General features: G+C 71.7%; 53 protein-coding genes and 1 riboswitch. Of the genes, 27 read left to right on the top strand and 26 right to left on the bottom strand.

Translation table 11 applies throughout. The features are described 5' to 3' along the window. Window positions 1-7 precede the first annotated feature (7 nt). Window positions 8-1,801 carry an AMP-dependent synthetase/ligase gene (locus HG542_RS18810; RefSeq protein ID WP_171082939.1) on the top strand — a complete coding sequence of 598 codons (1,794 nt, stop codon included), beginning with the start codon at window positions 8-10 and terminating at the stop codon, window positions 1,799-1,801. 74 nt (window positions 1,802-1,875) lie between these two features. On the opposite strand, the gene HG542_RS18805 is transcribed toward HG542_RS18810, so the two are convergent. Continuing rightward, a complete protein-coding gene (locus tag HG542_RS18805; protein ID WP_171082938.1) occupies window positions 1,876-3,018 on the bottom strand; it encodes a glycosyltransferase family 4 protein in 1,143 nt (380 codons plus the stop codon). Window positions 3,019-3,143: 125 nt separating this feature from the next. Here HG542_RS18805 and HG542_RS18800 point away from each other — a divergent pair, with 125 nt between their 5' ends. Then, the gene (locus tag HG542_RS18800; RefSeq protein ID WP_171082936.1) at window positions 3,144-4,388 is read left to right on the top strand and encodes a glycosyltransferase 87 family protein; all 1,245 of its coding nucleotides are present in this window, start codon (window positions 3,144-3,146) and stop codon (window positions 4,386-4,388) included. A 15-nt stretch (window positions 4,389-4,403) separates the two neighbouring features. On the opposite strand, the gene HG542_RS18795 is transcribed toward HG542_RS18800, so the two are convergent. The 5 genes from HG542_RS18795 to HG542_RS18775 form a co-directional block, all read right to left on the bottom strand. Beyond that, window positions 4,404-5,639, bottom strand: a complete 1,236-nt coding sequence (locus HG542_RS18795; protein ID WP_227725137.1) for a hypothetical protein — start codon at window positions 5,637-5,639, stop codon at window positions 4,404-4,406. Between the two features lie 48 nt (window positions 5,640-5,687). Further along, window positions 5,688-6,752, bottom strand: coding sequence for a C40 family peptidase (locus HG542_RS18790; RefSeq protein ID WP_171082933.1), 1,065 nt, complete (start codon window positions 6,750-6,752; stop codon window positions 5,688-5,690). A gap of 211 nt (window positions 6,753-6,963) precedes the next feature. Then, window positions 6,964-8,028 carry a C40 family peptidase gene (locus tag HG542_RS18785; RefSeq protein WP_171082932.1) on the bottom strand — a complete coding sequence of 355 codons (1,065 nt, stop codon included), beginning with the start codon at window positions 8,026-8,028 and terminating at the stop codon, window positions 6,964-6,966. 187 nt (window positions 8,029-8,215) lie between these two features. Next, on the bottom strand, window positions 8,216-9,589 hold the full coding sequence (locus HG542_RS18780; protein WP_171083044.1) for an NYN domain-containing protein: 1,374 nt from the start codon (window positions 9,587-9,589) through the stop codon (window positions 8,216-8,218). A gap of 24 nt (window positions 9,590-9,613) precedes the next feature. Then, window positions 9,614-9,853 carry a hypothetical protein gene (locus HG542_RS18775; protein ID WP_171082930.1) on the bottom strand — a complete coding sequence of 80 codons (240 nt, stop codon included), beginning with the start codon at window positions 9,851-9,853 and terminating at the stop codon, window positions 9,614-9,616. Window positions 9,854-9,991: 138 nt separating this feature from the next. Between HG542_RS18775 and HG542_RS18770 the strand changes: the two genes are divergently transcribed. Further along, window positions 9,992-10,732, top strand: coding sequence for a rhomboid family intramembrane serine protease (locus tag HG542_RS18770; protein ID WP_171082929.1), 741 nt, complete (start codon window positions 9,992-9,994; stop codon window positions 10,730-10,732). After that, on the top strand, window positions 10,729-11,010 hold the full coding sequence (locus HG542_RS18765; RefSeq protein ID WP_171082927.1) for an Lrp/AsnC family transcriptional regulator: 282 nt from the start codon (window positions 10,729-10,731) through the stop codon (window positions 11,008-11,010). Before HG542_RS18770 ends, HG542_RS18765 begins: the two co-directional genes overlap by 4 nt. An 11-nt stretch (window positions 11,011-11,021) precedes the next feature. On the opposite strand, the gene HG542_RS18760 is transcribed toward HG542_RS18765, so the two are convergent. Further along, the gene (locus HG542_RS18760; protein ID WP_171082924.1) at window positions 11,022-12,383 is read right to left on the bottom strand and encodes an aminotransferase class V-fold PLP-dependent enzyme; all 1,362 of its coding nucleotides are present in this window, start codon (window positions 12,381-12,383) and stop codon (window positions 11,022-11,024) included. Window positions 12,384-12,572: 189 nt separating this feature from the next. Beyond that, a riboswitch (SAM riboswitch) is annotated at window positions 12,573-12,690 on the bottom strand. A gap of 397 nt (window positions 12,691-13,087) precedes the next feature. Between HG542_RS18760 and HG542_RS18755 the strand changes: the two genes are divergently transcribed. The 7 genes from HG542_RS18755 (at window position 13,088) to HG542_RS18725 (ending at window position 20,127) form a co-directional block, all read left to right on the top strand. Next, on the top strand, window positions 13,088-14,083 hold the full coding sequence (locus tag HG542_RS18755) for a 3-oxoacyl-ACP synthase III family protein (protein WP_227725139.1): 996 nt from the start codon (window positions 13,088-13,090) through the stop codon (window positions 14,081-14,083). Window positions 14,084-14,207: 124 nt separating this feature from the next. Next, a complete protein-coding gene (locus HG542_RS18750; protein ID WP_171082922.1) occupies window positions 14,208-14,891 on the top strand; it encodes a hypothetical protein in 684 nt (227 codons plus the stop codon). A gap of 23 nt (window positions 14,892-14,914) precedes the next feature. After that, window positions 14,915-16,696 carry a thiamine pyrophosphate-binding protein gene (locus tag HG542_RS18745; RefSeq protein WP_171082920.1) on the top strand — a complete coding sequence of 594 codons (1,782 nt, stop codon included), beginning with the start codon at window positions 14,915-14,917 and terminating at the stop codon, window positions 16,694-16,696. A gap of 62 nt (window positions 16,697-16,758) precedes the next feature. Next, a complete protein-coding gene (locus tag HG542_RS18740; protein WP_171082917.1) occupies window positions 16,759-17,763 on the top strand; it encodes a phytoene/squalene synthase family protein in 1,005 nt (334 codons plus the stop codon). Next, window positions 17,760-18,773: a beta-ketoacyl-ACP synthase III gene (locus tag HG542_RS18735; protein ID WP_171082915.1), complete on the top strand. Its 1,014-nt coding sequence runs from the start codon at window positions 17,760-17,762 to the stop codon at window positions 18,771-18,773. Before HG542_RS18740 ends, HG542_RS18735 begins: the two co-directional genes overlap by 4 nt. Window positions 18,774-18,781: 8 nt before the next feature. Continuing rightward, window positions 18,782-19,024, top strand: a complete 243-nt coding sequence (locus tag HG542_RS18730) for a phosphopantetheine-binding protein (protein WP_171082913.1) — start codon at window positions 18,782-18,784, stop codon at window positions 19,022-19,024. 125 nt (window positions 19,025-19,149) lie between these two features. Next, window positions 19,150-20,127 (top strand): aminotransferase class I/II-fold pyridoxal phosphate-dependent enzyme, encoded by a 978-nt coding sequence (locus tag HG542_RS18725; protein ID WP_171082911.1) that lies wholly within the window; start codon window positions 19,150-19,152, stop codon window positions 20,125-20,127. 72 nt (window positions 20,128-20,199) lie between these two features. Here the strand turns inward: HG542_RS18725 and idi are convergent, their stop codons facing one another. The 7 genes from idi to ctaE all read right to left on the bottom strand — a co-directional run bounded on the left by idi (window position 20,200) and on the right by ctaE (window position 27,752). Next, window positions 20,200-20,757, bottom strand: a complete 558-nt coding sequence (gene idi, locus HG542_RS18720) for an isopentenyl-diphosphate Delta-isomerase (RefSeq protein ID WP_171082909.1) — start codon at window positions 20,755-20,757, stop codon at window positions 20,200-20,202. Between the two features lie 193 nt (window positions 20,758-20,950). Continuing rightward, window positions 20,951-22,018, bottom strand: coding sequence for an anthranilate phosphoribosyltransferase (gene trpD / locus HG542_RS18715; protein ID WP_171082908.1), 1,068 nt, complete (start codon window positions 22,016-22,018; stop codon window positions 20,951-20,953). A gap of 111 nt (window positions 22,019-22,129) precedes the next feature. Continuing rightward, the gene (locus HG542_RS18710) at window positions 22,130-23,311 is read right to left on the bottom strand and encodes a cytochrome P450 (RefSeq protein WP_171082906.1); all 1,182 of its coding nucleotides are present in this window, start codon (window positions 23,309-23,311) and stop codon (window positions 22,130-22,132) included. A gap of 272 nt (window positions 23,312-23,583) precedes the next feature. Continuing rightward, complete coding sequence (gene qcrB, locus HG542_RS18705; RefSeq protein WP_171082904.1) at window positions 23,584-25,209, bottom strand: cytochrome bc1 complex cytochrome b subunit; 1,626 nt, start codon at window positions 25,207-25,209, stop codon at window positions 23,584-23,586. Further along, a complete protein-coding gene (gene qcrA / locus HG542_RS18700) occupies window positions 25,206-26,258 on the bottom strand; it encodes a cytochrome bc1 complex Rieske iron-sulfur subunit (RefSeq protein ID WP_171082903.1) in 1,053 nt (350 codons plus the stop codon). The genes qcrB and qcrA overlap by 4 nt, the downstream gene beginning before the upstream one ends. Beyond that, window positions 26,255-27,064 (bottom strand): cytochrome bc1 complex diheme cytochrome c subunit, encoded by an 810-nt coding sequence (gene qcrC / locus HG542_RS18695; protein WP_171082901.1) that lies wholly within the window; start codon window positions 27,062-27,064, stop codon window positions 26,255-26,257. The genes qcrA and qcrC overlap by 4 nt, the downstream gene beginning before the upstream one ends. Window positions 27,065-27,131: 67 nt before the next feature. Continuing rightward, a complete protein-coding gene (ctaE, locus tag HG542_RS18690; protein WP_171082899.1) occupies window positions 27,132-27,752 on the bottom strand; it encodes an aa3-type cytochrome oxidase subunit III in 621 nt (206 codons plus the stop codon). Between the two features lie 240 nt (window positions 27,753-27,992). Here ctaE and HG542_RS18685 point away from each other — a divergent pair, with 240 nt between their 5' ends. After that, window positions 27,993-28,400, top strand: coding sequence for a response regulator transcription factor (locus tag HG542_RS18685; protein ID WP_171082897.1), 408 nt, complete (start codon window positions 27,993-27,995; stop codon window positions 28,398-28,400). A gap of 17 nt (window positions 28,401-28,417) precedes the next feature. Here HG542_RS18685 and HG542_RS18680 read toward each other — a convergent pair whose 3' ends face one another. The 4 genes from HG542_RS18680 to ctaC form a co-directional block, all read right to left on the bottom strand. After that, the gene (locus tag HG542_RS18680) at window positions 28,418-29,662 is read right to left on the bottom strand and encodes a L,D-transpeptidase (protein WP_171082895.1); all 1,245 of its coding nucleotides are present in this window, start codon (window positions 29,660-29,662) and stop codon (window positions 28,418-28,420) included. 136 nt (window positions 29,663-29,798) lie between these two features. Continuing rightward, window positions 29,799-30,197, bottom strand: a complete 399-nt coding sequence (locus HG542_RS18675; RefSeq protein WP_171082892.1) for a cytochrome c oxidase subunit 4 — start codon at window positions 30,195-30,197, stop codon at window positions 29,799-29,801. Continuing rightward, window positions 30,194-31,915 (bottom strand): aa3-type cytochrome oxidase subunit I, encoded by a 1,722-nt coding sequence (gene ctaD, locus HG542_RS18670; RefSeq protein WP_171082890.1) that lies wholly within the window; start codon window positions 31,913-31,915, stop codon window positions 30,194-30,196. The genes HG542_RS18675 and ctaD overlap by 4 nt, the downstream gene beginning before the upstream one ends. Beyond that, window positions 31,912-32,877: an aa3-type cytochrome oxidase subunit II gene (gene ctaC, locus HG542_RS18665; protein WP_171082888.1), complete on the bottom strand. Its 966-nt coding sequence runs from the start codon at window positions 32,875-32,877 to the stop codon at window positions 31,912-31,914. The genes ctaD and ctaC overlap by 4 nt, the downstream gene beginning before the upstream one ends. A gap of 256 nt (window positions 32,878-33,133) precedes the next feature. Here ctaC and HG542_RS18660 point away from each other — a divergent pair, with 256 nt between their 5' ends. Beyond that, window positions 33,134-34,516, top strand: coding sequence for a cysteine desulfurase/sulfurtransferase TusA family protein (locus HG542_RS18660; protein WP_171082886.1), 1,383 nt, complete (start codon window positions 33,134-33,136; stop codon window positions 34,514-34,516). Between the two features lie 208 nt (window positions 34,517-34,724). Here the strand turns inward: HG542_RS18660 and HG542_RS18655 are convergent, their stop codons facing one another. Further along, complete coding sequence (locus HG542_RS18655; protein ID WP_171082884.1) at window positions 34,725-35,699, bottom strand: carbohydrate kinase family protein; 975 nt, start codon at window positions 35,697-35,699, stop codon at window positions 34,725-34,727. 174 nt (window positions 35,700-35,873) lie between these two features. On the opposite strand from HG542_RS18655, the gene HG542_RS18650 reads away from it, so the two are divergent. Further along, entirely contained in the window at window positions 35,874-36,095 is a 222-nt protein-coding gene (locus tag HG542_RS18650; RefSeq protein WP_171082882.1) for a hypothetical protein, read from the top strand. 99 nt (window positions 36,096-36,194) lie between these two features. Continuing rightward, the gene (locus tag HG542_RS18645; protein WP_171082880.1) at window positions 36,195-37,709 is read left to right on the top strand and encodes a hypothetical protein; all 1,515 of its coding nucleotides are present in this window, start codon (window positions 36,195-36,197) and stop codon (window positions 37,707-37,709) included. 63 nt (window positions 37,710-37,772) lie between these two features. Here HG542_RS18645 and HG542_RS18640 read toward each other — a convergent pair whose 3' ends face one another. After that, a complete protein-coding gene (locus HG542_RS18640) occupies window positions 37,773-38,129 on the bottom strand; it encodes a HesB/IscA family protein (RefSeq protein WP_058044766.1) in 357 nt (118 codons plus the stop codon). A gap of 261 nt (window positions 38,130-38,390) precedes the next feature. On the opposite strand from HG542_RS18640, the gene nadA reads away from it, so the two are divergent. Beyond that, a complete protein-coding gene (nadA, locus tag HG542_RS18635; protein WP_171082878.1) occupies window positions 38,391-39,569 on the top strand; it encodes a quinolinate synthase NadA in 1,179 nt (392 codons plus the stop codon). Between the two features lie 222 nt (window positions 39,570-39,791). On the opposite strand, the gene HG542_RS18630 is transcribed toward nadA, so the two are convergent. The 4 genes from HG542_RS18630 to HG542_RS18615 all read right to left on the bottom strand — a co-directional run bounded on the left by HG542_RS18630 (window position 39,792) and on the right by HG542_RS18615 (window position 42,883). Further along, window positions 39,792-40,478 (bottom strand): response regulator, encoded by a 687-nt coding sequence (locus HG542_RS18630; protein WP_171082876.1) that lies wholly within the window; start codon window positions 40,476-40,478, stop codon window positions 39,792-39,794. A 9-nt stretch (window positions 40,479-40,487) separates the two neighbouring features. Then, window positions 40,488-41,738, bottom strand: a complete 1,251-nt coding sequence (locus HG542_RS18625; protein WP_171082874.1) for a sensor histidine kinase — start codon at window positions 41,736-41,738, stop codon at window positions 40,488-40,490. A gap of 61 nt (window positions 41,739-41,799) precedes the next feature. Further along, window positions 41,800-42,078, bottom strand: a complete 279-nt coding sequence (pspAA, locus tag HG542_RS18620) for a PspA-associated protein PspAA (RefSeq protein ID WP_171082873.1) — start codon at window positions 42,076-42,078, stop codon at window positions 41,800-41,802. Window positions 42,079-42,088: 10 nt separating this feature from the next. Beyond that, on the bottom strand, window positions 42,089-42,883 hold the full coding sequence (locus HG542_RS18615; RefSeq protein WP_171082871.1) for a PspA/IM30 family protein: 795 nt from the start codon (window positions 42,881-42,883) through the stop codon (window positions 42,089-42,091). Between the two features lie 261 nt (window positions 42,884-43,144). Here HG542_RS18615 and HG542_RS18610 point away from each other — a divergent pair, with 261 nt between their 5' ends. The 3 genes from HG542_RS18610 to HG542_RS18600 are packed head-to-tail and all read left to right on the top strand — an operon-like array spanning window position 43,145 to window position 45,644. Continuing rightward, window positions 43,145-43,759: a DUF3043 domain-containing protein gene (locus tag HG542_RS18610; protein ID WP_171082869.1), complete on the top strand. Its 615-nt coding sequence runs from the start codon at window positions 43,145-43,147 to the stop codon at window positions 43,757-43,759. A 44-nt stretch (window positions 43,760-43,803) separates the two neighbouring features. Continuing rightward, window positions 43,804-44,556 (top strand): methyltransferase domain-containing protein, encoded by a 753-nt coding sequence (locus HG542_RS18605; RefSeq protein ID WP_171083041.1) that lies wholly within the window; start codon window positions 43,804-43,806, stop codon window positions 44,554-44,556. Window positions 44,557-44,582: 26 nt separating this feature from the next. Continuing rightward, complete coding sequence (locus HG542_RS18600; protein ID WP_171082867.1) at window positions 44,583-45,644, top strand: S1C family serine protease; 1,062 nt, start codon at window positions 44,583-44,585, stop codon at window positions 45,642-45,644. Window positions 45,645-45,668: 24 nt separating this feature from the next. Here HG542_RS18600 and HG542_RS18595 read toward each other — a convergent pair whose 3' ends face one another. Continuing rightward, entirely contained in the window at window positions 45,669-45,884 is a 216-nt protein-coding gene (locus tag HG542_RS18595; RefSeq protein ID WP_171082865.1) for a hypothetical protein, read from the bottom strand. A gap of 126 nt (window positions 45,885-46,010) precedes the next feature. On the opposite strand from HG542_RS18595, the gene HG542_RS18590 reads away from it, so the two are divergent. From HG542_RS18590 to HG542_RS18575, 4 genes are all read left to right on the top strand, one after another. Next, complete coding sequence (locus HG542_RS18590) at window positions 46,011-47,213, top strand: bifunctional adenosylcobinamide kinase/adenosylcobinamide-phosphate guanylyltransferase (RefSeq protein WP_171082863.1); 1,203 nt, start codon at window positions 46,011-46,013, stop codon at window positions 47,211-47,213. Window positions 47,214-47,492: 279 nt separating this feature from the next. Then, complete coding sequence (cobT, locus tag HG542_RS18585) at window positions 47,493-48,539, top strand: nicotinate-nucleotide--dimethylbenzimidazole phosphoribosyltransferase (RefSeq protein WP_171082861.1); 1,047 nt, start codon at window positions 47,493-47,495, stop codon at window positions 48,537-48,539. 48 nt (window positions 48,540-48,587) lie between these two features. Then, a complete protein-coding gene (locus HG542_RS18580; RefSeq protein WP_171082859.1) occupies window positions 48,588-50,354 on the top strand; it encodes a phosphatidylglycerol lysyltransferase domain-containing protein in 1,767 nt (588 codons plus the stop codon). Window positions 50,355-50,356: 2 nt separating this feature from the next. Further along, window positions 50,357-51,073: a hypothetical protein gene (locus HG542_RS18575; RefSeq protein WP_171083039.1), complete on the top strand. Its 717-nt coding sequence runs from the start codon at window positions 50,357-50,359 to the stop codon at window positions 51,071-51,073. Here the strand turns inward: HG542_RS18575 and HG542_RS18570 are convergent. Continuing rightward, a complete protein-coding gene (locus HG542_RS18570; protein ID WP_171082857.1) occupies window positions 51,040-51,777 on the bottom strand; it encodes a hypothetical protein in 738 nt (245 codons plus the stop codon). The two genes, HG542_RS18575 and HG542_RS18570, sit on opposite strands and share 34 nt — an antisense overlap. Window positions 51,778-51,845: 68 nt before the next feature. On the opposite strand from HG542_RS18570, the gene HG542_RS18565 reads away from it, so the two are divergent. From HG542_RS18565 to HG542_RS18550, 4 genes are all read left to right on the top strand, one after another. Next, complete coding sequence (locus tag HG542_RS18565; protein WP_171082855.1) at window positions 51,846-52,652, top strand: adenosylcobinamide-GDP ribazoletransferase; 807 nt, start codon at window positions 51,846-51,848, stop codon at window positions 52,650-52,652. Window positions 52,653-52,861: 209 nt separating this feature from the next. Beyond that, entirely contained in the window at window positions 52,862-54,388 is a 1,527-nt protein-coding gene (locus HG542_RS18560) for a leucyl aminopeptidase (RefSeq protein ID WP_171082853.1), read from the top strand. A gap of 282 nt (window positions 54,389-54,670) precedes the next feature. Then, complete coding sequence (gene lpdA, locus HG542_RS18555; RefSeq protein ID WP_171082851.1) at window positions 54,671-56,059, top strand: dihydrolipoyl dehydrogenase; 1,389 nt, start codon at window positions 54,671-54,673, stop codon at window positions 56,057-56,059. Between the two features lie 48 nt (window positions 56,060-56,107). Then, the coding region (locus HG542_RS18550; protein ID WP_304414297.1) for a biotin/lipoyl-containing protein at window positions 56,108-56,832 on the top strand (725 nt) is incomplete at its 3' end.

Below are 56,832 nucleotides of genomic sequence, written 5' to 3'. Positions count from 1 at the left end.
AGCAGTCTTGCGCGAGTTCAGCCTTCCGGCCTTGTACGAGGTCCCCGCGGACGGCAACCTGACGGATCTCATCCGCCGGAACGCCGCGCAGCAGCCCGATGCCGTCGTCATAGGGCGCAAGGTCGACGGGCGCTGGGAGGACGTGACGGCCGCCGTCTTCCTGGCGGAGGTCCGCGCGGCGGCCAAGGGCCTGATGGCCTCGGGCGTGCAGCCGGGCGACCGGGTCGGCCTGCTCTCGCGCACCCGTTACGAGTGGGCGCTGCTGGACTTCGCCATCTGGAGCGCGGGCGCCGTCACGGTGCCGGTCTACGAGACCAGCTCGCCGGAGCAGATCCAGTGGATCCTCGGCGACTCCGGTGCGGTCGCCTGCATCGTGGAGACCCCGGCGCACGAGGCGTCCGTCGAGTCCGTGCGGGACCGGCTGCCGGATCTCGCCCACGTCTGGCAGCTCGAGCGCGACGGCGTCGAGCGGCTGCGCGCCGCCGGCCAGGGGCTGACGGACGAGGAGGTGGACGAGCGCTCGGCGCTGGCCACCGCGGACTCCGTCGCCACCCTCGTCTACACCTCGGGCACCACCGGCCGCCCCAAGGGCTGCGTGCTCACCCACCGCAGCTTCTTCGCCGAGTGCGGCAACGCGGTGGAGCGGCTCAAGCCGCTGTTCGAGGGCGACTCCTCCGTCCTCCTCTTCCTGCCCGCCGCCCACGTCTTCGGCCGGCTCGTCGAGATCGCCTCGGTCCTGGCGCCCATCAAGCTGGGCATGGTCGGCGACATCAAGAACCTCACGGACGACCTGGCCGGCTTCCGGCCGACGCTGATCCTGGGCGTCCCCCGGGTCTTCGAGAAGGTCTACAACGGGGCCCGGGCCAAGGCCCAGGCGGACGGCAAGGGCAAGATCTTCGACAAGGCCGCGGAGACCGCGATCGCCTACAGCCGCGCCCAGGACACCCCGCAGGGCCCGTCCTTCGGCCTGCGGATCAAGCACAAGGTCTTCGACCGGCTCGTCTACGGGAAGCTCCGCGCGGTGCTGGGCGGCCGGGCCACCCACGCGATCTCCGGCGGCGCCCCGCTGGGCGAGCGCCTCGGCCACTTCTACCGCGGCATCGGCTTCACCGTCCTGGAGGGCTACGGGCTGACCGAGTCCTGCGCGGCGACCGCCTTCAACCCGTGGGACAAGCCGCGGATCGGCACCGTCGGCCAGCCGCTGCCCGGCTCCGTGGTGCGCATCGCGGACGACGGCGAGGTGCTGCTGCACGGCGAGCACCTCTTCACCGGCTACTGGAACAACGAGGCCGCCACCGCGGACGCGCTCTCCGACGGCTGGTTCCACACCGGCGACCTGGGCACGCTCGACGAGGACGGGTTCCTCACGATCACCGGCCGGAAGAAGGAGATCATCGTCACCGCGGGCGGCAAGAACGTCGCCCCGGCGGTGATCGAGGACCGCATCCGCTCCCACGCCCTGATCGCGGAGTGCATGGTCGTCGGCGACGGGCGGCCGTTCGTCGGCGCGCTGATCACCCTGGACGAGGACTTCCTGCCCCGCTGGCTGTCCTCGCACGGCAGGCCGGCCGGGACGACGCCTGCCGAACTGGCCGCGGACCCCGAGCTGCTGGCGGACGTGCAGAAGGCGGTGGACGACGGCAACGCGGCCGTCTCCAAGGCGGAGTCGGTGCGCAAGTTCCGTATCCTGCCGGGCCAGTTCACGGAGGCGTCCGGCCACGTGACGCCGTCGCTGAAGCTCAAGCGCAACGTCGTGGCGAAGGACTTCGCCGACGAGATCGAGGCGATCTACACCGGCTGAAAAACATTGCTCGACGGGTAACCCGACGGGTAAGGGGCTCGCGCCATGGCGCGAGCCCCTTACCTCTTCACCGGTTACAGCAGGGTCTTCAGACGCTCCGCCAGCAGGTCCCAGCGCCAGCGGTCCTCGACCCACGCGCGGCCGCGCTCGCCCATCCGCCGCCGTAGCGCGGGGTCCTGGAGGAGCGTCACGATTCGGTCCGCGGACTCCTCCGCGGAACCGCCCCGTACGACATAGCCCGTCTCGCCGTCGAGCACGGCGTCCGGCGCGCCGCCCGAGTCGCCCGCCACCACCGGCAGGCCCGTCGCGGACGCCTCGAGGTAGACGATGCCGAGCCCCTCCACGTCCAGCCCGCCGCGGCGCGTGCGGCAGGGCATCGCGAAGACATCGCCGGCCCCGTAGTGGGCGGGCAGTTCCTCCCACGGGACGGGCCCGGTGAACCGCACCGCGTGCGCGACGCCCGTCTCCCCGGCCAGCTTCCGCAGCTCCTTCTCGTACGGCCCGCCGCCCACGATCAGCAGCACCGCGTCCGGGACGGCCGCCAGGATCCGCGGCATGGCCAGGATCAGGGTGTCCTGGCCCTTGCGCGGGACGAGCCGGGAGACGCACACGACGACGGGCCGGTCCGCGAGGCCGAGCCGGGCCCGGACCTCGTCGCCGCCGGAGGCCGGATGGAAGGTCTTCTCGTCCACGCCCGGCGGCAGTTGCACCATGCGTGCCGCCGCCTCCTCCGTCAGCGCGGAGGCGATGCGGGAGCGGGTGTACTCCCCCAGATAGGTGATCGTGTCGGTGCCCTCGCCGATCCTGCGCAGCAGCTGCCGGGCCGCGGGCAATTGGGCCCAGCCGGCCTCGTGCCCGTGCGTGGTGGCGACCAGGGTGCGGGCACCGGCCCGGCGCAGCGCCGGTGCCATCAGCCCCAGCGGGGCCGCGGCGCCGAACCAGACGGACGTGCAGCCGTGGGCCTTCAGCAGGGTGGCCGCGCGCCGGGTGACCCTGGGCGTGGGCAGCAGCATGGTCGTCCGGTCCCGGACCACCGTGAACGGCTGCTCGGCGTCGAACCGGGCCGTGGCCTCGGCCCCTTCGCGGCCGTGCTTCCAGGTGGAGGCGTAGACCACGATGCCGGAGGGGTCCAGGCGGAGCGCCATGTTGTGCAGGAACGCCTGGATACCACCGGGCCGCGGCGGGAAGTCGTTGGTGACGATGAGGGTCTTGTGCATCGCCGCCGACAGTACCGGGTGCTCCCAGGACGCCAGACGCGCCACCACACGCCACGTCGTCGCGCGCGGGCAGTCCCTACCGGCATCATGCGTTGCAGGGACGGTGTGGCCGAGAGGACTGGTGGATGATGGTGGCGGGCAGTAGTCTGCGGCTCCCGAGCGTCGTGTGGGCCGTCACCAGGGCCGTTCTGCTGTTGTGCGTGTTCCGGGTGTGGGTGCTGCCCGGCTCCGACGTCTCCGTCGACATCGACGTGATCTACCAGGGCTGGTACGGCGTCCTGCGCACCGGCATCTTCCCGTACGACGACGTCACCTGGCAGTACCCGCCCGCCGCCGCCCTGGCCGTCCTCGCCCCGGGTCTGCTGCCCTTCCTCACCTACTCCCACGCCTTCTTCGTCCTCGCCTTCCTCGCCGACGCGGCGGTCTTCGCGATGCTGCTGCGCGCGGTGCGCCGCAAGGGGCGCAACCCGATGGGCGTGTGGATCTGGGTCGCCGGGGTGCCGCTGCTGGGCCCGATCGTCTACGCCCGCTACGACGTGATGGTCACCGCCGTCGCCGTCGCGGCGCTGCTGACGGCCGGGCGCCGCACCCGGCTGTCGGGGGCGCTGGTCGGCTTCGGCGCCCTGCTGAAGGTCTGGCCGATGCTGCTGCTCGCCGGGACGCAGCGCGGTCCGCGCACCCGCTCCACGTGGAGCGCCGCCGTGGTCACCGTGATGCTGCTGACGATGTTCTTCGCGGCGGCGATGCCGGGCGCGCTGGCCTTCCTGACGTTCCAGCGCGACCGGGGCACGGAGGTGGAGTCCCTCGGGTCGCTCGTCTTCCACCTCGCCCGGCACCTCGGCTGGCACGGCAAGGCGCGCCTCAACTACGGCTCGGTGGAGTTCCTCGGCCGCCATGTGCACGCGGTGAGCGCCCTGGCGCTGGGCCTGAGCGTGCTGGCCTTCGCCTGGCTCCTGCTGTGGCGCCTGCGGGCCCGCCGCTTCACGGGGACGACGCTGTACGACGCGGCCTTCGCGTCGGTGCTGCTGTTCACCACGACGAGCCGCGTGATCAGCCCGCAGTACATGGTGTGGCTGATCGGCCTGGCGGCGGTGTGCGTGGTGATGCGGACGCCGCGGCAGGGGCTGCCGGTGACGCTGGTGATGGTGGCCGCACCGCTGACGCAGCTGGAGTTCCCGATCTGGTTCTCGCACGTGGTGGCGAGCGACAAGCTGGGGGTCGCCACGCTGGTGCTGCGCAACGGGCTGCTGGTGGTGGCGACATGGATCGCGTGCTCCCGTCTGTGGCGCGAGACGGTTCCCGCGCGGCGGGCGGTCACGGGGGAACCGGAGCCGCCGTCGGAGCGGGAGTCGGCCCTGGTGCCGGGGTGACCGGCCCGCGTCGCGTCACCGGCCGAACTGCCCCGCCACATACGCCCGCCACCGTGCCGTGAACTCGTCCGGGCTCACGCCCAGCACCTTCCGCAGCACCTCCTTCGCCGGACGTTTCCGGCCGAACGCCCGGTAGACGTCGACCAGTTTGGCCTCGCTCCACTTCTCCGCGATCATCCGGCACGCCAGCCAGCCGCCCTCGTAGGCCCGCGCCAGGCGCCCCGCCTCCCCGGTGAAGCCGAAGTCCCCGTCCGCCGGGAGCTGTTGCGGGCCCTTCCCCGCGGCCACCGCGTCGGCGAGCTCGGGCGCCGCCTGACGGGCCGTGCGGCCCGTGCCCCGGTACGCGGCCCAGTCCGCGAAGCCCTCCGAGAGCCAGAGCGGCGTCGAGCCGGATGTGGCCGCCCGCGTGGCGACGTGCGCCGTCTCGTGCGTGAGCACGATCCGCCGCCCGAACTCGCCGAGCACCCCGTACGCCTCCGGGTTGACCACGATCCGGTCGGCGGGGGCGGCGGCCGTGCCACCGACCTCCCCGGTGGTGACCGCCGCGATGCCGCGGTAGTTGGCGGCCGGTGCCCCGAGCAGCGCCGCCATCCGGTCCAGCGAGGCCGGCATCTCGATCACGACGCGCCCCGCCCATGTCCCCCGCCAGGCCGTGTCCACGGCCGGCACCGCCCGGTCGGCGAGGTCCGCGAGGGCCTGGAGCCGGGCTCGGTCCTGCCCGGACCCGAGCACCAGGCTGTGCGCGCCCCGCACCGCGGTGACGTCGCCCTGTTCCCACAGCTGCTGCCCCGCCGGGTCCCCGGCGGCCACGTACCAGCGCCCGCCCCGCCCGGCGAACGTCAGCCGGACGGGCACGACGACGGGTGCGGAGTCGTATCCGTCGAGCCGGTAGCGCAGTTCGGCCTCGGCGGCGATCCGGCGGCCCGGTCCGGGCGCGGGGGCGAAGCCGCCCGTGCGGACCAGGCGGTACTCCCAGGACGCCAGCGGCACGGCCGCGAGCCGGGCGAACACCCGCTGCCGGTCGGCCCGGTAGTCCGGCGCCTGCGGGTCCACGGCGGCCAGGTAGGCCTTCTCGTCGTGCTCCCGCACCGCGGCCGACCACCGGTCCAGCACCCGCTGCACGGACCGGGTGTCGCCGTCCGTCCGCTCCGCCGTGTCGGGCGAGCCGCAGCCCGTCAGCCCCTGCAGGGCGAGCAGGCCCGCGGCCAGGGCGCACACCGCCCGCCGTCCGCTCCTCCGCCTGCCCGTCACGCCCGCATCGTACGAGCCGGGCGGGCCCCGGCAGGGGTCAGGGCGCGCTCATGGCCGGGTGACGGACGAAATCGGCATCATGTCGGCCCGGTCGTAGCGCACCCGGGCACCGGGGTAGGGGGCGTGCACGACCTGCCCGTTTCCCACGTACATGCCCACGTGGCTGGCGTCGTCCCGGTAGATCACCAGGTCTCCCGGGCGGGCGTCGGCGAGCGACACATGGCGGCCGGCGTTGCGCTGGGCCTGGGAGGTGCGCGGCAGGCCCACCCCGGCCCGCCCGTACGCCCACTGCATCAGCCCCGAGCAGTCGAAGGAGCCCGGCCCGGTCGCCCCCCAGGCGTAGGGGGAGCCGATCGCCTCGCGGACCGCCATGGCCGCGGCGGCGCCCCGGGAGGAGACCGCGCTGCCGGCGGACGGGCCGAGCAGTCCGCCGAGCGGGCCCGAGGGGCGTTCCTGGCCGCGGGAGGAGCGGGTGTAGGCCTCGCGGTCGTGCCGCGGCAGCGCGTTGAGCAGCCGCCGGGCCGCGGAGAGCCTGCCCTCGACCTCGCGCTTGTGCTGCTCGACGGCCTTGCGGCTGTCCTCCAGCTCGGCCAGGGTGCGGGCGGCGTCGGCGCGCTCCTGGCGCAGCACGCGCTGGGCCTTCAGCAGGGTGTCCAGCTGCTCGGCCTGACGGCCGGTGAGGCGTTCGAGGGTGGCGGCGCGGTCGAGGTAGCCGTCGGGGTCGGAGGACAGCAGGAGTTCGAGGGCCGGGTCCACGGCGCCGTGGCGGTACTGGGCGGCGGCGATCATGCCGAGAGCGGTGCGCATCCTGTTGACCTTCTCCTGGCCGCGGGCCACCCGGTCGGCGGCCTGCTCGGCCCGCTGCCGCAGGGCTGCGGCGCGTTCCCCGGCGGCGTTGAACTTCTCGGTGGCCCGCTCGGCCTGTTCGTAGAGCCGGTCGAGCTGTGCCTTCACCGTCGCCGGTGCCTGGCCGTCGGCGGCCGGGTCCCCGGGCCGGGCGCTCGCGGGGGCCGTCGAGAGGGCGGCTGCGGCGGTGGCCATGGCGGCGGACAGGACGGTGACGCGGACGGTCCGCTGGAGACCGGAATGCGCTGCACGGCGATGGAACGCCACGGGCGGCCGCACTCCCTTCCTCTGAGGGCGGACCCTGCCGCCGGAAGGGCGGACGACTGGCGGGCACCGCGCGCCAGAGGGTAGCGGCGTGATCACCCGTGGTTCAAAGACCCGGACGGGCGGGAAAACCGGCGCCCCGCCGGAGACGCAGGTCACCGGCGGGGCGCGGAGTCAGTCGCGGGGCGCGTGAATTCGCCCGAACGGAGGGGTGTCAGCCGACGCGGACGCCGAACTGGAAGGGCATGTTGCTCATGGCCTCGTAGCGGACGTTCGCACCGGTGCGGGGTGCGTGCAGGACCTGGCCGTTGCCCGCGTAGAGGCCCACGTGGTGCTGGTCGCCGTAGAAGATGACCAGGTCGCCGATCTGGAGCTGGCTCTGGTCGTAGATCTTGGTGCCGTAGTCCGCCTGCTCCTGCGAGGTGCGCGGGAGGGAGACACCGGCCTGGCCGTAGGCCCACTGGGTCAATCCGGAGCAGTCCCACGTGGACATGCCCGTGGCGCCGTACTCGTAGGGCTTGCCCAGCTGGGTCTGAGCCGCCGACAGGGCTGCGCCGCCACGGCCGGAGCCCGCGGGTATGTTCACGCTGCCCGACGAGCCGCCGCCGCTCTTGCCGTTGCTCTTGCCGCCGCCGTTGTCACTGCTGCCGCTGTTCTTGTCCGCACCCGTGATCTCGGCGCGCTCCTTCTCGGAGAAGCCGTCGAGCACCTTCTGCGCGTCGGCCAGCTTGCTCTGGACCTCGTCCTTGCGCTCCTCCCGCGCCTTGCGCGTGGCCTCCAGGTCCGCGAGCTTGGAAGACGCCTCCTCGCGCTGCTGCTTGAGGGTGCGCTGCTTGGCGGCGATCACCCGGAGGGTGTCGGCCTGCTTGGCCGTCAGCTGGTCGAGCGTGGAGGCCTTCTCCAGGAACGTGTCCGGGTCGGAGGAGAGCAGCAGCTGGAGGGTGGGGTCGACGGAGCCGGTGCGGTACTGGGCGGTGGCCATCAGCCCCAGGCTGTCGCGGAGCTTGTTGAGCTCGTCCTGGCCGCGCGCGACCTTGTCCTGGAGGTCGTTGACCTCCTTCTGGAGCTTGTCGTGCTGCTCCTTCGCCCCGTTGTACTTCTCGGTGGCCTGCTCGGCCTCCTCGTAGAGCTGGTCGACCTTGGCCTTGGCATCCGCCTTGGACATCTGCGGATCGGCGTGCGCGGCCTGGGAGGTGAGCGCGACGGCTGCGGCGGCCGTGGCGGTCAGCACGGTGACCCGGGCCCGGCTCGGCGACTTGGGACGACGGTGAGAACCCACGGGGTCGAGCTCCTTCTCAGCTGCTCGGTCACCTTCACCGTCATCCCGAATGGATGATCACCGCGCGAAGGTTCGAGGCCCGACCCTAGTGAGCGGAATGAGATCCTTTCAAATTCTCCTGGGGAAAAACCTCGTCAGTGGGGCATCCTTTACCCATGAGACACAGGGTGTGACCGGCAGTTGACGCTCAGGTACGGGCAAGTCTCTTGAGGAGCAAGGCCGATGAGACCGGCCGCGCGCCCGCCTTGGCGACGCCGTCGGCCACCTCGCGGTCCGTGGAGACCACCACGACCGGGCGCCCGGGCGGCTCGGCCCGCACGATCTGGCGGATGAGCTCGTCGGCCGTCACGCCCGGCTTGCTGAACAGCACCCGGACCCCGCGCGGCGGCGCCAGCAGCACCGGCGCGGCCAGTTCCGCGCCGTCGAAGACACAGGTCACCTCGGCGCCGGTCTGCGCGGCGAGCATGGCGAGGCCGCCCAGCAGCCGCAGCCGCTGCTTGTCCAACGGCATCGTGGGATAGCCGGTCTTGGTGACGTTGTAGCCGTCGACCACCACATGCACCTGAGGCAGCGCCAGCAGTTGGTCGAGCAGCGCCGGGTCGGTCTCCGACAGGGCGCGCGCGGCGATGTCCCGGGGCGTCATGGTGCCCGGCTGCACGGCGTCCACCGTGTCCGCGGGGTGTACGGAGGCGGGTGGCAGGGCCAGTTCGCGGCGCAGCCCCTGGGCCGCGTCCAGCACGGTGTCCAGCAGCAGCCGCAGCCGCATGTCCTCCACGCTGCGGCCCTCGCGCACCGCCCGGCGGCTGCCCTCCAGCGCCGCCTCGGCCTCCGCGAGCCGTGCCTTGATGCGCCGGGTCTCGCCCGCGGCCGCGGCCCGCTCCGCCGCGGCCCCGTCCCGGACGGCCTCCAGCTCGGCCTGCGCCTTGCGCAGGGCGGCCTCGCCGCGGCGCACGTCGCTGACGGCGCTGCGCAGCTTGCGCTGAAGCGATTCGGCCTCCTTGCGCGAGGCCTCCAGTTCGGCGCGGATCCGCTCGGTCTCGGCACGCGACTCGGCACGGGCGGCGGCCAGTTCCTCGCGCAGCCGGTGCAGCTCGCGCTGGGCCTCCTCGCCCGCGCGCTCGGCGCTCGCGCGCTGCGCCTCCTCGCCGGCGGCGGTGACCAGCTTGACCCAGCCGGGCGGGCGCAGCACGAAGGCCATCGCCGCGACGTCCTCCGGATCGGCGGCGGCGGGCGGGGAACCGGCGTCCAGCGCCTCGGCGAGCTCGGAGCCCGTCTCGCGCAGCCGGGCCGAGATGCGCTGCCGGAAGGCGGGGTCGCTCTCCACGGCGGCGGCCATGGCGTTGCCCGCGAACTTGGCCCGACGACTCGGGGTGAAACGGGCGTACTGCCGCAACTGGGGCGGGAGTTCGGCCACCGTCAGGCCGCCGAACGCCTCCGCGACCAGCGCGACGACCTTCCGCCGGATCCCCTCGGGAAGCGGACGGTCGAGCACCTCGGTGACGCCGTCGGCGGCGCCGCCGGCGTCACCGGCCGCCTCCGCACCGTCGTCCGTGTGCTCCACCACCGTTACCGCTCCCGTTCTTCCTCAGGCATCTGCGCCCGGCCGGTCCACCAGTTCGATCTGGTCGACCGCGTTGCACCAGCGGCAACGCACGGACTCGATCGTCTCACTGACCACCTCACGCTCCTCCACCTTGGGCTCGCCCGCCAGGTCGAGGTGCACGTACTCGACGGCCCTGACCGTGCGGGTCACATCGAACCGCGTGAGATTGCCGCACAGCGTGCACCGCCACCGGGTGGTGGCCGTCGGCAGGGGAACGCCCATGATGTCGTCCGTCCTCGTCGTGTGGTGTCCCCGCAACCCTACGCGGCCCGGTGGTCACGGCAGGCGGGGCACCGGCCCCGGCCGCCGGCCCGGCGAGGCACTCTGTGCCGGTTGCGGCCGGTACGCCATGATCTGGTCATGATCGTAAGGGCTGTGCAGCGGTCGGCCGCCCGGTGGGCGGGCCGGCCCGGGACCCCCGTGGTCACCCATGCGGTCCTGGCCGTCTGCTGCACGGTCTTCCTCCTCGGCCCCGCCTCGGGGCTCGACGCCGCCTACGGCACCGGGCCGGACCTCCTCTCCGCGCAGACGGCCTACTTCGCGCGCTGGGGCGTCGTCCCCGCGCAGCTGTGGCACGGCTCCCCGGCCGCGCCCGCGACCCTGCTCACCGCGCTGTTCGTGCACGGCAACTGGCTGCATCTGCTGGGGAACATGCTCTTCCTCCACGTCTTCGGCGCCATGACGGAACAGCGGATGGGCCGCACCCCCTTCGCGTTCTTCTACCTCGCCACCGGCGTCCTGGCCCTGCTGGGCTACGCCGCCGCGCACGCCGACTCCACCCAGACGCTCGTCGGGGCGTCCGGCGCCATCTCGGGCGTGCTCGGCGCGTTCCTCTGTCTCTTCCCCCGGGCCCGCGTCACCAGTCTCTTCCCGTTCCTGTTCTTCCTCCCGCTGCGCTTCCCCGCCTGGGTCGTGCTGCCCTTCTGGTTCGCGCTGCAGTGGATGGCGGCCGGGCAGCACTCGGACGGCCGCCCGGGCGTCGCCTATCTCGCGCACGTGGTGGGCTTCTCGGCCGGGTTCGGCTACGCCTGGGTACGCACGAGACGTGGGGCTAGAGTGAAGAACGCAGCCAGGTCCACTGAAGGAGATACCGAACCGTGATCACTGCGATCGTGCTCATCAAGACCGACGTGGACCGGATCCCGGAGATCGCCGAGACGATCGCCGCCCTGGACGGGGTCAGCGAGGTCTACTCCGTGACCGGCGCCCAGGACCTGATCGCCCTGGTGCGGGTGGCCCGGCACGACGACCTGGCGGACACCATCCCGGGCCGGATCAGCAAGGTCCCGGGCGTGGCGTCCACGGAGACGCACATTGCGTTCCGCACGTATTCCCAGCACGACCTGGAGGCGGCGTTCGCGATCGGCCTGGACTCGTAGGCGACCAGCGCTCAGTTCGACTGCGGGCCGTCCGTGGCCGATCGCGCAGTTCCCCGCGCCCCTTCGGGGCGCACGGCCAACTCCCGAACGGCCCGCAGAAACCGCTCGACATGCTCGTCGGGCGTCCCGACACCGAAGCTGACCCGAACGGCACGCTCGCCCGCCCCCGCACACTCACCGGGCTCTCCGCCCAGGAGAACCCGCACCAACGGGTGCGCACAGAAGAGCCCGTCCCGCACCCCGATCCCGTACTCCGCGGAAAGTGCCGCTGCGAACTCCCCCGCGTCCCACCCCTCGACGACGAAGGACAGCACCCCCACCCGCGGCGCGTCCGGCCCGAACAGCGACAGCACCCCGACCTCCGGCACCTCGGCCAGACCCGCGCGCAGCGCGGCGAGGAGCCTCTGCTCCCGGGCGACGAGCGTCTCGAAGCCCGCCTCGGTGAGCGCCCTGCAGGCGGAGGCGAGCGCGTAGGCGCCGATCACATTGGGCGAACCGGCCTCGTGGCGCGCGGCGTCGGTGTGCCAGTCGACGTCCACCGTGCCGTCGGGCCGCCGTGTGACGGAGCGGCTCGCCCCGCCCCCGGCCAGGTACGGCTCGGCGTCCCGGAGCCAGTCGGCGCGGCCGGCGAGGACACCGGCGCCGAAGGGGGCGTAGAGCTTGTGCCCGGAGAGGGCGACCCAGTCCACGTCGAGTGCGGCGATGTCCACGGGGTGATGCGGGGCCAGCTGGGCGGCGTCGAGCACGACCCGGGCGCCGTGCGCATGGGCGGCGGCGGCGAGTTCGCGCACGGGCCACAGCTCACCGGTCACGTTGGACGCGCCCGTCACGCAGACCAGGGCCGGCCCGTAGGGTGCGCGGTCGGCCAGCGCCCGCTCCAGGATCTCGACCGCGCGCTCCGGGCTGCGCGGCGCGTCGAGGCAGGTGACCTGCGCGCCGCGCCACGGCAGCAGCGCGGCGTGGTGCTCGGTCTCGAAGACGAACACCCGGCAGTCCGCGGGGAGTACGGCCGCGAGGAGGTTGAGCGAGTCGGTGGTGGAGCGGGTGAAGACGACCTGGTCGCCCGGACGGCAGCCGAGGAAACGGGCCACGTCGGCCCGGCTGGTCTCGAACAGGTCGGTGGACAGCTGCGAGAGGTGCCCGGCACCGCGGTGCACGCTGCCGTAGTAGGGCGCGTACGCGGCGACGTCGTCCCACACGCGCTGCAGCGCGGGCGCGCTGGCGGCGTAGTCGAGGGCGGCGTACGGCACTTCGCCCCCGGAGGCGAGCGGCACGCGCACATCGCACCCGAGGACGGGCAGGGGGCCGGGCTCGGCGGCAGGGGCGGTGACGGAAGCGGCGGTGACCGAAGTGGCGGCAGGGCATGCGGACATGGCGAACTCTCCCGGCGGGGCAGGCGGATGGCGTGGACGACGCACCCGCGGCGCAGTGCGCAGCACGGTGTGCGGAGAACGGCCCGCGCGGCGGAGGCACGCGCAGGACCACGGGAACGGGCCGCAGGCCCTAGCGCATTCGCAGAATCACGGAAGGAACTCCCTCGACGACCAGGATCCCTGGCGAGGGATCCGCGCTTGCCGCAGACCCGGTTGTCTGCGGCCCGGTCATCACCCGGGGCACCCCGCCACGGACGGAGGGTTGCCGGACAGCGGGCCGGGGCCTGTGTCGCTGTCACTCGTGACCTGGCGAGGAGTATGGCACAGCCCTCGCGCCACGGACACCGGCCGTCCGGGTCGTGGACACCGCTTTGTCGAACAGAGCGGGCTCCGGACATAAAGGACCGCACACGATCCGGATTAATCGATCGTTCGCCCGCACAGTCGACGTTCCATCCAATCGCGAACACATCATCCCGGATTGCGGAATCATAAATTCCACTAGAGCCGAAATCAATACGTTACTCGAGCGAGATTCAACCGTTACCGACGCGAACATAGAGTCGCTCGTATCTGGAACGCCGAACGAACAATCAAGTGACCTGGGGGGCGGTCGTGTTCGTCCAGCTCCTTGCGCATGCCTTTGCCCAGGCCTGCCGAGCCCCCCTTTCTGTCTCCACCGAGATAAAGACGGGGAACTGCCAGTGAGCTCCACACGCATCGTTGACGTCGTCAACTTCATGCCGGAACGAGTGGTCCGCAACAGTGAGCTCACACACGACGGTCACGACCTGGGCGAGCACAAATTCTTCGCCGGCGTGAACGAGCGGCGATTCGCCTCGCCGGATTACACCTCGGCCGAACTCGGCACCGCCGCCCTCAGAAAGCTCCTGGACCGCAACGGCGTGCGCGCCGAGGACCTGGACCTGATCATCTGCGCGGCCCAGTTCAACGACGCCTTCTCCCCCGGTATCGGCACCGCCGTCCAGCACGCGGTCGGCGCGACCTCGGCCGCCGTCCTGCACATCGAGAACGGCTGCTGCTCCTGGATCTCCGCGCTCAACACGGCCCGGGCGTTCATCGATTCGGGCCACTACCGCAGGATCGCCATCGTCACCGTCACCAACTTCATCTCGCGGCTGACGGAGTTCCAGAAGTCGCCGGAGTCCTGGGTGCTCGGCGACGGCGCGTCCGCGACCCTGGTGGCCTCCGGGTCGCCGACCATCCTGTCCCTCCACGAGCAGGCGTTCGGCCAGAACTGGGGCGCCCTGCGCGTCGAGCCGGAGGCCGTCGGCGAGCAGCAGCTGCCGCACTGGGAGCGCGGCACCGGCCCGCTCACGGTGAAGTTCAGCCCGAAGATGCTGGCCCGGCTGTGGGCCGTGACGATGGAGTGCCTGCCGGAGGCGGCCGGCGCCGCGCTGGACAAGGCCGGGCTGACGGCCGACGACATCTCGTGCCTGATCACCCACCAGCCCAACGAGAGCTACATCGCCGAATGGCGCAAGCGCATCGGCGTCGACGCCGCGCGGGCCCACGACACGCTCTCCGTCTACGGCAACATGTTCCAGAGTTCCCTGCCCGTCACCTTCGCCGACGCCCTGGAAAAGAAGAAGATTTCCACCGGCGACGTGATCGCCTTCGCCACTTTCACGCACGGCGGCGAGCAGGTGTCGTCCATGGTCTGGCGCTGGACCGACTGAGTCCCGGCACCGGAATTCCCTTCCCTCTTTTCAACTGCCTGTGCAACTGCGTCCGCCGCGTTTGCACGTCCCTTTTTGCACACCCTCTTGCACGTCCTCTTGCACGCCTTATCCAGGAGCAATCATGTACGAGCGCGTCCCCGACGAGTCCGGCCTCATGCAGAACTACCGGCTCGACAGTTCCGACCTGGCCGACCTCGGTCTCACCTGGAGCGAGACCATCAGCGGCGAGGACATGATGAAGCTCATGCAGGGCATGACCAAGGAGTCGTACTCGCACGACGAGATCTACGGTCAGTACTGCCCGCTCTCGACGCACATCGACGTCCCGTACGACATCGTCTTCGAATACGCCGCCAACTCCCGCGCGCTGGCGGAGTGGACGTACAGCATCCGGAACATGAAGCACCTCGGCGGCGGTCTCTACCGCGCCGACGAGATGATCCAGCCGAACACCGAGATCTACATCCGCACCGACGCCCAGAAGGGCCCCGACATGGGCACGGTCGTCTACCCGTGCGCCTGGGACCAGGGCCACGAGCTGTGGATGCGCTACTACCTGACCATCATCGACTCGGCCAAGGTCTTCAACAAGCCGGGCACCGTGGTGCTGTGGACCAACTGCAAGCACCCCTACTACGACCGCAACACCCCGAACGTGCCGGACTACATCGCCGAGGGCCGCGCCCGCACCGACCGGGTCTGGGTCGGTGACATCTGGCCGCTGTTCCACGCCGGCCACACCCTCGAGATCAACAACATGAAGAAGATCCTCGAGCACCGCTTCGGCACCACGGCCAAGGCCTAGTCAACCGTCAACGGGGGTACACCATGCGGATAGCCGACGCATTAGTCACGACACTGCGCGACCTCGACACCCGCTACGTCTTCGGCGTCAGCGGCGCGAACATCGAGCACTTCCACGACGCCGTCGAACGGCTGGGCCGCGGGCGGCTGTCCGCGGTCCTCACCAAGCGCGAGGACGGCGCCGCCTTCATGGCCGACGCGCGTGCCCGGGTCCACCGGACCCTGGGCGTCTGCTGCTCGACCTCCGGCGGCGGCATGATGAATCTCGTCGCCGGCCTCGCCGAGTCGCACGCCGAATCGGTGCCCGTGCTGGCCCTGGTGGGCCAGCCGCCGGCCGCCCTGGACGGCCGCGGCTCGTTCCAGGACTCGTCCGGCATCGGCCGGACCGTCGACGCCCTCCCGCTGCTGGCCGCGGTCACCAAGAAGACGCTGCGGCTGACCGATCCCGCCCTGTTCTGGGAGCAGTTGAGGGACGCGATCGGGACCGCCCTCAGCGGGCGGATGGGCCCGGTGGCCCTGCTCGTCCCGCGCGACTCCTACGAGCTGGAGGTGGGCCCCGTGCCCGCCGACTGGCCGCAGGACCTCGCGGGCTTCGTCCGGCAGCAGCCGGTCGACGCCGACGACGTGGCCGCGCTCTTCCGCCGGCTGCGGGAGGCCACCGCCCCCGTGCTGCTGATCGGCCACGGGGTGCGCCGGTCCACCAACCCCGGTGCCGTGGTGCGCTTCGCGCAGCAGGCCGGGATCCCGGTGATGACCACCATGGGCGCCCGCGGCGAGTTCCCCAACGACGACCCGCTGCACTTCGGCGTGGTCGGCGCCGGAGGCAACCCCTCCGCCGCCGCCTACCTCACGGACACCGCCGACTGCGTGGTCCTCGCGGGCACCGGGCTGGCCGCGATGACGCGCAGCGCACTGCGCGGCTGGGACCCGCAGAAGGCCGTGGCGGTCAACATCGACCCGGGCGAGATCCGCCGGTCCTCGCTCGCCGACACCGTCGTCGAGGGCGATGCGGGCGTGGTCTTCGGGCAGCTGCTCGACCTGCTGGACGCCGACCCGTTCACCGCGCCGCCGGTCGTCGGCTACGAGATCACCCGCTTCGTCCCGCGCCTGGCCGAGCCCATCCCGGGCCGGGAGGCGGATCCCGACGTGCTGCTGCAGAGCGAGGCCGTCGCCATCCTGGAGGAGCACCTGCCCGTGGACGGGCACCTGCTCTACGACGCCGGCAACTGCGCCGTCGCGTCCATGCACTACGCCTCCGTGCCGCGCGGTTCGTCCTCCACCATCGCGCTCGGCAGCGGCGGCATGGGCTACAGCATCGCGGCCGCGATCGGCGCCCAGCTCGGCACCGGCCGCGGGACGCGCACGGTGGTCTTCTGCGGCGACGGCGCGTTCCTGATGAGCGGTCTGGAGATCCACACCGCCGTCGAACTCGGCCTGCCCATCCTGTACGTCGTCTTCAACAACGGCATGCACGGCATGTGCGCGTCCCGGCAGCAGACCTTCTTCGACTCCCGCATCACGGCCGTGGACTACACCCCGGTCGATGTGCCGGCCGTGGCCCGGGGGCTGGGATCCCCCGGCCGGCTGTGGACCGGCAGCGCGGGAACGGCACCCGAACTGACCGGGCAGCTGGAGGAGTACCGGCGGAGCGCATGCCCGACCGGTGTCCTCGAACTCCGCCTGACGACCGAGGAAGTGCCGCCGTTCGCCAACTTCCTCCCGGCGGACGAGCCCACGATGCCGGCCAAGACGTCGTGGCGGATCCCGGCCACGCTCCGGAGCACCGGATCGATGACCCCGGCCTAGGGACCGGACCCCCCCCACCACACCATCCAGCACCCAGCATTCAGCACACAGGAAGAGCCACTATGACTGTGCATGAGCTCGATCTCGCGGGGATAACGGACTCCGGACTGCGCGCCGACTACCTCAAGAGCTCCCGGCTGTTCCGTGACATCGGCCGTGGACGCTTCCTCGGCCGCTATATGTTCCCCGCGGCCAAGCGGCCCTACTTCGACACCTTCTTCTCGTTCGTCTGCTACGTCGACGACCTGGTCGACGACGTCAACCGCAGCCTGGAGGTGCGCAAGCAGCGCCTCGACGAGTTCGAGCGCGCCTACCTGGCGGCCTGCGACGGCGAGGAGATCGAGACCGACGGCCCGCCGTCCGGCGACCACGTGGCCGACGCCGCCCTCTCCCGGGCCCTGGTGCACATGATGCGCACCTGGGACCTTCCCTACCGGGACGTCCCCCGGTTCGTCCAGGCGCAGCGCGAGGCCCTCACCACGTACGAGTACGCGACGTACGAGGAGATGGACCCGTTCATCCAGGGTGTCACCCTGCTCCCGGCCGTCTGGATCAACGGGCTCTTCGAGCCGCAGAGCGAGGACTCCGAGGAGCTGTGCCGGCACACCATCACGGCCTTCCAGCTCCTGGACTTCGCCTGGGACGTGCAGGAGGACCTCGAACTCGGCCGTCTCTACCTGCCGTTGGAGGACCTCACCAAGTTCGGCCTGGACCGCACGTCGCTGGCCCGTGAGGTCGGCAGCGGGCACGTGAGCGAGGCCGTGCGCGAGCTGATGAAGTTCGAGATCGACCGGGCCGTCGGGCACCTGGACGCCGGGCGCGCCTGGGGGCGGACGCTGCACCCGACCTCGCGGACGTTCGTCGACCTGGACATCGAGACGCACCGGCAGATGGCGGTCGAACTGGTCAAGGACGACTACGCGTTCTTCGGCCGGCCGAAGAAGGGCCTCGGCTTCAACTCGGCGAAGATCGCCCCGCGCACGGCCGCGGCCGCCGCCCGCGCCAAGCGCATCAACCGCGAGGCGGAGCAGTCCGGTTACCGGATCCGCCGCCCGTGGTCGGCATGACGCGAACCGCCGTCGTCAGCGGTCTCGGGGCATGGGTCCCGCCGCACGTCGTCACCAACGACATGCTGGCGGCGGAACTCGACACCTCCGACGAATGGATCAGGACCCGGACCGGCATCGCCCAGCGGCACATCGCCGGTCCGGGCGTCGCCACCAGCCGGCTCGCCGTCGAGGCGGGCCGGCGGGCCCTCGCGTCCGCGGGGGTCGACGGGGTGGACGTGGTGGTGCTGGCGACCAGCACCCCCGACCGCCCCTGCCCGGGGACGGCCCCCGTGGTCGCCGCCGAGCTGGGCCTGGGCGGCGTCGGCGCCTTCGACGTGGCCGCCGTGTGCACGGGCTTCGTGTACGCGCTGGCCACGGCGGCGGGCCTGATCGCCACCTCGGTGGCGCGCAGCGCACTGGTCATCGGGGCCGACACCTTCTCGACGATCCTCGACCCCGCGGACCGCACCACCCGCGTCATCTTCGGCGACGGGGCCGGTGCCATGGTGCTGCGGGCCGGGGACGCGGCGGAGCCGGGCGCACTGCTCGGCTTCGACCTGGGCAGCGACGGCCGGGGCACGGACCTCATCACCGTCCGCGCGGGCGGCTCGGAGCAGCGCAGCCGGGAGGCGGCGGTGCCGGAGGCGGACACGTACTTCCGGATGGACGGGCCGCAGGTGTTCACCCGCGCCGTCCGGTACATGACCGGCTCGGTGCGCAGCACGCTGGACCGGGTGGGGTGGACGGCCGAGGACGTCGGCGCCGTCGTCCCGCACCAGGCCAACGTCCGCATCCTCGACACCTGCGCGCGCGAACTGGGCATCCCCGTCGAGCGCGTGGTCAAGAACATCGACCGGGTCGGCAACACCGTGGCCGCGTCCATTCCGCTGGCCCTCGCCGACGCGGCGGTCGGCGGGCGGCTGAAGACGGGGGAACGGGTGGTGCTGACGGGCTTCGGCGGCGGCCTCACCTGGGGCTCCGCGGCCCTGACCTGGCCGGACATCAACATCGGACTGCAGGAACAGTGAGGAAAACGATGGAGACTCTGAACAACCGGCTCGACGCCCTGCTCCAGGAGCGCTTCCCGCAGGCCGCCGCCGCACTGGCCGGCGGCGCCACCTTCCAGGAGGCGGGCGTGGACTCCATGGGCGTGGTCGAGTTCATCGTCACCGTGGAGCGCCACTTCGACCTGCCGATGCTCGACGGCAACGAGTTGAGCGGGACGTCGACGCTGGACGATGCGCGCGAACTCATCGCGTCCAAGAGCGCGGTGGCCTGAGGGACTGGTCGCGCCCCGAAGGGGCGCTGGGGGCACCTCCCAGCGGTAGCTGGGGGAGGAACTGCGCGACCAGCCACATCGAGCCCGCAGCCGACGACGCACGCCCGTCCGTCCAGGAGGACACATTGCAGCACCTCTTGATGCTCAACGAGAACCCCCTGCCCCCACTGCCCTCCGTCGCCGAGGAGATCACCCGGCAGGTCGGCCGGGTGAACCGCTACCCGGAGTTCTTCCCGGACCACCTGAAATCGGCGATAGCCACCTGGCTCGGACTGCCCGGTGACCAGGTCGTCGTCGGCGCCGGATCCGTGGGGGTGGCCCTCCAGGCGCTGCAGGCGGCCGTCCGGCCCGGCCGCCAACTCGTCTACGGCTGGCGGAACTTCGACGCCTACCCGCTGCTGGCCCGGATGGCGGGCGCCCGCCCCGTCGAGGTCCCGCTGCTGCCCGGCGGCCATCAGGACATCACCGCCATCGCCAAGGCGGCCGCCGCCGACACCGGCGCCGTCATCATCTGCAATCCGCACAACCCGACGGGACAGCGGGTCGACGCCGACGAGGTCAGGGAGCTCATCGCCTCGGTCCCGTCCGACACCGTGGTCGTCCTGGACGAGGCCTATATCGAGTTCGTCCCGGCCGGCGAGCGGCCCCCGTCGGTGGAGTGGACCCGGGAGTTCCCCAACCTGCTGGTGCTGCGCACCTTCTCCAAGGCCTACGGACTGGCGGGCATGCGCGTCGGCTACGGGGTCGCGAGCCCCGGGCTCGCCGGGCGCATCAACGCGTTCCAGCTGCCGTTCGCCATGAGCTCGCTGTCCGTGGCCGCCGTGGAGGCCTCCCTGAAGGCGGAGGACGAATTGCGGGAGCGGGTGGCCTTCCTGGTCTCCGAGCGGGAGCGGGTGCTGGCAGGCCTGCGCTCCGCGGACTGGGCGGCGCTGCCGAGCCACACCAACTTCTTCTGGCTCGACGAGCCGGAGCGCGTCGAGCAGGTGCGCACCCGGCTGGAAGCCGCCGGCGTTGCCGCGCGCCACTACCCGGGCGAGGGCGTGCGGATCACCGTCGGGGACCGGGCCGCGAACGACGCCGTGCTCGGGGCCCTCACACACTGACGGCCCCCGTCCGGCCCGGCCCCCGTGCGGGGTCGGGGCCGGAGGAGGCCGTCCGCCGGAAAGGCGCGCGGTTCACCAGCCGCCGGAGGGCGCGATCTTCCGGATGCCCGGCAGCGCCGCCTCCATCACGGTGGGGAACCAGGCCGAGAACTCCTTCTCCGCCTGCAGGGCCTTGAGTTCGTCCTGGGTGACGAAGCGGGTGTCGTGCACCTCCTCGGGGTCGGGCTCGCACGCCTGGGCGACCGTGCCGACGAAGAGGTGGTTGTACTCCTGCTCCACCAGGCCGGAGATCTCGTCCGGGTGGTTGTAGGTCACCGTGCCGGCCGGGACGAGGGTGATCTCCGTCAGCCCGAGCTCCTCGCGGGTGCGCCGGGCGGCCGCGGCCTCGGGGACCTCGCCCGGGTAGGGGTGGCCGCAGCAGGTGTTGGACCAGACTCCCGGCGAGTGGTACTTCGTGAGCGCCCGCTGCTGGAGCAGCATGCGGCCCTCACCGTCGAAGAGAAAGACCGAGAAGGCCCGGTGCAGTTTTCCCGGGGCCTGATGTGCTGCCAGCTTTTCTTCGGTGCCGATGGTCTCCCCGTCGGAATTGACCAGTTCCAGCAGAATGGGGCTGATTTCCGGAAGTGTCACAGTCGAACCTTTGCTTCGGCCGAATACAGCGTTGTACGGGCGTCGTTGAGGTGGGCACCGACGACGCCGAATGGTGCGGACAACTCAAAACAGCAAAGTGATCGTAACAGCAATTCGATGGCCGTGACCGGCTTTCTCCGGGCCCATTTTCTTTATCGGACCCGGAGAGCCCGGAGAGAAAAAGAAACACGGCTCAGGCGTTGCTGGCGGCCACCCAGCGGTCCAGGGCGGCCTTGGCGGCGCCCGAGTCGATCGCCTCCGCGGCCTTCGCCATCCCGGCGGCGATCTGCTCCGCGAGAGGGGCGTCCGAGGGCTCCAGCGCGGTCAGCGCCGCGGCCGAGTTGAGCAGCACGGCATCCCGCACCGGCCCCCGCTCGCCGTTCAGCAGCCGGCGGGCCACGTCCGCGTTGTACGAGGCGTCCGCGCCCTTCAGCGCCTCGATCGGCATCAGCCGGATGCCCACGTCCCGCGGGTCGAAGGTGGAACGCCGCACCTCGCCGTCGCGCACGGCCCACACCGTGGACGTGCCCGTGATGGTCAGCTCGTCCAGGCCGTCGTCCCCCCGGAAGACCAGGGCGGACGAACCCCGTTCGGCGAGCACCCCGGCGAGGATGGGCGCCATCCGGGCGTCCGCGACCCCGGTGGCCTGGGCCCGGACCCGGGCCGGGTTGGTCAGCGGGCCGAGGAAGTTGAAGAAGGTGGGGATGCCCAGCTCCCTGCGGGCGGCGGCCACGTAGCGCAGCGCCGGGTGGAACTTCACGGCGAAGCAGAAGGTGATGCCGGCCTCGGCGGCCACCTCCTCCACCCGCCGCGGGGTGAGTTCGAGGTTGACGCCCAGCTTCTCCAGCACGTCCGAGGCGCCGGAGGCGCTGGACGAGGCCCGGTTGCCGTGCTTGACGACGCGGGCGCCGGTTCCGGCCACGACGACGGCCGACATCGTGGAGATGTTGACCGTCTTCGCCCGGTCGCCGCCGGTGCCGACGATGTCGACGGTGGGCCCCGGCACCTCGATCAGGTTGGCGTGCTCGTACATCGTGCGCACCAGGCCGGCGATCTCCCCGACCGTCTCGCCCTTGGCCCGCAGCGCCACCGCGAAACCCGCGATCTGCGCGTTCGTCGCCTCGCCGCGCATGATGCGGTCCATGGCCCACGCGGTGGTGTCCGTGCTCAGGTCCTGTCCGGCCAGCACCGCGCTCAGAACGTCCGGCCAGCTCTGCAGAGTGCCTTCGGCAGGAGAGCCGGCGGGGGGAACGGTGTTCATACTCCACGCTCCTGAGTGCGACGGGCCTTGGGACCCACCCTATCGGCGTCCCCCGGCTCCCCGGGACGCCGATAGGGCACCGTGGGCGGACGCCCCTGCGGACAACGGGCCTCAGCCGGCCCGGTGCTCCACGACGACGGGCAGCCGGGACGGGCCGCGCAGCCAGATGCCCGGCTTGTAGTCGACCTGCTCGTCCACGAGGGACAGCCTGGCGACGCGCTGGGCCAGGCCCTTGAAGGCCTCCTTGGCCATCAGCCGGGACAGCAGGTCGCCGGCGCAGTAGTGGATGCCGCGGCCGAACGACAGGTGCTTGCGGCTGTTCCCGCCGAGGGAGAAGGTCTCCGGGGAGTCGAAGACCCGCTCGTCCCGATTGGCAGCGGCGATCAGCAGCAGGACCACGTCACCGGGCTCGATGGTCTGCCCGTGCATCTCGACGGGCTCCAGCGCGACCCGCCAGGAGGCGTGGGTCGGCGGCTCCAGGCGCAGGATCTCGTCGAGCACCGCGTCCGCCGACTCCGGCTCGGCGGCCAGCTGCGGCAGGACCTCCGGGTGCCGGGCGAAGAGCACCGCGGCGTTGCCTATCAGGTTGGAGAAGGTGTCCAGGCCGGGGACGACCAGGAGCACGCAGACGGCGGCGATCTGGTGCAGCGTCAGCCCGCCCTCGGCCAGGTCACGGGCGCGGGCCAGCTGGGAGAGCAGGTCGTCGCCGTCCGAGGAGGCGCGCTTCTCCAGCAGCTCGACGAAGTACGCGGTGCACTCCGCAACGGCCTTCTGGCAGCGGATGGCCACATCCTCGGAGGGCTCCGCGCCCAGCTCCAGGATGTGGGCGATCTCGGTGGACCACTGGACGAAGATCTCGTGGTCCTCGCGCGGGATGCTCAGCATGTCGCCCAGCACCCGGATGGGCAGCGGCGCACCGAGCCGCTGCATGACGTCGAACCGGTCGGGGAGTTCGCCGAGGAGCTCGTCCACGATGGCCGCGGTGGAGTCCTTGAGGCCGTCGATGACCGCGGGCGTGAACGCCTGGGAGACCAGGGCGCGCAGCTTGGTGTGGTCCGGCGGGTCCAGCAGCTTGAAGAGCTGGGCGTCCCAGCCGTCGATGCCGAGCCCGAGGAAGGGCGCCTCCTCCGCCTCGGTGTCGCCGGCGGCGCGGGCGAAGTATTCGGAATTCCCTAGGTCCTTGCCCATGCGCCGGTCGCGGAGCAGCAGATCGCAATCCTCGTAGCGGCTCACCGCCCAGGCGCCCAGCGGCCCGCGCACCGCGGGGTGGTTTTCCCTCAGTTCGCGGTACACCGGATAGGGGTCGGCCCGAAAGGACGGGTCGGTGGGATCGAATGGGAACTCTGCATTCCGGTCCGTGGTCGGCATTTCCCCGATTTCCCTTCAGCAATTGAGCTGGTGGCACCGGCCACACTAATTGCACACGGCGAAGGAGATCAAGGTTCGGATGTTCAACCGCCCACGCCGGCACTTCAGTTGGCAGGGCCGGCGCGCGGGCATGCGCGAGGGGCCCGCGGGAAATTCCCGCGGGCCCCTCGTTGTGGCGTGCTCAGCTGTGCAGCGGATCAGTGGTGGCCGTGGCCGCTCGTGATCTCGTGGTACTCCTCGGCGGTGGGCTTGGGGATGTGCGTCCCCTCGCCGTAGAAGCCCTTCGAGAGCTTCGCGCGCAGGCGCTGCGAGGCACCTGCCTTGCGGGTCACACCGTTCTCGTCGACCTCCGGCTCCAGCTCGAGCGGCTTGGGCTGCTCGTGCGAGGTGAGCGTGAAGAGCTGGTCCTGCGAGAGCGGCTCGTGGACCTCGACGAACTCACCGTGCGGCAGGCGCTTGATGATGCCGGACTCGCGTCCGTGCAGCACCTTGTCCCGGTCGCGGCGCTGGAGACCCAGGCAGATCCGGCGCGTGACGATGAAGGCGACGATCGGAGCCGTGAAGAACGTGATCCGGACGAACCAGGTGACGCTGTTCACCGAGAGGTGGAAGTGCGTCGCCCACAGGTCGTTGCCGCCGTTGACCAGCCCGACGCCGTACATCACCAGCCAGGCGACGCCGAACGCGGTACGCGTCGGGGCGTTGCGCGGCCGGTCGAGCAGGTGGTGCTCGCGCTTGTCACCGGTCACCCACGACTCGAGGAAGGGGTAGACCGCCATGGCCGTCAGCACCAGGCCGAAGATCAGCAGCGGGATGAACACACCCAGGACCAGGGTGTGGCCCGCGATGTTGATCTCCCAGCCGGGCATGGCCCGGAAGATGCCCTCGGACATGCCCAGGTACCAGTCGGGCTGGGCGTTGGTGGAGACCTGGTCGGGCCGGTACGGGCCCATCGCCCAGACCGGGTTGATGGTGGCGATCGCGGCGATGGCCGCGATGACACCGAAGACCAGGAAGAAGAAGCCTCCGGCCTTGGCCATGTAGACCGGCATCAGCGGCATGCCGACGACGTTCTTCTCGGTCCGGCCCGGGCCCGGGAACTGCGTGTGCTTGTGGTAGACGACCAGGATCAGGTGGGCGACGACCAGACCGAGCATGATGCCCGGCAGCAGCAGGATGTGGATCGAGTAGAACCGGGCCACGAAGTCCGTGCCGGGGAACTCGCCGCCGAACAGGAACATCGAGATGTACGTCCCGACCAGCGGGATGGACAGGATCAGGCCCTGTGCGATGCGGATACCGGTGCCCGAGAGCAGGTCGTCCGGCAGGCCGTAGCCGGTGAAGCCGGTGAAGGTGCCCAGCACCAGCAGCAGGAAGCCGAACAGCCAGTTGATCTCACGCGGCTTGCGGAAGGCGCCCGTGAAGAAGACGCGCATCATGTGCAGCATCATCGCCGCGAGGAAGACCAGCGCCGCCCAGTGGTGGATCTGACGGAGCAGCAGACCACCGCGGATGTCGAAGCTGATGTCGAGCGTCGACTTGTACGCCTCGGACATCCGCATGCCCTGCATGGGGACGTACGAGCCGTGGTAGACGACCTCGTTCATGCTCGGGTGGAAGAACAGCGTCAGATACACACCCGTGAGGATGATGATCAGGAAGCTGTAGAGGCAGACCTCGCCCAGCATGAAGGACCAGTGGTCCGGGAAGATCTTGCGCATGTTGGCCTTGGCCAGGGAGTAGATCCCCAGCCGGCCGTCGGCCCAGTCGGCGACCCGCTCACCGGCGGGCGCCTTGCGCCGATTGTCAGTTGCAGTACTCATCCGCGCTCCCAGTAAGCAGGACCGACGGGCTCGGCGAAGTCGCCCATCGCCTCGAGGAAGCCCTTGTCATTGACCTTGATCCGCAGCTGCGGAAGGGCGTGGCCGGCCGGGCCGAAGATCACGCGTCCGCCGTCGGAGAGGTCGAACGTGGACTGGTGGCAGGGGCACAGCACGTGGTGGGTCTGCTGCTCGTAGAGGCTGATCGGGCAGCCGACGTGCGTGCAGATCTTGGAGAACGCGACGATGCCGTCCGCCGACCAGTCGAGCTCGCGCTTGTCCTTGATGTTCTCCGGGCGGAGCCGGACGATCATCAGGGCGGCCTTGGCAATCTCGTTCTGGAAGTCCTCGTCCTCCTCCTTCATGCCCTCGGGCATGGCGAAGGTGAGCGAGCCGACCTGGATGTCCTCGGGACGCAGCGGCTGCAGGGTGTTCTGGTTGATCAGCATCTTGCCCTGCGACCAGGCGGTCTTGCGGAGCTTGGTGCCCGGCAGCGGACCGAGGTCACGGAGCAGCACCACACCGGAGAGCGGGAACAGGGCCAGCGCGCCGAACATGGTGTTGCGGATCAGCTTGCGGCGGCCGAGCGCCGACTCCTTCGCGCCCTCCCGGAAGTCGGCCATGACCTTGGCCTTGACCTCGGGGGAGGCCTCGATCGGGTGCCGGTCGTCGGCGACCTCGACGTCGGACATCAGGGTGCGCGCCCAGTGGACCGCGCCCGCGCCGATGCAGAACAGCGCCACGCCCAGGGTCAGGCCCAGCGCGAAGTTCAGCGCGCTGATGTGCCCGATGGGGAAGACGTAGATGTTCTTGTCGACCGGCAGGGTGACGTAGGAGGCGATGAAGCCGACGGTGGCCAGCATGGACAGCACGAACAGCATCGCGACCACGCGCTCGGACCGCTTGGCGGCCCGCTCGTCGATGTCCTGGATGCGGTGCTCGTGCGGCGGCAGCCCCGGGTCGGCGAACGGGTCGGCGGTGGCTACGGCACCGGCGTGCGCTTCGCCCTGCGTGCTCGGCAGGTTCTCTTCTGGAATCTCTTGGCTACTCATGACTTCTTGGCCTTTGCGGTCCGGGCAGCGACCCAGATGGCCACGGCGACCAGCGCGCCCAGACCGAAGACCCATGCGAACAGGCCTTCACTGACCGGGCCGAAGCCGCCCAGCTCGAGGCCGCCAGGGTTCTCCGACTTGCTGCTGTTGACCGCGCCCAGGTACGCGACGATGTCCTTCTTGTTCTTCTCCGACATCGTGGTGTCGGGGAAGGAAGGCATGTTCTGCGGGCCGGTCTGCATGGCCTCGTAGATGTGCTTGGGGTTGACGTTCTCGAGGGACGGGGCGAACTTGCCGTTCGACAGCGCACCGCCCTTGCCCACGAAGTTGTGGCACTGGGCGCAGTTGGTGCGGAAGAGCTCCCCGCCCTTGGCGATGTCGGCGCCGTCGGGGCTGTACTGGCTCTTCGTCGGGGCGACCGGGCCCGCGCCGAGGGAGGCGATGTACGCGGCGAGCTGGTCGATCTCGGCCTGCGAGTAGATCGCCTTCTTGCGGGGCGCCTGGGCACCCTGCTGCTGGAGCGGCATACGGCCGGTTGCGACCTGGAAGTCGACGGCCGCGGAGCCCACACCGACCAGGCTCGGCCCGTCGGAGCTGCCCTGACCGCCGGTGCCGTGGCAGCTTGCGCAGCCCACGGAATAGAGCTTCTTGCCCTCCTCGATGGCGAGGGACTGGGCGGTGTCATCGGCCTTGGCCTTGTCCGCCGGCGCGAACGCGGCGTACAGCCCCCCAGTTACCGCCAGCGCGAAGAGTAGGACGACGACCGCCGCCAGCGGATGGCGTCGTCGTGCGGAGAGCTTTTTCACGGATTACCCCGGTGTCAGGATCTTCTGCTTCGTTGCTGGACTGTGGTCCGGTGCAGGACAGGACCGATTACTTGATCAAGTAGATCGTGGCGAAGAGGCCGATCCAGACCACGTCGACGAAGTGCCAGTAGTAGGACACGACGATGGCCGCCGTCGCCTGGTGGTGGGTGAACCTCTTGGCCGCGTACGTCCTGCCCAGGACCAGCAGGAAGGCGATGAGACCGCCCGTCACGTGCAGGCCGTGGAAGCCGGTCGTCAGGTAGAACACCGAGCCGTACGGGTCGGAGGAGAGCGAGAGGCCGTCCTCCTTGACCAGGTCGGTGTACTCGAAGATCTGGCCGCCGATGAAGATGGCACCCATCACGAAGGTGATCGTGAACCACGTGCGCAGCTTCTTCACGTCGCCGCGTTCCGCGGCGAAGACGCCGAGCTGGCAGGTCAGGGAGGAGAGCACCAGGATGGTCGTGTTCGTCGCCGAGAACGGAACGTTCAGGTGCGACGCCATGTCCTTCCAGTGGTCGGTTCCCGTCACCGATCGGAGGGTGAAGTACATCGCGAAGAGGGCCGCGAAGAACATCAGCTCGGAACTCAGCCAGATGATGGTTCCGACGCTGGTGAGGTTCGGCCGGTTGACCGAGGGGTGCGCGTGCCCGGTATCTACTGCTGTTGCTGTCGCCACGACCGACATTATGTCGGTCGCTTATCTCGCGCTCACTCCGGGGGGTGCCGTTCGGTGTGTCAAGGGCGTATGCCCTGCTCGTACGGCCCAGTTCCGTGGTCCCCCGAAGGGAGGAAGCGCTCCTTCCACCGGGCCCGACGCACCGTCATCCGGCATGTGCGAACCCTCCTCCGGGGCCCTGCCCGCGGAGTAGCATCCGGCCCAGCGCCCGATCCGCACGCCGTGCTTCTCACACGCCTGGAGGAACGAATGCAGCCCACTGCCACGGTGCTGGTCTACAGCGACGACGCGCGCACCCGGGAGCAGGTGCGGCTGGCCGCCGGGCGGCGCCCCGCGGCCGATGTGCCGCAGGTGGAGTATCTGGAGTGCGCGACGCTGCCCGCGGTGCTGCGGACGCTGGAGGAACGCCGGGTCGACGTCTGCGTCCTGGACGGCGAGACGGCGCCCGCGGGCGGCATGGGTGTGTGCCGGCAGCTGAAGGACGAGGTGTTCCGCTGCCCGCCCGTGCTGCTGCTCATCGGACGCCCGCAGGACGCCTGGCTGGCGACCTGGAGCCGGGCGGACGCGGTGGTGACCCACCCGGTGGACCCGGTGGCCCTCTCCGCCTCCCTGGCGGGCCTGTTGCGTGCGGCGGACCGGCCGGCCGTGGGGGCCTGAACGGCCCCCACGGGGGGTTACATCCGGGGCCGCAGCCGGGCCGCGTCGGCCGGGCTGGTGCCTTCGCGCTTGCCGGCCGTCAGGGCGCTGCCCTGGCGCCACTTCTGCCACGGCACGTTCCAGTCGCCGAAGCCGTTGTCGAAGGGCGTCATCGTGGCGCCCGCGCTGCCGACGACCTTGACGATGTCGCCCACCCGGACGGTGTCGAAGAACCACTTGGCGTTCTCGGTGCTCATGCCCGTGCAGCCGTGGCTGACGTTGTCCCAGCCCTGCGAGCCCTCGGACCAGGGGGCGGCGTGCACGTATTCGCCGCTCCACGTGACCCGGGTGGCCCAGTGGACGGGCAGGTCGTAGGAGTCGGCGCTCCCCTCGGCGATGCCGATGCTGGTGCCGCGCATCCGTACGAAGGATTCCTTGCCCAGGATCACCTTGACCCCGTTGCGGGTGTCGTAGCCGGGCTTTCCGGTGGTCACGGGGACGGTGCCGAGCTCCTGGCCGTTCTTGGTGACGGTCATGGAGTGCGCACTGGCGTCCGTGACGGCCTCCACCCGGTCGCCGATGGTGAGCTTCACGGGTTTGGAGGGGCCGCCGTAGAGCGCCCCGCCGACCTTTATGCCGTTGAGGTTCGCCGAGACGTTCACGACCGCGTGGGCGGGCCAGTACTCCTGCGGACGGTAGTGCAGGGTGCGGTTGTCCACCCAGTACCAGGCGCCCTTGACGGAGGGCTGCGACTCGACCCGCAGGGTGCGCTCGACGGTCGCGCGGGAGGCGGGATCCGTGACGGGCATGCTGAGTTCGGCCGTGACGGGCTGACCGACGCCGTAGGTGCCGCTCTGCGGGCCGAACGTGACGCGCAGCAGCTTGTCCGCAGGGTTGGTGTCGAAGCCGATCGTGCGCCGCCCCTGGGCCCCGTCCTCGTCCTCGGTGCTGATCCTGACGGTGTAGTGGGCGCCGGCGGCGAGGGCGCCGGTGCTGCGCCAGTGGCGTCCGCCGGCGTCGAGTTCACCCTTCACATAGCGGCCGGCGGCATCCGTGGCCGTGACGTCCGTGATGCGGTCGCCGGCGTCGGCCCTGACCTCCAGCGGCTTGCCGGGGTCGGCCTTGTGGCCGTCCTCGGCGCCGACGAGGGAGACCTGCCCGGTGGCGTCGTAGGGCTTGTCGGCCAGCGGGTTGGACGAGCCGCCGCACGCGGTGCCCCCTGCGGCGAGGGTGATCACCAGGAGGCTGCAGAGAACCGCCGTGCTGCGAGAGGAGTGACTCATGGTCACACCGTAGGAAGATTCGGGAGGTACGGCCCGCGGGGTGACTGCAAACGGGTGGCGCCGCCGCTCCGGGGACGCAATCGGGCCCCGCACACCTGGCGGTGTGCGGGGCCCGGGGGTACTGCGTGCGGCGGACCTACTGGTTCTGGTTCTCGCCGCGGTAGAACTCGAACACCCAGCCGAAGAGGCCGACGAAGATGATCGGTGCCGAGAAGAACATCAGCCACCAGCCGAAGCAGATGCTCAGGAAGGCGAGCGCGCCACCGACCGCCAGGGACAGCGGCTGCCAGCTGTGCGGGGCGAAGAAGCCCAGCTCACCGGCGTCGTCGGCGACATCGGCGTTCTTGTCGTCCTGCGCACCGGCGTCCACCCGGCGCGCGGTGAACGCCAGGTAGTAGCCGATCATCACGCTCAGGCCGAAGGCCATGAAGAGCGCGGTGGTTCCGGCGGCTTCCTTCGACCACAGGCCATAGACGATCGCCATGGCGAGGATGAAGACGGAGAGCCAGATGAACATCCGGCCTTGGATCTTCACTTGCCGGACTCCTTTCCGCCCGCGATGGCCCCGGCACCCACGGTCTCGAGCTCAAGGGCTGCGATCTCCGGGTGGTGCAGGTCGAACGCCGGGGATTCGGAACGGATCCGCGGCAGGGTGAGGAAGTTGTGCCGCGGCGGCGGGCAGGAGGTCGCCCACTCCAGCGAACGGCCGTAACCCCACGGGTCGTCGACCTCGACCTTCTTGCCGTACTTGGCCGTCTTCCACACGTTGTACATGAACGGCAGCATCGACAGGCCCAGCAGGAAGGAGCTGATGGTCGAGATGGTGTTCAGCGTGGTGAAGCCGTCGGCGGCCAGGTAGTCCGCGTAACGGCGCGGCATGCCCTCGGCGCCCAGCCAGTGCTGGACCAGGAAGGTGCCGTGGAAGCCGACGAACAGCGTCCAGAAGGTGATCTTGCCGAGGCGCTCGTCCAGCATCTTGCCGGTGAACTTCGGCCACCAGAAGTGGAAGCCGGAGAACATCGCGAAGACGACCGTACCGAAGATCACGTAGTGGAAGTGCGCGACCACGAAGTACGAGTCGGAGACGTGGAAGTCCATCGGGGGCGAGGCCAGGATGACGCCGGTCAGACCACCGAAGGTGAAGGTGATCAGGAAGCCGACGGCCCACAGCATCGGGGTCTCGAAGGACAGCGAGCCCTTCCACATGGTGCCGATCCAGTTGAAGAACTTCACACCGGTCGGGACCGCGATCAGGAAGGTCATGAAGGAGAAGAACGGCAGCAGCACACCGCCCGTGACGTACATGTGGTGCGCCCACACGGTCACCGACAGACCCGCGATCGAGATGGTCGCCGCGATCAGGCCGATGTAACCGAACATCGGCTTGCGCGAGAAGACCGGGATGACCTCGGAAATGATGCCGAAGAACGGCAGGGCGATGATGTACACCTCGGGATGGCCGAAGAACCAGAAGAGGTGCTGCCAGAGCAATGCTCCGCCATTTGCCGCATTGAATACTTGTGCGCCGAATTTACGGTCCGCCTCCAGGGCGAACAGCGCGGCGGCCAGGACCGGGAAGGCGAGCAGGACCAGGACACCGGTCAGCAGGACGTTCCAGGTGAAGATCGGCATGCGGAACATCGTCATGCCCGGGGCGCGCATGCAGATGATCGTGGTGATGAAGTTGACCGAGCCGAGGATGGTGCCGAAGCCGGAGAAGGCCAGACCCATGATCCACATGTCGGCGCCGACACCCGGCGAGCGGACCGCGTCCGACAGCGGGGAGTAGGCGAACCAGCCGAAGTCGGCCGCACCCTGCGGGGTGAGGAAGCCGCCCACGGCGATGAGCGAGCCGAAGAGGTAGAGCCAGTAGGCGAACATGTTCAGCCGCGGGAACGCCACGTCGGGCGCGCCGATCTGCAGTGGCATGATCCAGTTCGCGAATCCGGCGAACAGCGGCGTCGCGAACATCAGCAGCATGATCGTGCCGTGCATCGTGAACGCCTGGTTGAACTGCTCGTTCGACATGATCTGCGTGCCGGGACGGGCCAGTTCGGCGCGCATGAGGAGCGCCATGAGGCCGCCGATGCAGAAGAACGCGAACGACGTGACCAGGTAGAGCGTGCCGATCGTCTTGTGGTCAGTGGTGGTGAGCCACTTGATCACCTGGTTGCCGGGCTGCTTCTGGCGTACGGGCGGTGCTGCCGCGGCTGGGGCGGCGGCGGCACCCTGGGGTTCGTTGAGGATGCTCACTTGTTCTTGGTCTCCGCGTTCTTCGCGTGATCCGTCTGCGCGATGCCCGCCGGCTGGTAACCGGTCTGGCCCTTGGCCGCGAGCTCCTTCAGGTGCGCCTTGTACCGCTCAGGAGAGACGACCTTGACGTTGAAGAGCATCCGGGAGTGGTCCTGGCCGCAGAGCTCGGCGCACTTGCCCATGAAGGTGCCCTCGCGGTTCGGGGTCACCGTGAAGCTGTTGGTGTGGCCCGGGATGACGTCCTGCTTCATCAGGAACGGCACGACCCAGAAGGAGTGGATGACGTCCCGCGAGGTGAGGACGAACTCCACCGTCTCGCCCTTGGGCAGCCACAGCGTCGGGCCCGGGTTGTTGGTCTGCGGGTTCCGGGTGCCCGGGACGCCGATGTCGTAGACACCGCCGGCGTTGGCCGGGGCCTTGTCCAGGAACCGGTCCGGAATCGCGTCCAGCTCCTTGACCTCGCGCAGCGGCCGGCCGGCCGGCTGGCCGTCGACGTTCTCGAGGTAGTTGAACGCCCAGCTCCACTGGAAGCCCACCACGTTGACCACGTGCTTCGGCTTCGCGGGGTTGGTCAGGAGCTTGTTCTCGTCACGCGCGGTGAAGTAGAAGAGCACCGACACGATGATGATCGGGACCACGGTGTACAGCGCCTCGATGGGCATGTTGTACCGGGTCTGCGGGGGGACCTGCACCTTGGTGCGGCTGCGCCGGTGGAAGACGACGCTCCACAGGATCAGGCCCCACACCAGAACGCCGACCGCGAGGGCGGCGGCCCAGGAGCCCTGCCACAGGGAGAGGATCCGCGGCGCCTCTTCCGTGACGGGAGTGGGCATTCCGAGGCGGGGGAAGTCCTTGGATGTGCAACCGGTGGCGGTCGCCAGGACAGCGCCCGCGGCCAGCGCCTGCAGCAGCTTCCGCCGCACCGGGCGCCGCGACGAGCGGTCGGAGCCGTTGGGACTCACGTAGCGCCTTCCCGAGAGTCTCGCCCGTGCGGTCGGCAACGGCCGTCTCGCTGGTCGGTCGCCGGCCCGCTGCGGGCAGGGGTTTGGATGTTTATGCGGACCAAACCCTACTGGACGCTATTTGGGGCCGCGCGGGGAGGGTACCCAACGCGCCGCGTCACTACCCGAAGAGGCGGAATCTGCTGATCCGGGGCCGTCCGGCGGACCGTCAGATGGCCTCCGCACAACGTGCGACCTGCACGCTAGCGTGTGCTCCGTGCCGTACTTCGACGCCGCTTCCGCCGCTCCCCTGCACCCCGTCGCGCGCCAGGCGCTGCTGGCCGCCCTCGACGAGGGCTGGGCCGATCCGGCCCGCCTCTACAGGGAGGGCCGCCGGGCCCGGTTGCTGCTCGACGCGGCGCGCGAGGCCGCGGCGGATGCCGTCGGCTGCCGCCCGGACGAACTGGTCTTCACTCCTTCGGGGACACGGGCCCTGCACGACGGAATTGCCGGCGCCCTCGCCGGGCGGCGCCGGGCCGGGCGGCACCTGGTGGTGTCCGCCGTGGAGCACTCGGCCGTCCTGCACTCCGCCGCCGTGCATGAAGCAGCGGGCGGGACGGTCACCGAAGTGGCGGTCGACCGGACGGGCCGGGTGGGCGCGGGCGCGTACGCGGCGGCGCTGCGGCCGGACACCGCGCTGGCGGTGCTGCAGTCCGCCAACCACGAGGTGGGGACGGTGCAGCCGGTGGCCGAAGTGGCCGAGGCCTGCCGGGAGGCGGGGGTGCCGCTGCTGGTGGACGCGGCCCAGTCGCTGGGCTGGGAACCGGTCGGGGGCGGCTGGTCGCTGCTGACGGCGAGTGCGCACAAGTGGGGCGGCCCGTCCGGGGTCGGCCTGCTGGCCGTGCGCAAGGGAGTGCGGTACGCCCCTCAGCACCCCGTGGACGAAAGGGAGTCGGGGCGCGCGCCGGGCTTCCCCGACCTGCCGGCGGTCGTCGCGGCGGCGGCGTCGCTGCGGGCCGTCCGCCAGGAGGCGGCCGAAGAGGCCGCGCGGCTGCGGGCATTGGTGGACCGGATCCGGGCCCGGGTCCCGGAACTCGTGCCGGACGTCGAGGTCGTCGGCGATCCGGCGCGCCGGCTGCCGCACCTGGTCACGTTCTCGTGCCTGTACGTGGACGGGGAGGCGCTGCTGCACGCGCTGGACCGCGAGGGCTTCTCGGTTTCGTCCGGTTCGTCGTGTACGTCCAGCACACTGACCCCGAGTCATGTGCTGCGGGCGATGGGGGTGCTCACCGAGGGGAACGTACGGGTCTCGCTGCCGCGGGGGACGGCCCCGGAGGAGGTCGACCGGTTCCTGGGGGTGCTGCCGGGCGTGGTCGCGGAGGTGCGGGGGGCGCTGGGCGCGCCGGCCGCCGGTGCGGGTTCCCCTTCCGGGGAAGGGGAACTGGTCGTCGACTCGCTGGGCAAGCGGTGCCCGATCCCGGTGATCGAGCTGGCGCGGGCCTTCGGAGATGCTCCGGTCGGCGGGCTGGTGACCGTGCTCTCCGACGACGAGGCCGCCCGGCTGGACATCCCGGCATGGTGCGAGATGCGGGGGCAGGAGTATGTGGGGGAACGGCCGGTGCCGGGCGGCGTGGCGTACACGGTACGCCGCCGCTCCTGACGGGGCCGGCACCACGGCGCCCCGAAGGGGCGCTGGGGGCACCTCCCAGCGGTAGCTGGGGGAGGAACTGCGCGATCGGCCACGACGCGCCTGCAGGCGAGGTGCTCGGGGCTGCGACCCGGGCCTCCTGGGTCAGTGCGTCGGCTGCGGGCCGGTGGGGGCTGGTCGCGCAGTTCCCCGCGCCCCTTACGGGGCGCCCCGTACAGCCTCAGCCCAGGTGGGCCTGCACCTCGGCGGCCGCCGTGTCGCCGTAGGCCTTCGCGAAGCGCTCCATGAAGTGGCCGCGCCGCAGCTCGTATTCCTGCGTGCCCAGCGTCTCGATGACGAGCGTCGCCAGCATGCAGCCCAGCTGCGCCGCCCGCTCCTGCGAGAGCTCCCAGGTCAGGCCGGCGAGGAAGCCGGCGCGGAACGCGTCGCCCACGCCGGTCGGGTCGACCTTGGCCTCCTCCTGGGCGCAGCCGACCTCGACGGTCGGGCCGCCCGCGCTCTCGATGCGCACGCCGCGCGCGCCCAGGGTGGTGATGCGGGTGCCGACCTTGGCGAGGATCTCGTCGCCCGTCCAGCCCGTCTTGGACTCGATGAGCGCCTTCTCGTACTCGTTGGTGAACAGGTACGCGGCGCCCTCGACCAGCTGGCGGATGTCGTCGCCGTCCATCCGGGCCAGCTGCTGCGAGGGGTCGGCCGCGAACGGGATGCCGCGGGTGCGGCACTCCTCGGTGTGGCGCAGCATCGCCTCGGGGTCGTCGGCGCCGATCAGCACCAGGTCCAGGCCGCCGACCCGGTCGGCGACGGGCTGCAGCTCGATCTGCCGGGCCTCGCTCATGGCGCCGGTGTAGAAGGAGGCGATCTGGTTGTGGTCGGTGTCCGTGGTGCACACGAAGCGCGCGGTGTGCAGGACCTCGGAGATGTGGACGGAGTCGGTGTCCACCCCGTGCCGGTCCAGCCAGGCGCGGTAGTCGGCGAAGTCCGCGCCCGCCGCGCCGACCAGGATCGGGCGCAGGCCGAGGACGCCCATGCCGAAGCAGATGTTGGGGCCCACTCCGCCGCGGCGGACGTCGAGCTCGTCGACGAGGAAGGAGAGGGAGACCGTGTGCAGCTGGTCCGCCACGAGCTGGTCGGCGAAGCGGCCGGGGAAGGTCATCAGATGGTCGGTGGCGATGGAGCCGGTGACAGCGATACGCACGACGGGTCTGCTCCCTGCGGGGCGAGGTGACATAACGAGAAAAACAGAAAGAGCCACACCACGTTACCGGGTGGAGGCCTCCGGACAAGAGGGTCCGATTCTCGCCACTGGGTGGGCAAATCTACCTATTAGTAGCTCTTTCTCGCAGCGGCACCGCGTGCGTACGGTGCGGATATGCCGAAGACTGTGAAGGACGTCACGCAGCACACCCCCGAGCCCGAGTCGCTCGACGAGCTGCGCAGGGACTGCGCCCGCATGGCACCGCACTGGCCCGGCGCCCGGACCCCCCGCCCCGCCCCCGCCCGGCGGCACACCCCGCTCTCCGCCATCCACGGGGTCTCCGTCCCGGCGGCCTCGGCCCGGCTGCTGGACGGGATGTCGGAATACGGCGACTGACCCGGGTGGAACCGCTCGCTCCTGCGCTCCGTCCAAGCGCCGTCCCCTTCACAGAGGACACGGCAGTACACACATTGAGCGGAGCGAAGGAGCGATGTGGTGAGCACCGAGGGCGCCACTCCCGGCAGCACCCCCGAGAAACCGCGGCGCAAGCACTCGCCGCTGGCGGTCGCATCGGTGGCCGCGGCCGTGCTGCTGGCCGGAGGAGGGGGCGCGTACTGGGCGTCCACCGCGACGGACGGCGGCGGCGCGGACCGGTCCGGCGGGTCCGGCGACAGCTCTTCCCCTCCGCCGCTGGCCCTGGACGGCTACGGGCAGCCCGGCGGCGGTCCGCAGCAGGGCATCGCGGTGGGCGAGCCGGATCCCCACGGCGTCCACTACCGCGCGGCGGGCAAGCTCCCCGACGGGCCGCACAGCGCGCCCGTCTACCTGCCCGGGCGCGAGGTGACGCGCGACGAGGTGACGGCGCTGGCCACGGCGCTCAAGGTGCAGGGCACGCCCCGGCTGACGAACGGTGTCTGGACGGTCGGGGGCACTCCCGACGCCTCGGGTCCCACGCTCCAGGTGCACCAACAGGCGCCGGGCGACTGGTCGTTCACGCGGTACGGCACCCCGGGCGGCACCCACTGCGAGCACCCGCCGGGCGCGGGGCCGCAGCAGGAGGGCAAGGACGTTCCCCCGGTGACCTGCCCGTCCTTCCGTGACGGCGCGGCCCCCTCCCCGGACCCGGCGGCCACGGGCCCGGTGCCGGAGGACAAGGCGAAGAGCGCGGCGGCGCCCGTGCTGAAGGCGCTGGGCCAGGACGGCGCGAAGGTGGACGCGCAACGGACGTTCGGCGCGATACGGACGGTCAGCGCCGACCCGGTGCTCAACTCCCTGCCCTCCTACGGCTGGCGGACCACCCTCCAGGTGGGCTCGGACGGGCAAGTGACGCAGGGCAGCGGGCAGTTGGAGCTGCCGGAGAAGGGCGCCGGATATCCCGTCGTCAGCGCCCAGCAGGCGCTCGACGCGCTCAACAAGGGCGCGGGGACCGGCCGTCCGGGGCCCGGCGGCTGCCGGACGATGACCCCGCTGCCCAAGGGCGCCGATGCCGACGGGACGCCGCCGTGCCCGGGCACGCCGTCGAAGGCGGAGCCCGCGACGGTGCGCGGGGCCGAGTTCGGGCTGTCGGCGCAGTCCGTGGCGGGGCGGCCGGCACTGGTGCCGTCGTGGCTGTTCAGCGTGCAGCTGCCGGGCGGCGGCGGAGCGACGGTCACCGTCGCCCAGCCCGCGGTGGACCCGAAGTTCGTCGCCGCGCCCTCGCCGTCCCGTACGCCCGCCCCGACGGGGACGCCGCGGACCCGGTCGATGCGCGTCGACTCGTACAGCACCGCCGGGGACGACGGGAAGAAGCTCGTCCTGCACTTCTGGGGCGGGGTCTGCAACACCTATGCGGTGACGGACAAGGAGTCCGGTTCCACGGTGTCGGTGAAGGTCACCGGCACGGAGAAGAACCCGGGCCGGCCCTGCGTGATGATGCTCAAGCAGTGGGATCTGCCGGTGACGCTGGACAAGCCGCTGGACGACCGGAAGGTCGTGGACGAGACGACGGGCGGGACGCTGCGCCAGGCCTAGCACGAAAGAGCGAAGGCGGTGCCCCCGTCCGGGGGCACCGCCTTCGTACGGCGAGGAGGCCTGTCAGCTGAAGGAGTCGCCGCAGGCGCAGGAACCGGTCGCGTTCGGGTTGTCGATCGTGAAGCCCTGCTTCTCGATGGTGTCGACGAAGTCGATCGAGGCGCCGCCCAGGTAGGGGGCGCTCATGCGGTCGGTGACGACCTTGACGCCGTCGAAGTCCTTGACGACGTCGCCGTCGAGCGAGCGCTCGTCGAAGAAGAGCTGGTAACGCAGACCGGAGCAGCCGCCGGGCTGGACGGCGACGCGCAGCGCGAGGTCGTCACGGCCTTCCTGCTCCAGCAGGGCCTTGACCTTGGCCGCAGCGGCGTCGGACAGGAGGATGCCGTCGCTCACCGTGGTCTTCTCGTCCTGAACGGACATCTGCTTCACTCCCGGGTTCTTCTGCGGATGCTTGCGTCGCCTGCAACCGCTGCCGTCCCGGATTCATTCCGGGTCCTGATGGTGACTTCACCGGCTTTCATGCTCGCACACCCGGCCCGCGAACGGGAATGCGTCACATCGACGCAATCACCATCGTCAAAGTGACGCGAAGCAGTTATGATAGATAGCGTCAAATTGACGACAACGCCGACTGCTGCACAGCGCAGAGCGGCCGTCCGCAGAACAGAAAGGGTGCGTGACGTGACCACCGCCCAGCCTTTGGATGTCCAGCCCACCCCGCTCGCCCTCCTGCTCCTCGGCCGCGAGGCCGACCCGCGCAGCGAGCGCGGTGTGGAGTGCCCCGGCGATCTGCCGGCACCGTCCGACCCGGACCTGGTGGAGCGCGCCCGGGCGGCCAAGGCGAAGCTCGGGGACAAGGTCTTCGTCCTCGGCCACCACTACCAGCGCGACGAGGTCATCGAGTTCGCCGACGTCACCGGCGACTCCTTCAAGCTCGCGCGCGAGGCCGCCGCCCGGCCCGACGCCGAGTACATCGTCTTCTGCGGCGTGCACTTCATGGCCGAGTCCGCGGACATCCTGACCCACGACGGCCAGCAGGTCGTCCTGCCGGACCTCGCGGCCGGCTGCTCGATGGCCGACATGGCCACCGCCGAGCAGGTCGCCGAGTGCTGGGACGTCCTGACCGAGGCGGGCATCGCGGACGTCACCGTCCCCGTCTCGTACATGAACTCCTCCGCCGACATCAAGGCCTTCACCGGCAAGCACGGCGGCACGATCTGCACCTCGTCCAATGCGGAGCGGGCCCTCAACTGGGCGTTCGAGCAGGGCGAGAAGGTCCTTTTCCTGCCGGACCAGCACCTCGGGCGCAACACCGCCGTGCGCGACCTGGGCATGTCGCTGGAGGACTGCGTCCTCTACAACCCGCACAAGCCGAACGGCGGCCTGACGGCCGAGGAGCTGCGCGGCGCGAAGATGATCCTGTGGCGCGGCCACTGCTCGGTGCACGGCCGCTTCTCGCTGGACTCGGTGAACGACGTGCGCGAGCGCATCCCCGGCGTCAATGTCCTGGTGCACCCCGAGTGCCGCCACGAGGTGGTGGCCGCGGCCGACCACGTCGGCTCGACGGAGTACATCATCAAGACGCTGGAGGCCGCCCCCGCCGGCTCCAAGTGGGCCATCGGCACCGAGCTGAACCTGGTCCGGCGGCTCGCGAACCGGTTCGCGGACGAGGGCAAGGAGATCGTCTTCCTCGACCGCACGGTGTGCTTCTGCTCGACGATGAACCGCATCGACCTGCCGCACCTGGTGTGGGCGCTGGAGTCCTTGGCGGACGGCAAGGTGGTGAACCGGATCGAGGTGGATCCGGAGGTCGCCAGCTTCTCGAAGCTGGCGCTGGAGCGGATGCTGGCCCTGCCGTAACCCCTGCGGGGGCCTCGCGCCCCGTCAGGGGCGCGGGGAACTGCGCGAGCGACCACGACGCGCCTGCGGTCGAGGTGCTCGGGGCTGCGCCCCGGACCCCCTGGGTTGTGCCTCGGCTGCGGGCCGGTGGGGGCTAGTCGCGCAGTTCCCCGCGCCCCTGACGGGGGCGCAACTGGTCGCGCCCACGCGGCGGAGCCGCATATCGACACAGCCCCGCGCCCCTTACGGGGCTTGGGCCGGCCTTACCAGGCCCGACTCGTAGGCTATGACCACGAGTTGGGCCCTGTCGCGGGCACCGAGCTTCGACATTGCCCGGTTCACGTGCGTCTTCACCGTCAGCGGGCTGACCTCCAGCCGCTCGCCGATCTCGTCGTTCGAGAAGCCCCCCGCCACCTGCACGAGAACCTCCCGTTCCCGGCCCGTCAGGGCCGCAAGGCGTGCCGTCTCGCGCCGGGCGTCGGCGGGGGGCTCGCCCTGGGCGAGGAACTTCGCGATCAGGCCCTTCGTCGCCGCGGGCGACAGCAGCGCCTCCCCGGCCGCGGCGATCCTGATCGCCGCCAGCAGTTCCTCCGGCTCCGCGCCCTTGCCGAGGAAGCCCGACGCGCCCGCGCGCAGCGACTGCACCACGTACTCGTCGACCTCGAAGGTCGTCAGCATCACCACGCGCACGGACGCCAGCGCGGGGTCCGCGCAGATCTCCCTGGTCGCGGCGAGGCCGTCCGTCCCTGGCATCCGGATGTCCATCAGGACCACGTCGGGCGCGTGCTCCCGCGCCAGGGCGAGGGCCTGGGCCCCGTCCGCCGCCTCCCCCACCACCCGCATGTCCGGTTCGGACTCCACGAGCAGCCGGAACGCGCTGCGCAACAGCGCCTGGTCGTCGGCAAGCAGGACGCTGATCGGCTCGGTCATGGCGTCAGCCTAGGCGGGCGCCTGCAGCGGCAGGGTGGCGCGGACCCGGAAACCGGGCACACCCTCGTCCCGCGGGCCCGTCTCACAGCGGCCGCCGAGGGCCGCCGCGCGCTCGCGCATGCCGACGAGGCCGTGCCCGCCGCTCCCGATGCCCCCGGGCGGGGGCCCGGCACCGTCGTCCAGCACGGTCAGCTGAAGGCTGTCCGTGCCGCGCAGCAGGGAGACCTCGGCCCGGGCGCCGGGGCCCGCGTGCTTCTGCACATTGGTGAGCGCCTCCTGGACCAGCCGGTACGCGGTGAGGTCCACGGCGGCCGGCAGCGGGCCGAGGACGGCGGCGGCCCCGGCGGCCTCGCCCGTCGCGCCCTGCCCGCCGGGCAGCGTGGAGACGGCCGCGACGGTCACCGGCAGCCCCACCCGCCCGAAGCCGTCGACGAGCCGGTCGAGCAGCCCGAGGCCGGGTGCGGGCTCGGTCGGGGCCTCGGGGTCCCCGTGCTGGCGCAGCAGGCCGACCGTGGCGCGCAGCTCCTCCAGCGCCGAGCGGCCGGCCTCGCGGACGTGGGCGAGGGCCTGTTTGGCCTGTTCGGGGCGGCTGTCCATGATGTGCGCGGCCACACCGGCCTGGACGTTGACGAGCGCGATGTGGTGCGCGACGACGTCGTGCAGCTCGCGGGCGATGCGCAGCCGCTCCTCCGCGACGCGGCGGCGGGCCTCCTCCTCGCGGGTGCGCTCGGCCCGCTCGGCCCGTTCCTCGATCGCCGCGACGAAGGCGCGCCGGCTGCGGACGGCGTCCCCCGCGGCACCGGCCAGCGCGGTCCAGGCCAGCAGGCCGAAGCTCTCCTGGGAGTACCAGGGTCCGGGGCCGAGCAGCATCACGGTGCCGGTGATGGCGACGACGGTCGGCGCGGCGATGCGCCAGGCCGTGGACCGCTCGGTGCGGGCGGCCACGGTGTAGAGCGCCACGGCGGCGGTCACCGCGACCTGGGTGCGCGGGGGCCCGTCCCGCCCGGCGACGGCGGCGGCGACCGTCAGCACCGAGGTCAGGCCGAGCACGGCCCGCGGCGCCGTACGGCGCCACACCAGGCAGCCGCAGGCGACGACGGCCAGGGCGACGAAGCCGGGACCGGGCGGGTGCTGCCGGGTGTGGACGGTGAGGTAGGCGCCGGTCAGCACGAGCGCCAGCACGGCGGCGGCCAGCAACAGGTCGGCGGCGCGCGGATGTGCGCGCAGCCAGCGGTGCGGGCCGGTGGTGAAGGTGCTCATGCCGACCGCGCCCCCGGTCCCGGACGGGAACGGGGGCGCGTGATGCCGGCCGGCCGGGGCGTCACCCCGGGATGAGGCCCTCGTCGCCGAGCATCTCGCGGACCTCCTCCAGGGAGGCCCCGGGCGACGGAAGGATCAGCTCGGAGGGCTCCAGGGCGTCGTCGGGCAGGGCGGTGCCGAGCCTGCGCACGGCGTCCAGCAGCGCTCCGAGCGTGCGCCGGAAGCCTTCCTCGTCGCCGCTCTCCATCTCGGCGAGCAGCTCGTCGTCCAGCGCGTTGAGCTCGGCGAAGTGGCTGTCGTCCAGCCGGACCTGGCCCTCCCCCATGATCCGCACGATCATGAGTTCTCCCTCAGTGCTTGTCGAAGCGCGGGGTGTCCTGCGGCTGCGCCGCGTGGTTCTGGCCGGCGGCGCCGCCCTCGATGGCCTGCTTGGTGCCGCTGCCGCCCGCCAGTTCGGCCTTCATCCGCTGGAGTTCCAGCTCCACGTCCGAGCCGCCCGAGAGCCGGTCCAGCTCGGCGGTGATGTCGTCCTTGGCCATGCCGGTCGGGTCGTCGAGGGCGCCCGAGGCGAGCAGCTCGTCGATGGCACCGGCGCGGGCCTGCAACTGCGCCGTCTTGTCCTCGGCGCGCTGGATGGCCAGGCCGACGTCGCCCATCTCCTCGGAGATGCCGGAGAAGGCCTCGCCGATCCGGGTCTGGGCCTGGGCCGCGGTGTAGGTGGCCTTGATGGTCTCCTTCTTCGTCCGGAAGGCGTCGACCTTGGCCTGCAGGCGCTGGGAGGCGAGCGTGAGCTTCTCCTCCTCGCCCTGGAGGGTCTGGTGCTGCGTCTCCAGGTCGCTGACCTGCTGCTGGAGCGCGGAACGGCGGGTGAGCGCCTCGCGTGCCAGGTCCTCGCGGCCCAGCGCCAGCGCCTTGCGGCCCTGCTCCTCCAGCTTGGCGGACTGGTTCTGCAGCTGGTTGAGCTGGAGCTCCAGACGCTTGCGGGACGTCGCCACGTCGGCGACGCCGCGGCGGACCTTCTGCAGCAGCTCCAGCTGCTTCTGGTACGAGTAGTCGAGGGTCTCGCGCGGATCCTCGGCCCGGTCCAGGGCCTTGTTGGCCTTCGCGCGGAAGATCATCCCCATACGCTTCATGACACCGCTCATGGGCCTCGCGCGCCCCCTTCTGACCGACTTGAATCGGGCTTCGGCTCCGTCACACCTATCAGAACCCACAGTACGGGCCCTGCTTCCATTACCGCACTCCTCGGGCACCGATGCGCTCATCCTCCAGGACGATCACAAGGTCGCCGCCCTCCGGCGCAAGGAGTAGAAGAGCTCCGGCCTCTCCCTACAGACGTCCGTCGTTGCCGGATCGTTCCCCTCCGGGCCGGTGCCCGGGCGCCGGAACCCGTACCCTTGGGTCCCGTGTTCCGAAGCCGTTCCACTTCCAAGGCCGACAAGGCCGAGCAGGCCGCGGGCGCCAAGCCGTCCGCCGCCGAGCAGTCCAAGCAGGCCCGTGACCCGCAGGCGCCCAAGGGCCGCCCCACCCCCAAGCGCAGCGAGGCCCAGTCCCAGCGCCGCAGCCTGGCGAGCACGCCCGCCAAGGGCAAGGACGCCTCGAAGCGGGCGCGCGAGGCCCGCCGTGCCGACCTGGCCCGCCAGCGCGAGGCCCTGGCCAACGGCGACGAGCGCTTCCTGCCGGCCCGCGACAAGGGCCCGGTGCGCCGCTTCGCCCGCGACTTCGTGGACGCGCGCTACTCGGTGGCCGAGTTCTTCCTGCCGCTGGCCGTGCTGATCCTGGTCCTGAGCATGATCAACCGCGGTGCGTTCCAGACGTACGTGCTGCTGGCGTGGATGATCGTCATCGCGCTGATCGTCATCAACTCCGCGATCACCGGCTTCGCCCTCAAGCGCGCCCTCAAGCAGCGCTTCCCGGACGAGAACACCCGCGGCGCCGTCGCGTACGCCCTGATGCGCACCCTGCAGATGCGCCGGCTGCGGCTGCCCAAGCCGAAGGTCGCGCGCGGGGAGAAGCCCTGAGCGGCACCCCGGCGGCGCCCTTCGGCAGCGGCGCACAGGGGTGGCTGAGCGGGCTCGGGGGGCTGCGGAACACCGTCCGCCAGGAGCTCGTCGCCCGCCAGGTCGACGAGCAGATAGCCGCCCGCTTCCCCGTGGGCCGGCGGCTGCGGATCCTCGACGTCGGCCTCGGCCAGGGCACCCAGGCGCTGCGGCTCGCCCGCGCCGGCCACGAGGTGACCGGCCTGGAGTCCGACCCCCTGATGGTGGCCACCGTGCGCGAGGCGCTGGCGGCCGAGCCCGAGGGCATCCGCGAGCGGATGCGGGTCATCGAGGGCGACGGGCGGGACACCGGCGTGCACTTCGTGCCGGGCTCCTTCGATGTCGTGCTCTGCCACGGCGTGCTGATGTACGTTCCGGAGCCCGACCCCATGCTCGCCGGACTGGCCCGGGTCCTCGCCCCCGGCGGCCTGCTCTCGCTGCTCGTGCGCAACGCCGACGCGCTGGCCATGCGGCCCGGTCTGAGCGGTGACTGGCAGGCCGCCCTGGCCGCCTTCGACTCCCCCGCGTACACCAACCGCATCGGGCTGGAGGTGCGGGCCGACCGGCGGGAGACGCTGACGGCGACCCTCGCCGGCATCGGCGCCCCGCTGCACGCCTGGTACGGCGTACGGGTCTTCACCGACCAGGCCGCCGACGGGCAGCTCCCGCCGCAGGGCCCCGAGTTGGACCGGCTGCTGGCGGCCGAGGAACGGGCCGGCCGCACAGACCCGTACCGCGCGGTGGCGGCACTGCTGCATTTGTGCGGTGTGCGGGGCTGAGGCCGGGGGCGGGGAATGCTCCCCGTATGAGCGTCCCGAGCCTGCGTTCCGCCGTCCCGGCCGTCTGCGCCCTGGCCCTGCTCGCCGGATGTTCCGGCGGCACCGGGAGCCCGTCGGGCGCGCCGTCGTCCTCGCCCGCCGCGCCCGTGCAGGTCACGGGCCCGGCGGGCGATCTGCAGGCCGCCTACCAGAAGGTGGTCAAGGACGTCCTCCCGTCCGTCGTCCAGATCACCACGGGGCAGGGCCTCGGCTCCGGGGTGGTCTACGACGGCAAGGGCGACATCGTCACCAACGCCCATGTCGTCGGTGACGCCCGGACGTTCAAGGTCTCCCTCGCCACCGGCGGCGACGCCCTGGGGGCCCGGCTGGTGGCCTCGTACCCCGAACAGGACCTCGCGGTCGTCCGGCTGGAGAACGTGCCCAAGGGACTCAAGCCGGCCGTGCTCGGGGACTCGTCGAAGGTCGAAGTGGGCCAGATCGTGCTGGCCATGGGCAATCCGCTGGGCCTGTCCAGCAGCGTGACCCAGGGCATCGTCTCGGCCGTCGGCCGGACCGTCAGCGAGGGGCGCGGCGGCGGGGGCACCGGGGCGACCATCGCCAACATGGTGCAGACCTCGGCCGCCATCAACCCCGGCAACAGCGGGGGCGCGCTGGTGAACCTCGCCGGGCAGGTCATCGGCATCCCGACGCTCGCCGCCGTCGACCCGGAGCTGGGCGAGGGGGCGGCGCCGGGCATCGGCTTCGCCATCCCGGCGGGGACGGTCGGCAGGATCGCCGACCAGATCGTCAGGAGCGGCCGGGTCACCGACTCCGGACGCGCGGCCCTCGGCATCACCGGACGGGCCATCGTGGGCTCCGACTTCGCCCCCGCCGGGGTGGCCCTGGTGGCCGTCGCCCCGGGCGGCCCCGCCGACAAGGCCGGGCTGCGGCCCGGCGACATCGTCACCCGCGTCGGCAAGGCCCCCGTCACCACGATGCAGTCGCTGGCCGAGACGCTCGCCGGGCTCAAGCCGGGCGACCAGACGGAGGTGACCTATGTCCGGGACGGCGCCGAACAGACGACGACGGTGACACTGGGCGAGATGTAGCGCCCCCGAGGGGGCGCGGAAGGATCAACTCTCGGACGCGGCCCGCAGACTCATCGGCCCCTCGTACACCTCGTCGTCGTCCTCGAAGAGCCGCACCTGGTCCACCCCGCCCTCCAGCAGGGCCCGCCACTCCTCGCCGATCCAGGACTCCGCGTCGCCCTGGGTCGTGAACTCCTCCGGCTCCACGGCCGGCTCCACCTCCGTGCCGTCGGACTTCTCGAACCGCCACGTCCATGCCATGTCAGCCTCCCGGGCCGTACGTACGCCACGTGTTGAGTCCTGCCGGGCGCAGCCTAGCCGCCGGTGGCGGACGAGAAAGGGTGAGCCCCGCGCGCCCGGCGCGCGGGGACGCGAGACGATCAGAGCGTGGAACTGACTCTCCTCGGCACCGGAGCCCCCGACGGGCTGCCGCGCCCCGACTGCCCGTGCGCGGCCTGCGCGACCGCCACGGGCGACGAGGCTCGCGCCGCCACGGCGCTGCTCGTCGACGGCGCACTCCTCCTCGACCTCACCCCCGGCCCCGCGTTCGCCGCGGCCCGCGCCGGGCGTTCGATCGCCGGGGTGCGCCAGGTGCTGCTCTCGCACCCGCACGACGGCCCGGCCCTGGAGCTCCCCGCCGGGCTGCCGGCGGCGGTGCGGGTGCCGGACGGGCGCGAGCTGTCGGTGATCAGCGGGCACCGGGTGCGGGCGCTGGCCGTGGACGCGCCCGGGACGGGGTACGAGGTGACCTCCGCCGACGGGGAGCGGCTGCTGTACCTGCCGCCGGGCGCGGCACTCGCCGGGCTGGGCACCATGGCCGGCCCGTACGACATGGTGCTGCTCGACGTCCTGGACCGGCCCGACGCGCTGGCCCGGCTGCGGGAGGCGGGGGCGGCCGGGCCGACGACGGATGTGATCGCCGTGCACCTGGACCACGACGTGCCGCCCGGCCGCGAACTGCACCGGCGGCTCGCGGCGGCGGGCGCGCGGGCGGTGCCCGACGGCACCACTCTGGTCGTCGGCGACTACCGCGAGGTGCCGGACCTGCCGCGGCGGACGCTGGTGCTGGGCGGCGCGCGCTCGGGCAAGTCGGTGGAGGCGGAACGGCGCCTGGAGTCCTTCCCCGAGGTGCTGTACGTGGCCACGGGCGGCACGCGCGAGGGCGACCGCGACTGGGCGGCGCGCGTGGCGCTGCACCGCGAGCGCCGCCCCGGGTCCTGGCGGACGGCCGAGACGTGCGACCTGGTGCCGCTGCTGGCGGAGGAGGGCCCGCCGCTGCTCGTCGACTGCCTGGCGCTGTGGCTGACGCACGCGATGGACTCCGTCGGCGCGTGGGACGACGCGACCTGGGCGGACGGCGGCCGGGATGCGCTGGCCGCGCGCACCGCGGACCTGGTGGCGGCGGTGCGGGCCACGCGCCGCACGGTGGTGCTGGTGAGCAACGAGGTGGGGTCGGGCGTGGTGCCGGCCACGTCCTCGGGCCGCCGCTTCCGCGACGAGCTGGGGCGGCTGAACGCCGCCATCGGTGACGAGTGCGAGCACATCCTCCTGGTCGTGGCGGGCCAGGCGCTGCCGCTGCGCGGCGCGTGACGCGCCCCGTAAGGGGCGCGGGGAACTGCGCGACAAGCCCCCACCGGCCCGCAGCCAACGCACGACCCCAAGGGGTCCGGGGCACAGCCCTGGGGGCACCCCCAGCGGTAGCTGGGGGAACCTCGACTGCGGGCGCATCGTGGCCGGTCGCGCAGTTCCTCCCCCAGCTACCGCTGGGAGGTGCCCCCAGCGCCCCTTGCGGGGCGCACCCCGCACGCAGTGCGAACCCCCCACCGTGCACCCGCCTGCCAGCCACCCCGCAGGGGTAAGGTGTCGCGGATGAGCGGTCTGAATCTTGATGACTTCGCCTCCCTGATCGAGCGGCCCGACGCAGTCGTCCGGCGGGACGCCGAGGAGCGCCGGGAGCGCCTCGCACCGCGCCCGGGGGCGCTGGGCCGGCTGGACGAGCTGGGCGAGTGGCTCGCCGCAGGCCAGGGCTCCGTGCCCGTGAAGCCCGTCGAGCGGCCCCGGGTGCTGCTCTTCGCCGGCGACCACGGCGTCGCCTCCCTCGGCGTCTCCGGCGGCCCCGAGGCCGGCGCCCAGGAGCTGGTGCGCGCCGCCCTGGCCGGGGAGAGCGCGGCCGCCATCCTGGCCCGCCGCTTCGGCGCCGGGCTGCGCGTGGTCGACATGGCGCTCGACTGCGACCCGGGCGCCTTCCCCGAGGACGTCACCCGGCACCGGGTGCGCCGCGGCTCGGGCCGGATCGACGTCGAGGACGCGCTGACCGCCGAGGAGGCCGAGCAGGCGTTCCGCACCGGCATGGCCGTCGCCGACGAGGAGGCCGACTCCGGCACCGACCTCGTCGTCCTCGGCGACCTGAGCGTGGGCGGCACCACCGCCGCCGGCACCCTGATCGGCGCGCTGTGCGGCACGGACGCCTCCGTGGTCACCGGCCGCGGCAGCGCCGGCATCGACGACCTGGCCTGGATGCGCAAGTGCGCGGCCATCCGCGACGCGCTGCGCCGCGCCCGCCCGGTCCTCGGCGACCAGCTGCAGCTGCTGGCCGCCGTCGGCGGCGCCGACCTCGCCGCGACCACCGGCTTCCTGCTGCAGAGCGCGGTGCGCCGCACCCCGGTGATCCTCGACGGAGTCGTCTCGGCGGCCTGTGCCCTGGTCGCCCAGCGGGTCGCCTTCCGGGCGCCGGACTGGTGGCTGGCGGGCCAGGCGAGCGGCGACCCGGCGCAGGCGAAGGCACTCGACCGGATGGCGCTCAACCCTCTGCTCGACCACGGCGTCACTGTGGGCGAGGGGACAGGAGCCCTGCTCGCCCTTCCCCTGGTGCAGGCGGCAGCGGCCCTGGCGGCGGAGCTTCCCGAGCGTTCCTGAGGCAGGACCGGACCACGCCGCGCGCCAGGCCCCATACGATCGCTTTTCATGGGAGAGGTCCGCTTGACTCCGGATGAGGGCACCCGCGGCGGCAGCTGGCCGCGGCGTGCCGCCGCCTTCGCCGTGTGGTATCTGCGCGCCGTCACGTTCGTCAACCTGCTGGGCGCGTTCTGGGTGTCCTTCGGCGCCGACGTCCGGCGGCACAACGTCGACGAGTTCTTCACCCCGTACCTGCTGTCGGCCGGCTTCTCGGCGACGGTGGTGTCGCTGTTCATGGCCATCACCCTGCGCCGCCGCAAGCGCGCGGCCTGGATCCTCAACCTGGTCCTGTCGGGCCTGCTGTTGCTGATCCTGGTGCTGGTGATGGCCTTCCCCGAGTACCGCAGGCACGGCCTGAACTGGTTCTCGCTGGTCGTCACGACGCTGTTCGTGGCGGCCCTGGTGGTGGGCCGCAAGGAGTTCTACGCCAAGGGCGACCGCTCCAACCCCAGGCTGGCCGCCGCCGTGGCCACCGTCGGCCTGCTGGTCACCTCGCTGATCGCCGCCCTGCTGGTGACCGTCACCAACGAGGCGCACGACGAGTACCGCTCCACCTTCCTGGACCGCTGGCACTACGGCGTGATGCGCCTCGTGTACATCGCGGCCGACAACTCGCGCTACGCGGGCATCGCTCCCCCGGGCTGGGTCAACGTCGTCATCAACGTGATGAGCACGGTCCTGCTGGTCCTCGTGGTCTACGCGGCCTTCCGGTCCCGCCGCGCCACCGACCCGATCACCGCCGAGGACGAGGCCGCGCTGCGCGCCCTGCTGGACAAGCACGGCGACCGCGACTCGCTGGGCTACTTCGCGCTGCGCCGCGAGAAGAGCGTCATCTGGTCCCCGTCCGGCAAGGCCGCCGTCACCTACCGCGTCGTCGGCGGGGTCTCCCTCGCCTCGGGCGACCCGATCGGCGACCCCGAGGCCTGGCCCGGCGCCATCGAGCCCTGGCTGGCGCAGGCGCGCGAGCACGGCTGGATCCCGGCCGTGATGGGCGCGAGCGAGGAGGGCGGCACGATCTACTCGCGGCACGGCCTGGACGCCCTGGAGCTGGGCGACGAAGCCATCGTGGACACCGGGGAGTTCACCCTGGAGGGGCGCGCGATGCGGACCGTGCGCCAGGCGTACAACCGCGTCAAGCGCGCCGGCTACACCGTCACCATCCGCCGCCACGAGGACATCCCCGAGCCGGAGATGGACCGGCTGCTGCGCCGCGCCGACGACTGGCGCGACGGTGCGACCGAGCGCGGCTTCTCCATGGCGCTGGGCCGGCTGGGCGATCCGGACGACGGGCGCTGCGTGATGCTCGAGTGCCATGACGGCGACGGCGAGCTGCGCGCGCTGCTCAGCTTCGTCCCCTGGGGTCCCAAGGGCCTGTCGCTGGACCTGATGCGCCGTGACCGGGACTCCGAGAACGGCCTGATGGAGTTCATGGTGATCGAACTCCTGCAGCGGGCGAAGTCGTTGGGCATCACCCAGGTGTCGCTGAACTTCGCGATGTTCCGCTCGGTCTTCGAGCGCGGCTCGAAGCTGGGCGCGGGCCCGGTGCTGCGGATGTGGCGGTCGCTGCTCAGCTTCTTCTCGCGCTGGTGGCAGATCGAGTCCCTCTACCGGGCAAATGCGAAATACCGTCCGATCTGGGAGCCTCGTTTCATGCTGTTCGAGAAGAGCAGTGACCTGCTGCGGATCGGCATCGCCAGCGCCCGCGCCGAGGGCTTCCTGGAGGCGCCCGGCCTGCCCAAGTGGCTCAACCGGAAACACCTGGAGAGCCGACGGTGACGATGCGCGCGGCGCTGCGTCGCGCCGCGCGCACCGAGTGGGGTCCGCTGTACGAGGCGGTCCGGGGGGCGTTCGTCCGCAACCGGTGGCGAGCCGTCCCCATGACGCTCACCGCCGTCGTCCTCACCTCGCTCTTCCAGATCGTCCAGAACCAGCACTGGGGGTTCGGGCCCGTCCAGCAGCTCGGCTCCGTCCAGGCGCAGCTGCCCTGGTGTCTGGCGCTGCTGCGGACCCCGCTCTCCCTGTTCGTCCCCGCACTGGACCTGCCGGTGTGGGGCGCGCTGGCCCAGATCCTGATCGTCTTCGGCATCGCCGAGGCCTGCATCGGCAAGTGGCGCACCCTCGCGGTCTCCTACACCGCCACGCTCGCCGGGACCATGTACGCGCGGCTGGGCGTGGCGCTCGGCCCGGGTTCCCCGCTGGGGCTGCCGACGGAGGCCGCGAAGATCATCGACACCGGCCCGTCGGCGGCGGTGGTCGGCCTGGCGGTGTATCTGTCCTGGCGCTACCGCGCCTGGCTGACCTGTGCCGGCGTGGTGCTGGCCATGGTGGTCGAGGTGCTGGTCAAGCCCAATCTGGCGGGCAAGGAGCACATCGCCGCGGTGGCCGTGATGCTGGCGGTGTGCGGGGTGGACGAGGCCCGAAGACACCGCAAACCTCACAGCGACGAGCACCGCGAGCGGGGTCAGCGGTCCGGGGCCCCCGCCACCAGGTCGTGAAAGCGCCGCCGGAAGGCCGCCCAGCGCGCATCGTGCCGGTAGGCGCGCACCCTCGCCCGGCGCCGGGCCCGTGGCCGGTTGCGGTAGAAGCGGCGGTACCAGGGCGACCCCGGCCGGGCCAGCCGGATCGCGCCCACCAGCGCCACCAGCGGAACGACCGCCCCGATCAGGGCGATCCGGGGTTTGCCCTTGGCGAGGGCGAACAGCGCGATGAGGAAGTTGGCGAGGGTGTTGGCCACGACGATGGTGCGGTTCTGCAGCTCGTCGGGGGTGAGCTCGTTGACCCCGAACGGCGAGAAGCCGGAGAGCACCAGCCCCACCAGGGCGGCGGTGAGCACCACGATCTCGACGCTCTTGCGGCCCTGTTCGGTCCAGTAGACGTCGTCCAGGTGCAGCACCAGCGCGAACTCGTCCAGCACCAGCCCCGCGCCGCTGCCGAACAGCACCGCCGAGACGGCCGCCCCGAAACCGTGCCGGCTCTCGGCGATCGCGCCGAAGCCGCCGACCACCATCAGCACGATGCCCGGCACCACATGGTGCACGTGCAGCCCGCCGGGCCTGATGTTGCGGAAGGGGCCCTTGCCCGCCCGGATGAGACGGGTGATCACCCGGGTGACCAGGAACGTCAGGACGAACGCGGTGAGCGCGAGCAGCAACGGCAGCTTCCCGGGCTCGACGATGTTGCGTGCCAGCCAGTGACCCATGGAAATCCGCTCCCGCAGTGCGCCCTTCTCCGAGAACTATGCCCTGGCCCGCCGGATAACCTGCCCGGATGGACGCCCCCGCCCCCGATCCCGCAGCCCGCGCCACCCCCGCGGACGCCCTGCGTTTCGCCTTCGGCACCCTGACGGTGCTGCCCGTCCCGCTCACCCGGTGGGACCGCGCCGCGGCCCGCGGCGGGATGCTCGCGGCCCCCCTCGCCGGACTGGCCGTGGGCGGCTGCGCGGCGGCCGCAGGCCTGCTGCTGACGCTGCTCGGCGCGAGCCCGCTGCTCGCCGCCGTGGCCACCGTCGCGGTGCCCGCGGTGCTGACCCGGGCACTGCATCTGGACGGGCTCGCGGACGTCGCCGACGGACTCGGCAGCGGCAAGCCCGCAGCGGACGCGCTGCGCATCATGAAGCAGTCCGACATCGGCCCGTTCGGCGTGGTCACGCTGGTGCTCACGCTGCTGGGCCAAGTCGCCGCCCTGGCCGGGCTGTACGCATCCGGTACGGTCCACGGCGCCGTGGCGGCCGTCGTGGCGGGGCTGGCCGCGCGCTGCGCGCTGACGCTCGCCTCCCGCCGCGGGGTGCCCGCCGCCCGCCCGGAGGGGCTCGGCGCGGCGGTCGCGGGCGTGGTGCCGGTGCCGGCGGCGCTGACCGCCACCGCGCTGTCGGTCTGCGCGGCGGCGGCGACGGGTGCGCTGCTCGGCCCGTACGCGGCGGTGCACGCGGCCGGCGCCCTGCTGTTCGCCCTGCTCGCCGCCGAACTCCTGCTCCGCCGCTGCCGCACCCGCCTCGGCGGCATCACGGGCGACGTCTTCGGCGCCCTCGCGGAAACGGCATCGACAGCAGCACTCCTCGCAATGACACTTGCCTGAGCCCCGTGAGGGGCGCGGGGCTGTGCTGCACCATGCGGCTCCGCCGCGTGAGCGCGACCAGCCACAGACAACCCGCACCCGCCATGGCCGCCCGGCCCGTACGGCGAAGCGGCGCATACGATGCCCACGGGGTACGGCCGGCCCACACTCCCGCAAACCGCGCGGAGCGCAATGGCCGAGGAACTCAACGGAAGAGAGACTTCACCACCGTGACTGCTCTGACTCTCAGCACTTCCACAGCGGCAACGCTCCGCGCGGACGCCGTCGTCGTCGGTGTCGCCAAGGGCCCGAAGGGGCCCGTCGTCGCGCCCGGCGCCGAGGTCGTCGACCAGGCCTTCGACGGGAAGCTGGCCTCGGTCCTGGAGACCCTGGGCGCCTCCGGCGACGAGGGCGAGGTGACCAAGCTCCCGGCCCCGTCCGGCCTCAAGGCCCCGGTCGTGCTGGCGGTCGGCCTCGGCGAACTCCCCGCCGAGGACGAGGCCTTCGCCGAGGAGACCCTGCGCCGCGCCGCCGGCACCGCGGCCCGTGCGCTGGCCGGCGTCAAGAAGGCCGCGTTCGCGCTGCCCGTCGAGGACGCCGAGTCCGCCGCCGCGATCGGCGAGGGCGCGCTGCTCGGCGCGTACTCCTTCACCGCCTTCCGCTCCGGCGGCAACGGCAAGAAGAAGGACGACAAGGGCGCCCCGCTGGGCGAGGCCGCGATCCTCGGCGCCAAGCCGCGCGACAAGGCCTTCAAGGCCGCCGCCGAGCGCGCCGCGGCCGTGGCCGCGGAGGTCAACCGGGCCCGCGACCTGATCAACACCCCGTCCAACGCCCTCACCCCGAAGCTCTTCGCCGAGGCCGCCCAGACCGCGGCCAAGGAGCACGGCCTCAAGATCGAGGTGCTGGACGAGAAGGCGCTGCTCAAGGGCGGCTACGGCGGCATCATGGGCGTCGGCCAGGGCTCGGCGAACCCGCCCCGCCTGGTGCGCCTCGGCTACACCCACCCCAAGGCGGAGAAGACCCTCGCCCTCGTCGGCAAGGGCATCACCTACGACTCGGGCGGCATCTCCCTGAAGCCGGCCGGCCACAACGAGACCATGAAGTGCGACATGAGCGGTGCCGCCGCCGTGTTCGCCGCGGTCGTGGCCGCCGCCAAGCTCGGGCTCCAGGTCAACGTGACGGCGTGGCTGGCCCTCGCGGAGAACATGCCCTCCGGCACCGCCACCCGTCCGGGCGATGTGCTCACCATGTACAGCGGCAAGACGGTCGAGGTGCTCAACACCGACGCCGAGGGCCGCCTGGTGCTCGCCGACGCCCTCACCCGCGCCTCGGAGGAGAACCCGGACGCGATCGTGGACGTCGCCACCCTGACCGGCGCGATGGTGCTGGCGCTGGGCGACCGCACCTTCGGTGTGATGGCCAACGACGAGGCCTTCCGCGACACGCTGCACGAGACGGCGCAGGAGGCCGGCGAGCAGTCCTGGCCGATGCCGATGCCGCCCGAGCTGCGCAAGACCATGGACTCCCCGGTGGCCGACATCGCCAACATGGGCCAGCGCATGGGCGGCGGCCTGATCGCCGGACTCTTCCTGAAGGAGTTCGTGGGCGAGGGCATCGCCTGGGGTCACCTGGACATCGCGGGCCCGGCCTTCCACGAGTCCGCCCCGTTCGGCTACACCCCGAAGGGCGGCACCGGCTCCGCGGTGCGCACCCTGGTCCGCCTGGCGGAGCGCACCGCCGACGGCGAGCTGGGCTGACCCGGAGCGCGGTACTCCGCGGCCCCGGGAATCCCCCGGGGCCGTGGCGTGTTCGCTCTCAACGAAAACGTACTTTTCTACGCACTGGTAACCCTCAAAGGTGACGCATCAGTCGCCGCTGAGCCCCGCCCGGCGTCCCGCCCTCCGTCAACAAGTGCGAAGATGTTGTCTCGGCAGGACAGGGCCCCCTTATTCACAGGGCCGACGAAATGCGGCCGAACGACAGCCGCCGCCCGGTCATCGACGACCGGCAACGGCGTACCCATGCATGGAGGACGTGACGTGGCGAACGACGCCAGCACCGTTTTCGACCTAGTGATCCTCGGAGGCGGTAGCGGCGGTTACGCCGCCGCCCTGCGCGGAGCCCAGCTGGGTCTCAACGTCGCCCTGATCGAGAAGGACAAGCTGGGCGGCACCTGCCTGCACCGCGGCTGCATCCCCACCAAGGCTCTGCTGCACGCCGGCGAGATCGCGGACCAGGCCCGCGAGGCCGAGCAGTTCGGTGTCAAGGCCTCCCTGGAGGGCATCGACATCGCGGGCGTCCACAAGTACAAGGACGACGTGATCTCCGGCCTGTACAAGGGCCTGCAGGGTCTGGTCGCCTCCCGCAAGGTCACCTACATCACCGGTGAGGGCCGTCTGTCCTCCCCGACCTCGGTGGACGTCAACGGCCAGCGCATCACCGGCCGCCACGTCCTGCTGGCGACCGGCTCCGTGCCGAAGTCGCTGCCGGGCCTGACGATCGACGGCAACCGCGTCATCTCCTCGGACCACGCGCTGGTCCTGGACCGCGTGCCGAAGTCGGCGGTCGTGCTGGGCGGCGGCGTCATCGGCGTCGAGTTCGCCTCCGCGTGGAAGTCGTTCGGCGTGGACGTCACGATCGTCGAGGCGCTCCCGCACCTCGTCCCGGTCGAGGACGAGAACAGCTCCAAGCTGCTGGAGCGCGCCTTCCGCAAGCGCGGCATCAACTTCTCCCTCGGCTCCCGCTTCTCCGGTGTCGAGTACACCGAGTCGGGCGTCAAGGTCTCCCTGGAGAACGGCAAGTCCTTCGAGGCCGAGCTGCTGCTCGTCGCCGTCGGCCGCGGCCCGGTCTCCCAGGGCCTGGGCTACGAGGAGGCCGGGGTCGCCATGGACCGCGGCTACGTCCTCGTCGACGAGTACATGCAGACCAACGTGCCGACCATCTCGGCCGTCGGTGACCTCGTCCCGACCCTCCAGCTCGCGCACGTCGGCTTCGCCGAGGGCATCCTGGTGGCGGAGCGGCTGGCCGGTCTGAACCCCGTGCCGGTCGACTACGACGGCGTGCCGCGCGTCACGTACTGCCACCCGGAGGTCGCCTCCGTCGGCATCACCGAGGCGAAGGCCAAGGAGCTGTACGGCGCCGACAAGGTCGTCACCCTGAAGTACAACCTCGCGGGCAACGGCAAGAGCAAGATCCTGAAGACCGCCGGCGAGATCAAGCTCGTCCAGGTCAAGGACGGTGCCGTCGTCGGCGTCCACATGGTCGGCGACCGCATGGGCGAGCAGGTCGGCGAAGCCCAGCTGATTTACAACTGGGAGGCGCTGCCCGCCGAGGTCGCGCAGCTCATCCACGCGCACCCGACGCAGAACGAGGCTCTGGGCGAGGCCCACCTGGCCCTGGCCGGCAAGCCGCTGCACTCGCACGACTGAGTCCCGAGCGCACCACCATCCGCACTACTCGTAAGGAGCAACCGCACCATGGCGGTTTCCGTAACCCTGCCGGCGCTCGGCGAGAGCGTGTCCGAGGGCACCGTCACCCGCTGGCTCAAGGCCGAGGGTGAGCGCGTGGAGGCCGACGAGCCGCTGCTCGAGGTCTCCACCGACAAGGTCGACACCGAGATCCCCGCCCCCGCCTCCGGCATCCTCGCGTCCATCAAGGTCGCCGAGGACGAGACGGTCGAGGTCGGCTCGGAGCTGGCCATCATCGACGACGGCACCGGCGCCCCCGCCGCTGCCCCGGCTCCGGCGGCGGCTGCCGCCGAGGCCCCCGCCGCCGCCCCGGCCCCCGTGGCCGAGGCACCGGCCGCCCCGGCGCCCGTCGCCGAGGCCCCCGCCGCTGCCGCCCCCGCGGCCGGCGCCACCGGCACCGACGTCGTGCTGCCCGCGCTGGGCGAGTCGGTCACCGAGGGCACCGTCACCCGCTGGCTGAAGGAGGTCGGTGAGGAGGTCGCCGAGGACGAGCCGCTGCTCGAGGTCTCGACCGACAAGGTCGACACCGAGATCCCGGCCCCGACCGCCGGCGTCCTGCTGGAGATCCTCGTCGGCGAGGACGAGGTCGCCGAGGTCGGCGCCAAGCTCGCCGTGATCGGTGCCGCCGGTGCCGCTCCGGCCGCCGCCCCGGCCCCGGCCGCGGCTCCGGTCCAGGAGGCCCCGGCCCCCGCCCCGGCTCCGGCCGCCCCCGTGGCCGCTCCGGCCCCGGTCGC

The sequence above is a fragment of the Streptomyces morookaense genome (genome assembly GCF_013030945.1).
GTDB classification, from domain to species: domain Bacteria; phylum Actinomycetota; class Actinomycetes; order Streptomycetales; family Streptomycetaceae; genus Streptomyces; species Streptomyces morookaensis.
Note: the sequence above shows the minus strand (reverse complement) of the source record. Positions and strands in the feature narration are given on the sequence as shown.

Bases quoted from the DNA above. Each gene is read 5' to 3' on its own strand.
- HG542_RS18805 (WP_171082938.1), bottom strand. From the start codon at position 3,018: ATGCACAAGACCCTCATCGTCACCAACGACTTCCCGCCGCGGCCCGGT.
- HG542_RS18800 (WP_171082936.1), top strand. From the start codon at position 3,144: ATGATGGTGGCGGGCAGTAGTCTGCGGCTCCCGAGCGTCGTGTGGGCC.
- HG542_RS18775 (WP_171082930.1), bottom strand. From the start codon at position 9,853: ATGGGCGTTCCCCTGCCGACGGCCACCACCCGGTGGCGGTGCACGCTG.
- HG542_RS18770 (WP_171082929.1), top strand. From the start codon at position 9,992: ATGATCGTAAGGGCTGTGCAGCGGTCGGCCGCCCGGTGGGCGGGCCGG.
- HG542_RS18760 (WP_171082924.1), bottom strand. From the start codon at position 12,383: ATGTCCGCATGCCCTGCCGCCACTTCGGTCACCGCCGCTTCCGTCACC.
- HG542_RS18750 (WP_171082922.1), top strand. From the start codon at position 14,208: ATGTACGAGCGCGTCCCCGACGAGTCCGGCCTCATGCAGAACTACCGG.
- HG542_RS18745 (WP_171082920.1), top strand. From the start codon at position 14,915: ATGCGGATAGCCGACGCATTAGTCACGACACTGCGCGACCTCGACACC.
- HG542_RS18740 (WP_171082917.1), top strand. From the start codon at position 16,759: ATGACTGTGCATGAGCTCGATCTCGCGGGGATAACGGACTCCGGACTG.
- HG542_RS18735 (WP_171082915.1), top strand. From the start codon at position 17,760: ATGACGCGAACCGCCGTCGTCAGCGGTCTCGGGGCATGGGTCCCGCCG.
- HG542_RS18730 (WP_171082913.1), top strand. From the start codon at position 18,782: ATGGAGACTCTGAACAACCGGCTCGACGCCCTGCTCCAGGAGCGCTTC.
- trpD (WP_171082908.1), bottom strand. From the start codon at position 22,018: ATGAACACCGTTCCCCCCGCCGGCTCTCCTGCCGAAGGCACTCTGCAG.
- qcrB (WP_171082904.1), bottom strand. From the start codon at position 25,209: ATGAGTACTGCAACTGACAATCGGCGCAAGGCGCCCGCCGGTGAGCGG.
- qcrA (WP_171082903.1), bottom strand. From the start codon at position 26,258: ATGAGTAGCCAAGAGATTCCAGAAGAGAACCTGCCGAGCACGCAGGGC.
- ctaE (WP_171082899.1), bottom strand. From the start codon at position 27,752: ATGTCGGTCGTGGCGACAGCAACAGCAGTAGATACCGGGCACGCGCAC.
- HG542_RS18685 (WP_171082897.1), top strand. From the start codon at position 27,993: ATGCAGCCCACTGCCACGGTGCTGGTCTACAGCGACGACGCGCGCACC.
- HG542_RS18680 (WP_171082895.1), bottom strand. From the start codon at position 29,662: ATGAGTCACTCCTCTCGCAGCACGGCGGTTCTCTGCAGCCTCCTGGTG.
- HG542_RS18650 (WP_171082882.1), top strand. From the start codon at position 35,874: ATGCCGAAGACTGTGAAGGACGTCACGCAGCACACCCCCGAGCCCGAG.
- HG542_RS18640 (WP_058044766.1), bottom strand. From the start codon at position 38,129: ATGTCCGTTCAGGACGAGAAGACCACGGTGAGCGACGGCATCCTCCTG.
- HG542_RS18630 (WP_171082876.1), bottom strand. From the start codon at position 40,478: ATGACCGAGCCGATCAGCGTCCTGCTTGCCGACGACCAGGCGCTGTTG.
- HG542_RS18625 (WP_171082874.1), bottom strand. From the start codon at position 41,738: ATGAGCACCTTCACCACCGGCCCGCACCGCTGGCTGCGCGCACATCCG.
- pspAA (WP_171082873.1), bottom strand. From the start codon at position 42,078: ATGATCGTGCGGATCATGGGGGAGGGCCAGGTCCGGCTGGACGACAGC.
- HG542_RS18615 (WP_171082871.1), bottom strand. From the start codon at position 42,883: ATGAGCGGTGTCATGAAGCGTATGGGGATGATCTTCCGCGCGAAGGCC.
- HG542_RS18600 (WP_171082867.1), top strand. From the start codon at position 44,583: ATGAGCGTCCCGAGCCTGCGTTCCGCCGTCCCGGCCGTCTGCGCCCTG.
- HG542_RS18595 (WP_171082865.1), bottom strand. From the start codon at position 45,884: ATGGCATGGACGTGGCGGTTCGAGAAGTCCGACGGCACGGAGGTGGAG.
- cobT (WP_171082861.1), top strand. From the start codon at position 47,493: ATGAGCGGTCTGAATCTTGATGACTTCGCCTCCCTGATCGAGCGGCCC.
- HG542_RS18580 (WP_171082859.1), top strand. From the start codon at position 48,588: ATGGGAGAGGTCCGCTTGACTCCGGATGAGGGCACCCGCGGCGGCAGC.
- HG542_RS18575 (WP_171083039.1), top strand. From the start codon at position 50,357: ATGCGCGCGGCGCTGCGTCGCGCCGCGCGCACCGAGTGGGGTCCGCTG.
- HG542_RS18570 (WP_171082857.1), bottom strand. From the start codon at position 51,777: ATGGGTCACTGGCTGGCACGCAACATCGTCGAGCCCGGGAAGCTGCCG.
- HG542_RS18565 (WP_171082855.1), top strand. From the start codon at position 51,846: ATGGACGCCCCCGCCCCCGATCCCGCAGCCCGCGCCACCCCCGCGGAC.